This window comes from Mesorhizobium sp. KR2-14 (genome assembly GCF_040049255.1).
In the GTDB taxonomy this organism is placed as follows: domain Bacteria; phylum Pseudomonadota; class Alphaproteobacteria; order Rhizobiales; family Rhizobiaceae; genus Pseudaminobacter.
Genome location: NZ_JBDZDR010000001.1, coordinates 734,187 through 790,172, shown reverse-complemented (window position 1 = coordinate 790,172; position 55,986 = coordinate 734,187). Strand labels below are relative to the sequence as shown.

Here is a 55,986-nt window from a genome sequence, read left to right as displayed (position 1 = left end):
CGGCAGCGACTTGGCGTCGACCGCGAAGCCGTGGTTCATCGACACGATCTCGACCTTGCCGGTGGTGTGGTCCTTGACGGGGTGATTGGCGCCGTGATGGCCCTGGTGCATCTTCTCGGTCTTGCCGCCGAGCGCCAGCGCCAGCATCTGGTGGCCGAGGCAGATGCCGAAGACGGGAATGTCGGTCTTGAGCAGGTCCCGGATGGTCGGCACGGCATATTCGCCGGTCGCCGCCGGGTCGCCGGGGCCGTTGGACAGGAAGATGCCGTCCGGCCGCATGGCCAGGATATCCTCGGCGCTGGTGGTGGCCGGTACCACGGTGACCTTGGCGCCCAGCCCGGCGATGATGCGCAAAATGCTGCGCTTCACGCCATAGTCGACGGCGACCACGTGCATGGTCGGCGCGGTCTGCTCGCCATAGCCTTCGTTCCAGACCCAGGGCGTCTCGCGCCAGACCGAGGACTGGCCCGAGGTGACCTCCTTGGCGAGGTCGAGGCCGACCAGGCCGGGCCAGCCGGCGGCGCGGGCCTTGAGCTCTTCGAGATCGAACTTGCCATCGGGCGAATGCGCGATGACGGCGTTGGGCGAGCCCTTTTCGCGGATCAGCGCGGTGAGCGCGCGGGTGTCGATGCCGGAGATGGCGACGACGCCGCGCCGCTTCAGCCAATGGTCGAGATCGCTGGTGGCGCGGTAGTTGGAGGGCGAGGTGATATCGGCCTTGAAGACAGCGCCGACGGCGCCGTTGTGGGCGGCCGGGTTCAGGTCTTCGGCGTCTTCGTCATTGGTGCCGATGTTGCCGATGTGGGGGAAGGTGAAGGTGACGATCTGGCCGGCATAGGACGGATCGGTGAGGATTTCCTGGTAGCCGGTGAGGGCGGTGTTGAAGCAGACCTCGGCGACCGCGCTGCCGGTGGCGCCCAGGCCACGGCCCTCGATGACCGTCCCGTCGGCCAGAACCAGAACTGCGGTTGGCGCTTGGGTTGCCCAGGGGGCGGTGTTGGTGGCCATGTCGGCTACTCCATATCCTGTCTTCGCGGTCGGCTTGGTCAGCGGGCAGGCCGGATGCGGCTCGAGCGGCACCTTGGTGACGGCCCGGCGAGCGGGCCGAATGGCGCAGCAAAAAACACGGGGCCCCGCGCGAACCGCAAACCCCCGTGCATACCCAAAAACAAGTCCATGCAAGGCACGCACAATAGGGGAAGGTGCCCGCACGGTCAATGTTGGCGCCGGCCGCAGCCGGCAAAAATTTTGCAGCGCAATATCGCAATCAGATGGCGATCGCGGTGGGGTTTGCCTTCCATCACGGGCCGCATTAGACGGGTGCGCTTCCCGATGGAATCGGGAGCAAGCCGCCCCTTCGCCCGAAAGTAGAAAACCATTTTCCCGCCAGCGGGATCATGGTCTATTGTCGGCGCCAATCCAAGGAGTTGTCGCCATGCGCGAGATCATCGCTGAGGCACTGAAGACCGCACTGAAGGCGCAGGACAAGCGCCGCACCTCGACGCTGCGCCTGATCAACGCGGCGATCCAGGACCGCGACATTTCCAACCGCGGCGCCGGCAAGGACCCGGTCAGCGACGAGGACATCCGGCTGATCCTGGCCAAGATGGTCAAGCAGCGCGAGGAATCGGCCAAGGCCTTCGAGGAGGGCGGCCGGCCGGAACTGGCCGCGCAAGAGCGCGACGAGATCGAGATCATCCGCGAGTTCCTGCCCAAGCAGATGGACGACGAAGCGGTGACGCAGGCCGTGCGCGACGCAATCGCCGAGACCGGCGCCGAAGGCCTGCGCGACATGGGCCGCGTGATGACGGCGCTGCGCGAGAAATTTGCCGGGCAGATGGATTTCGGCAAGGCCAGCGCGCTGGTGAAGGCGTCGTTGCAGTAGGCTGCAACTGTCAGAGCGCGATGACCTTCCGTCGAGACCTCATCGCGCTCCGACTATCCGAGCCCTAAAGCCGCTTCCCGGCTTTTCGGGATCAATAATCCAGCTTCAGTTCACCGCCAGTCGCGTTCCGCGCAGCAGGCCCTGCTCCTCAAGCACCGGATAGGCCATCGAGGCCAGCAGGGAATTGATCTGCTTGAGGTCGCGGATGGTGTCGAGGTGGATCGAGCTGGTCTCGACACTGCGGGCCGAACCATCGCGCAGCCGCACGAAATGGCTCTGGCTCGTCTCCTTCTCGAAGTCGCGCAGCCGGTCCTTTTCCTCCACGAGCTGGCGAGCGGTGTGCGGATCGCGCGAGATCAGCACGTTGACGGCCAGCCGCGCATTGGCAACGACAGAAGCGTGGAAGGCGGCCAGCTCGCGCCAGCCCTCGGGCGTGAATTCAAGGGCGCGCTCAGTTTTCTTCTGCACATGCACCAGCATGTTGCGCACGATGATGTCGCCCACCTGCTCGAGCTTGACGCAGGCGCCGATGAGTTCCTGGCAGCGCAGCGCCTCGTCCTCGGTCATCTGGCGGATGGTCGCCTTGGCCAGATAGAGCTTTATGGCCGCGTGCTTGCTGTCGACGCGGTCGTCCAGCGCGGCCAGCGCGTTGATCTTGCCGGCATCAGCGTGCTCGTAGAGCTCGATGATGCGCTTGAGCATGATCTCGACGATCTCGCACACCTGCAGAACCTCGCGCGTGGCATTGGCCAACGCCTGGCTCGGCGTGTCGAGGTCGGCCTCGTCGAGCGCGCTGAATTCGACCGTGGCGAGCGGATCTTCCTGCGGGGCAGGGGTGGCCAGTGCCACGATGCGCTGCGAGGCCCGGTAGACCAAGCCGGCGAGCGGCATGCCGGCAAGCAGGATAATGCAGTTGAACAGGATGTGCGCGTTGACGATCTGGTCCGGCACGGCCGTGCCGAGGAAGCTCACTGGCGGCTTGAAGGTGAGGAACAGCGTAAGCATGACCACGGAGCCGAGCCCGCGCATGAGCAGGTTGCCCACCGGCACCACGCGCACTTCCGGAGCCGCACCCCGCGTCAGCAGCGGCGCGATGACCGAGCTGCCGAGATTGACCCCCAGCACCATCACAACGCCGAGTTCTGGCGGCAGGAGCCCGCGGCCGGACAGAGCGACGAGCAGCAGCACCGCCGCGATTGAAGAATGAAACAGCCAGGTGATGAGAGCTGCGAGCAGGAAGGCGGTGACCGGATCGCCGGAGAAATAGTCGACGATGACCGGCAGGAGCTGGCTTTCGCGCAGCGGCTCGGAAGCCTGGCCGATCATCTCCAGCGACAGGAGCAGCAGGCCGATGCCCACCAGAATGCGGCCGAACTGTCGCCATGTCCGCCGCTCGGTGGTCATGAAGATGGCCGTGCCGGCGGCAAGGCAGACCGGAACCAGCAAGGAAAGATCGAGGGAAAGGATTTTCACCACCAGCGCCGAGCCGATCTCGGCCCCGCGAACGGCAAGCTGGCCAGCCATGCCGCTGACTATGCCGGCGCCCGCAAAGGAGCCGACCAGCAGCGTGACCGCGGTGGAGCTTTGCAAAGCGACGGCAAGGCCGGCGCCGAGGATGACCGCCATCAGCGGGTTGCGCATGGTGGCGCGCAGCTTCTGGCGCAGCACGTCGCCATAGGCGCGCTCGACGCCCGTGCGCACCATGCGCGTGGCATAGAGCATCAGCGCCACCGCGCCTGCCAGATGCAGAAGAACCACCGAGCCGCTCATGACCAAAATCCTCCGCGACCACCGGCAGCTAAGGCCGACAGCAAGGGAATGCCACAGCGGTCTTCTTCGCGAATCAGGGTCATTTTGCGCCTGAGGGTAGATTAGCCGGATAATATTTTCCGTCTACCGCGCCGGCGTCCGTCAGGCCGACGCAAAGTGTCGGAAATGGAGCCTGGCCTGTGAAAAGCGGGCATTTTCTCCGCCGGGAGTCGTATCCCGCGACGGTCATGTTATAGGGGGACGACAACGAGCTATTCCATGCGCTTTTCACCCTCCTTCCTCGACGAGATACGCGACCGCGTGCCGATTTCGGCCGTGATTGGCTCGCGCGTGACGTGGGACCGGCGCAAGACCAACGCCCCGCGCGGCGATTTCTGGGCCTGCTGCCCCTTTCATGGCGAGAAATCGCCGAGCTTCCACTGCGAGGACCGCAAGGGGCGCTATCACTGCTTCGGCTGCGGCGTTTCGGGCGACCACTTCAAGTTCCTGACCGAGCTGGACGGTCTCAGCTTCCCCGAGGCGGTGGAGCGCATTGCCGACATGGCCGGCGTGCCGATGCCGGCGCGCGACGTGGTCGAGGAACGGCGCGAGCGCGAGCGCGCCTCGCTGCACGACGTCATGGAGATGGCGGCAAAGTTCTTCCAGGACCGGCTGCAATCTTCCGACGGAGCCAAGGCGCGCGCCTATCTGCGCGACCGCGGACTGACAGCGGCGACGCAGCAGAAGTTCGGCCTGGGCTATGCGCCCGACAGCCGCAACGCGCTGAAGGAATTCCTCGCTTCCAAGGGCATCGAGCGGGCGCAGATCGAAGCTTGCGGGCTGGTGGTGTCGGGGCCGGACATTCCCGTTTCCTACGACCGTTTCCGCGACCGGGTGATGTTTCCGATCGAGGATGCGCGCGGCAAGGTGATCGCATTCGGCGGGCGGGCGCTGTCGCCGGACGTTGCGGCCAAATATCTGAACTCGCCCGATACCGAGCTCTTCCACAAGGGCAACGTGCTCTACAACTTCGCCCGCGCCCGCAAGGGGATGGGCCGCGAGGGCACGGTGATCGTGGTCGAGGGCTACATGGACGTGATCGCGCTGGCGCAGGCCGGCTTCGACAACGCCGTGGCGCCGCTGGGCACCGCGCTGACGGAGAACCAGCTCGAGCTTCTGTGGCGCATGAGCGGCGAGCCGGTGCTGTGCTTCGACGGCGACCAGGCCGGTTTGCGCGCGGCATGGCGCGCCGCAGACATGGTGCTGCCGATGGTGCAGGCGGGCCATACGGCGCGCTTCGCGCTGCTGCCGGAGGGCAAGGATCCGGACGACCTGGTCAAGGCGGAGGGACCCGACGCCTTCAGGCGGCTCCTGGGCGAGGCACGGCCGCTGGCCGACATGCTGTGGATGCGCGAGACCTCCGGCGGGGTCTTCGACACGCCGGAGCGGCGCGCGGAGCTGGAGAAGACGCTGCGCGAGCTGACCAACCGCATCAAGGACGAGAGCGTGCGCTTTCACTACGCGCAGGAGATGCGCGACCGCGTGCTGAGCTTCTTCGGCGCGCAGCGTGCGGGCGGCAAGCAAAGGCAGGGCGGCGGGGGCAGGCGCTTCGGCGAGCAGCGCGGGCGGCCGGGCGCCGCGACGGGGCGGCTGGCGGTTTCGGAAAGCCTGGCGCGCTCGGCCATGGTGCGGCGGGCCAGTGGCTTGATGTCACTGCGCGAGGCCGCGCTGGTGGTGACGCTGGTCAATCATCCCATGCTGGTCGACGAGCAGTTCGAGCATGTCGAGGACTTGGACCTGTCCGACCAGGACCTGCGCCAGCTGCACAGTGCGCTTATCGACGCTGTGGCGCATGACGCCGAGACGCGCGAGGAGGTGACCGCCCATGTCGAGCGGGCCGGCCTTTCGGAGGTCTGGGAGCGTGCCACGGCGCTGGTGCGCAAGGCGCGGCTGTGGCCGGCGCTGGAGGACGCGGCGCTGGAGGACGCGCGCGACGCCTTCGCCCAGGCCCTGCACTTGCACCGCAGCGCCCGGACCCTACATAAGGAGCTTAAAGCAGCGGAGACGGCTCTGGCAACCGACCCTACCGACGAGAACTACCGTCATCTTGTCGAAATCCAGGCTCAGTTTCGCGATGTGCAGGCAACCGAAGCGCTGATTGAAGGCTTCGGCATATCTTCGGGTCGCGGCGACCGCGGCTGAAGGCGCGGAAACGGCGGTGATTCGCATTTGATTCGCCTTTTAGGGGCGAATCATGCGAACAGGCGCTTGACGTTCGTTCCGTTTGACGGAATCAGAACGATTCGAGTTGTATGAGCGGCTCGGTCCGCACCCGAATTGGCAGGATGGGAAGCTGATCTGGACGAGGCGCGCAAGCGGCCCCAGATATTAGGGTTAATCAAGAGGTAACTCGGTCGCTGCTAACGGCATGCACAGACGCAAGTCAGCGCAGGTGATTTGTTACCCGGTCCGGGAGTCTCATGGGCTCCCCACATCCGGTCGCTTGGAGAAAGCAAAAGAATGGCGATAAAGGAAAAGGAAGAGGTCGAGAACGAACGCGAAGGCGCCCCCGACGGCCCTCTGCTCGACCTTTCCGATGATGCTGTCAAGAAGATGATCAAGGCCGCGAAAAAACGCGGCTATGTGACCATGGACGAGCTGAACTCGGTGCTGCCCTCGGAGGAAGTGACCTCCGAGCAGATCGAGGACACCATGGCCATGCTTTCGGACATGGGCATCAATGTGGTCGAGGACGACGAGGCTGGCGAGGACAGCGAAGGCGCGGGCGGCGACGCCGAAGACGACGCCAACGAGCTGGCCGAACAGACCGGCACCGCGGTTGCGGCCGTCACCAAGAAAGAGCCGACCGATCGCACGGACGACCCCGTGCGCATGTATCTGCGCGAGATGGGCTCGGTGGAGCTTCTGTCGCGCGAGGGCGAAATCGCCATCGCCAAGCGCATCGAAGCCGGCCGCGAAACCATGATCGCCGGCCTGTGCGAAAGCCCGCTGACCTTCCAGGCCATCATCATCTGGCGCGACGAACTCAACGAGGCCAAGATCCTGCTGCGCGAGATCATCGATCTCGAAGCCACCTATGCCGGCCCTGAGGCCAAGCAGGCGCCCGCGCTCGACCGCGAGGAGCTGGAACGGCCGAAGACGCCCGAGGACAGCAAGCCGCGCCGCGCCTCGCGCAGTGACGACGACGACATTACCAATGTCGGCGGCGAAACGCGCCCCGAAGAGGAAGAGGAAGAGGAAGACGAGGCTAACCTGTCGCTGGCGGCCATGGAAGCGGAGCTGCGCCCGCAGGTCATGGAGACGCTGGACGTCATCGCCGACACCTACAAGAAGCTGCGCAAGCTGCAGGACCAGCAGGTGGAAAGCCGACTGGCCGACGCCGACATGCTTTCGCCCAGCCAGGACCGCCGCCTGAAGGAGCTGAAGGACCAGCTCATCAAGGCCGTGAAGTCGCTGTCGCTCAACAACGCCCGCATCGAGGCGCTGGTCGAGCAGCTGTACGACATCAACAAGCGTCTGGTGCAGAACGAAGGCAAGCTCCTGCGCCTGGCCGAAAGCTATGGCGTGCGCCGCGAAGAGTTCCTGCGGGAGTATCAGGGCTCGGAGCTCGATCCCAACTGGACGGACAAGATCTCCAAGCTTTCCACCCGCGGCTGGAAGGAGTTCAGCGCCAGGGAGAAGGATGCCATCCGCGACATCCGCTCCGAGATCCAGCATCTGGCCACCGAAACCGCCATTTCCATCATCGAGTTCCGCAAGATCGTGAACCAGGTGCAGAAGGGCGAGCGCGAGGCGGCGATTGCCAAGAAGGAAATGGTGGAGGCCAACCTGCGCCTCGTCATCTCCATCGCCAAGAAGTACACGAACCGCGGCCTGCAGTTCCTGGACCTTATCCAGGAAGGCAACATCGGCCTGATGAAGGCGGTCGACAAGTTCGAGTACCGCCGTGGCTACAAGTTCTCGACCTACGCCACCTGGTGGATCCGGCAGGCAATCACCCGCTCGATCGCCGACCAGGCCCGCACCATCCGCATCCCGGTGCACATGATCGAGACGATCAACAAGATCGTCCGCACCTCGCGCCAGATGCTGCATGAGATCGGCCGCGAGCCGACCCCGGAGGAGCTGGCCGAAAAGCTGGCCATGCCGCTGGAGAAGGTGCGCAAGGTTCTGAAGATCGCCAAGGAGCCGATCAGCCTCGAAACGCCGGTTGGCGACGAGGAGGATTCACACCTCGGCGACTTCATCGAGGACAAGATGGCGATCCTGCCGATCGATGCGGCGATCCAGGCCAACCTGCGCGAGACGACCACGCGCGTGCTGGCCTCGCTGACGCCTCGCGAGGAGCGCGTGCTGCGCATGCGCTTCGGCATCGGAATGAACACCGACCATACGCTCGAAGAGGTTGGCCAGCAGTTCTCGGTCACCCGCGAGCGTATCCGCCAGATCGAGGCCAAGGCGTTGCGCAAGCTCAAGCATCCGAGCCGCTCGCGCAAGCTGAGAAGCTTCCTCGATAGCTGAGAAACCGAAGAAAGCCCGGGCATGTCCCGGGCTTTTTTCTGTCCGGTGAAAAGGGGAGGAGCGAAGAGATGGCAATCGCCCTTCGAATGCAGTGCTTTGTCATGATCCCCGCCTTGATCGCCCTGGTCGGGTGCTATCCCAGACCCCGGGCGGTGATAGGCCTGGCCAACGCAGCAACCGACTATTGCGCCGCCATTGGCGGGCAGTCGGACACCCGGCAAGATGAGAAGGGCAGGCAGTTCGGATTTTGCCGGCTGCCGGGTGATGACCGCATCTGCGAGTTGTGGAGGCTTTTCCGCGACGGAAGATGCGTGCCGCCGCCCGGAGGAAAGGGCTGGGACCGGCCCGAATGACAGGCTCCCGGCCGACGGCATGACGGTGGCCCGGCCTGACGCGCGGGCGGGCTCAGCGTTGCGGTGCCCGCTTGCCTGGCTCCGCCATGGCTCCATATTCCCTCCCGGGTGAATGGGGGCAATGTCCCGATGCCGGCTCAGGGCCTGTCTCGCCCCACGGCACCGGAAGGGAGGTGTGCTGTGACCACTTACATCATGCTCGTGAAATGGACAGATCAGGGCATCAGGAACGTGCGCGAGTCGCCCAAGCGGCTGGATGCGGTGAAGAAGCAGCTCGAGGACATGGGCGGCAGCTTCAAGGCCTTTTACATGACCATGGGCAAATACGACATGGTGCTGATCGGTGAGGCACCGGACGATGCGGTGGCGGCGCGTTTCAGCCTGCAGATCGGCATGGCAGGCAACGTGCGCACGCAAACGCTGAAGGCCTTCCCGGAAGCCGCCTATCGAGAGATCATCACGTCTCTTGGCTAGAGCAAGTCGCGCCCGGAAGCGGTGGCCCGGCTGACGGGCAACCGTGGAGCGGCCGACATCTCCGCCTGATTGTTGCACCGCCTCGACGGGGCGGCGCGAAAGAGCTAGTTTGCGGTTGAATCGGAGGCGAGGTGGCCATGTCCTTTCTGAAGCGTCTTTTCGGCGGCGGCGGTGAAAACGCCGGTCCGGCCCAGGAAGCGGCCGTCAAGGAGATCGAGCACAACGGTTTCCGCATCCGGGCCACGCCTTTCAAGGAAGAAGGCCAGTTCCAGACCTGCGGCGTCATCTCCAAGGAGATCGGCGGCGTGGTGAAGGAGCACAGGTTCATTCGCGCCGATCGGTTCGCCTCGCTGGACGACGCGATCGATGTTTCCTTCCGCAAGGGCAAGCAGATGATCGACGAGCAGGGCGACCGGATTTTCGGCTGACACCCTGCACGCCGCTGGCTGCGGCAGGCGCCATTCGACCAGATCTGAATTGAGGCTCGATGCCGAGCCCATTCGCGGCGCACGGAATAAGGCCGGCGACCGACTGGCTGCGCCGTCTGTCGTGCGGGCGCTTCGCAACCGCAACCTGTTCAAACCCTGGGACGCGGGATTTAGAATCACGCTATGCAGCGCCGTGCATTGCAGTATTGCAATGGCGCGGCTCCGTTGCGGCACAGGCGCCGGCGGGGCGGGGACGACAAGTGCCGGAGGAAAGAATGTCGCTTGGAAACAAGGCCTCGCGTTTTCGCGGCGGGGCAAGAGGGGTAGGCTTGGTTCTGGCGCTGCTGGCGCCGGCACTTGCCGCGTGCACGACCACCGAGGAAGCCAACAAGGCGATCAAGTCGCGCTTCATCGGCCAGCCGAGCGACGTTTTCTTTTCCAGCTATGGCGCTCCAATCTCGGAATTCGACCTGAACAATGGCGGCAAGGTCTATCGCTGGCGCGGCGGCGAGACCTCGCGCACGATACCCGCGGAGTATATGACGGTCGGCAACCCCAGCGATCCGATGGCCGGCAGGACCAACACCAAGACAACTACCACCGTGTCGCAGCCCAACAGCTCGACCACGGTGACCGAAAGCCGTACCACCAGTTCCAGCGTGAGCTTCGGCGGCTTCGGTCCGCGGCAGGTGATGGTAAAGCCGGCGCGCGTTGAGCACCTGTTCTGCGAGGCGCAGATAACCGTCGACGCCAGCGGCACAATCACCAATGTCGAGGCGACGCGAGACACCGACGGCCAGGGCCTGAGCCTTTCGCGCTGCGCCGAGGTGTTCGGCGTCAAATAGCGCTGCGGCGCCTCGGCTGGGGGCGGGCGACGGGCTTCGGCCGAATAGTCGTCGCCCGTGGTCCGTGCCCGCCGGGTCGCGGCCGAGGTTTTTGCCTGCGCCGAACTTGGCGGTAATCTTGAGGTCTGGCTCCACGACACTGGTGGCTGGCGATTGCGCCCGGCGCGCGGCCGGCTTGCAAGGCAGCTTGCGGCGGGGCAAGATTGTTCAAGGCTAGACAAATTCGGAGCGCGGCAATGTCCCTCAAAGGAAAGACCATGTTCATCTCGGGCGGATCGCGCGGCATCGGCCTTGCGATCGCCCTGAGAGCCGCGCGAGACGGCGCCAATGTGACGATCGCCGCCAAGACGACCGAGCCGCACCCCAAACTGCCGGGCACAATCTACACGGCGGCCGAAGAGATCGAGAAGGCAGGCGGCAAGGCACTGTCGGTGATCTGCGACATACGCGAGGAAAGCCAGGTCGCGGAGGCGGTGGCCAGGACGGTCGAAAAGTTCGGCGGCATCGACATCTGCATCAACAATGCCAGCGCCATCCAGCTTACCGGTACGCTGGAAACGGACATGAAGCGCTTCGACCTGATGCACCAGATCAATACGCGCGGCACTTTCCTCGTTTCCAAAATGTGCATACCGCACCTGAAGTTGGCGCAAAATCCTCATATTCTGAATCTGGCGCCGCCACTCGACGTGGACGCCAAATGGTTCAAGAACCACGTGGCCTACACAATGGCCAAGTTCGGCATGTCGATGTGCACGCTGGGCATGAGCGCGGAATTCGCCAAGGCCGGCATCGCGGTCAATTCGCTGTGGCCGCTGACGGCGATCGACACGGCGGCGGTGCGCAACCTTCTGGGAGGCGAAACGGTGGCGGCCATGAGCCGCTCGCCCGAGATCGTGGCCGATGCGGCCCATGCGATCCTGACCCGGCCTTCACGCGAGACGACGGGCAACTTCTTCATCGACGAGCTGGTGCTGCGCGAGGCGGGCGTCAACGATTTTTCGAAATACTCGCCGGGCGCCAAGGGCGCGCTGGCCGGAGACTTTTTCGTGCCGGACGAGATCTTCGCGCAGACAGACACGAAGGTGGCCGGTTTCCTGTGACGCAGGCCGGTGTGGTTGCCAGCCTGATTCAGGAAAGGCGCCCATCCGCCTGATCTTGTAGGAAATTTGGTGGCGCTAGCGCCGTCATGCCAGCTACGAATAGAAAAGCCCGGCCGGGGAGGGGGCGACCGGCCGGGCTTTCGCCTGTCCCCCGGCTGGGGGACGGGGCAGGGAACTATCAGGACAGACTGCGTGGCGAATCTGTCGAGTCAATGGCAAACCGGCCTCACCTCGCGAAACCGTGATCGGGCAATGCGACGATCACGGTCGTTGCGCGGGCCGGCCTTGCCGCTACTGGTTGCTGGCAACCGGGGCCACCAGCGGCGTAATGCGGCGGATGGCGACACGGCGGTTCTGGCGTTCGGGCGACTGGGTCTTCACCTTCAGGAACTGCTCGCCATAGCCCTGGGTGGCCAGGTTTTCCGGCGGAATGCCGAACACATTGGTGAGCGCCGCGGCTACCGCTTCCGCCCGCTTGTCCGACAACGCCAGATTGGCGAGGTCGGAGCCGACGGCATCGGTATGGCCTTCGATCAGGAACGTCTCGGCGGGATTCCTGTCGAGGATGCGTTCCATGGCGTTGGCCACGCCTTCAAGACGGGTGATCTCGCTTTCGGCGATCGTCGCCGAACCGAAATCGAAGGTGACCGTGTCGAGGTCGATGCGCCGCGTCTTGTCGCGGATGCGGGCCGAACGCTTGACCTCGTCGACGGAATAGAGCCGCTCCACACGCTCCACCGGCGGCTGCTCGAGGAAGCGATAGTACATGTCCGGATCGCGAACGCGGTCCGAGGTCAGGATGTAGTCGTCCACGGGGATTTCCAGCCGCAGCGGCGGAAGATCGCGGCCCGGATCACGCCAGTCGCGCACGCGGTCATAGTCGTCCTCGTCAACATAGGAGAGCACATATTCGCGCCCGTCGGGTGTAATGCGCGAGCGGCGGACGACGTCGCCATAGGCGTTGCGGATGGTCACCACCCGCGTGCCGTCGCGCCGTTCGATCGTCTCGCGGGTGCGGCCGCGCGGCAGATCCTCATAGTAGACGTCGCGGGCATTGTGCCGCATGCGCGGGCGCTCGCTGCTCTGGACCATGACCTGGTTGTCGAGCTGGATGATCAGTCGGTCGCCGAATTCCTTGAGGATCTCGGTGCCCTCCGGCCGCTCGCGGCGCTTCAGGTCCACCGGTCTTTCCTTCACGCGCTTGCCCTGCTCGGCGGTCACCGGCTCGACCTTTTCCGGCTGCACCTCCTGCTGGGCTGACTTGTCGTCCACGGGCGGCGGACCGGCTTCGGCGGGCTGCGGACGACGGTTGCCGCCCTCCCGCTGACCGCGCCTGCCCTGCTCCTTTGCACCCTGTTCCTGGCCTTCGGCGGGAGCGACCTTCTGACTGTCCGGTGCCGGGGCGACCTTCTGGCTGTCGGCTGCAGGCGCCTGGCCTGCCCCGGTGGCCTCCGTCGGAGCCGGCTGTGCCTCGCCGGGAACCGGCGCGGGAGCCTGCGTGGCCGGTTCAGCCGGAGCGGGCTGGACCTGGCCTTCGGATTCCGCCGGCTTCTCGGTCGGAACCGGCGTTACCGCCTCGCCCGGAGCGGCGGGCTGCTCGGCGGCAGGCGCCTGCTGGTTGCCCTTCTTGCGCGGCTTGTCCGGCGTGGCTTCAGCGGGCTTTTCCGAAGGCGTTACCGCTTCGCCCGGAGTGGCGGGCTGTTCGGAAGCGGCAGGAGCCTCCTTGCGGTTTTTCTTGCGCGGCTGCGCCGGCTCTTCGGCCGGGGCGGGGGCGAGTTCCGGCGCGGCAGCCGGCTGCTCGGCGGCAGGGGCCTCCTTGCGGTTCTTCTTGCGCGGCTTCACCGGCTCTTCGGCCGGGGCGGGCGCGAGTTCCTGCTGGGGCGGCTGCTCGGCTACAGGGGCCTCCTTGCGGTTCTTCTTGCGCGGCTGCGCCGGCTCCTCGGCCGGTGCGGGCGCGAGTTCCTGCTGGGCCGGCTGCTCGGCGGCTGGCGCCTCCTTGCGGTTCTTCTTGCGCGGCTGCGCCGGCTCCTCGGCCGGGGCGGGCGCGAGTTCCTGCTGGGCCGGCTGCTCGGCGACAGGGGCCTCCTTGCGGTTCTTCTTGCGCGGCTGCGTCGGCTCCTCGGCCGGGGCGGGCGCGAGCTCCTGCTGGGCCGGCTGCTCGGCGGCAGGGGCCTCCTTGCGGTTCTTCTTGCGCGGCTGTTCGTCAGGTGCGGCTTCTGCCGGCTGTCCTTCGGGGGCCCGCTCTTCCTGCGCCTTGCGGTGCTTCTTCTTCGGCAGCAACTCTTCGGAGGGCGTGAGCTCGTCTTCGGCCTGGGCGATGACGATCGGCGCGCTCTTGTTCATGCCGGCCGAGAGAAGGGGAGATTCGCCGCTGCCGCCATTGGGCAGTGGCGGCGCGGCCATCAGCGGCGCGGATGCCATCAGCAGGCCGAGGGCGGTTCCCACCAAGATCCTTGGTTGGCGTTTCATATACGAATTCTCCTGTTATGCATAAGGTCCCGTCCGAGCGGAACATAAGACACGCAAATTTGTTCCCGAAAGGCCGCAAACGAGGCATCAGTTGGGCGATTGACGGGCGAAGAGGCTTGTGGAGCCTGCTCGCCGGCTTGACCTTGCCGCGCGAGCGGGCCACATGCAGCCGATGAATGAGCCTTTCTGGAAGACCACCGAACTCGAGGCAATGACGCCGGCCCAATGGGAGTCGCTGTGCGACGGCTGCGGCAAGTGCTGCCTGTCGAAACTGGAGGACGAGGACACCGGCGACATCTACTGGACGAGCGTCGCCTGCCGCCTGTTCGACGCGGAAACTTGTCGCTGCGCCGACTATGAGCACCGCCTGTCGCGCGTTTCCGATTGCGTCGGCCTCACCCCTCAGAACGTGCGCACCATACCCTGGCTGCCCAATACCTGCGCCTACCGGCTGGTGGCCGAGGGGCGCGATCTTTACTGGTGGCACCCGCTGGTTTCCGGCAGCGCCGAAACCGTGCACGAGGCCGGCATTTCGGTGCGCGGCCGGGTCAGCGCGCTGGAAAGCGACCTTGCCGAGCCGGAGGATTTCTTTGCCCATATGCTGGCCGAGGAGCCCTGACAAGCCGGCGGCGCGGCTGTTCGTACACGCATTGTTGCGATGGTATTTCAATAATTTACCCGCATGAACCGAAGATGAATATGCGGTTCGACAAAGGTTCAGCCACCACGGCGCATTGTTGCCACATCGCTTCGGCAGGACCGCCGAACGGTTCAGCCACCGAGGAGAAGACAACAATGCACAAGCTGTTCAAGACCGCCGCACTTTCCACTTTCATCGGCCTCAGCGGCCTGGCTGCGCTGCCGGCAGGCGCGCAGGCCGATGGCCTTTACCTGAATTTCGGCGGCGGCGAGGTCGGCGGCGGTTTCTACGTCCGTGACTCCGGACCACGTTGGTATCCTGACGAGCGGCAGGAGCGCTGGGACCGGCGCGACCGCTGGGAGCGCCGCTGCACGCCCGACCGCGCCCTCGACAAGGCCGAGCGCATGGGCATGCACCGCGCCCGCGTCGTCGACATGAGCCGCCATTCGATCACCGTCGCTGGCCGCGAGTGGGGCGACCGCATGATCGTCACCTTCGGCCGCGAGCCGTTCTGCCCGATCCTGCGCTGATCCGGTCCTGCCCTGAAAAGACTTACGGCTGGACCTGAAGTAAAAGCCCCGGAGGAACGATCCTCCGGGGCTTTTCTTTTCGGGTGCGATGGAGGCGAGGGCAGGGCCTGCCGGCCCCTTCCGCTACTTGATCTCGAAGGTTACGTTGACCTGCACGTTGTAGGTGTTTTCGCCGGCCTGGAGCGGCACGGCGCCGGAAGCGTCCAGCGCCATGGTCTTGGCCATCGGCATCGGCCGCGGCGGATAGGTCTGGTCGGAGATTTCGATCACCCGGCCAAGCTGCACGCCGGCGGCCTCGCTCAGCACCTTGGCCTTATCCACCGCATCCTTGACCGCGAGCTTGCGCGCCTCGGTCAGCGCGGCGGAAGGGTCGTTGTTGGTGAAGACGATGCCGCCGCCCTGGTTGACGCCCAGCGACACGGATTTGTCGAGGATGTCGCCGGCCTTGGAAAGGTCGCGCACCCGCACGGAAAGCGTGTTGGTGACCTGGTAGGCGACCAGCTCGGCCTCCTGCCCGCCGTCCGGCTTGTTGGTGTAGTGGTAGCGGGGGACGATCTGGATGCCGGAGGTCTGCAGGTCGCGCTCTTCGATCCCGGCGGCCTTCATCGCCGAAATCACCGCCGCCATGGCGTCGTTATTGGCGTCCAGCGCCTCGCGCGCGGTCTTGGCCTCGCGCATGACGCTGAGCGAGAGCAGGGCAAGATCCGGCGCGACCGCCTTTTCGCCTTCGCCCGTCACCACGATGCGGGAGGGCGCTTGCGTCTGCGCCGATGCGGATGCCGCCGGCAGGGCGATCGCCGCGGCCAGCGCCAGGGGCAGATGAAACTTCGTCATGCAAATCTCCAATATCGTGTCCCTTCGGGGGCCCGACTATGTTGCGATTATGGACCGATTGCGGCAAGTGGAAACTGTTTTCGGTTAAAGCCTTGTGCGCGCCGAAAAAAGAAACTATCCAGCCACTGGGTGGGGCCTGTAGCTCAATGGTTAGAGCCGGCGGCTCATAACCGCTTGGTTGGGGGTTCGAGTCCCTCCGGGCCCACCATCGATTTTTTTGACCGTTCAAGTTTCCTAGCAAAAATCAATGGCTTAGCTTTTCAAAATGGCCCGCAAAGCCATTTTACGGTGTCCAAAAACCTAAAATACCGTCACTCTTTGACCCTCGGATACCGTCAGGCCCATTTGATGCAAGTAATCCCGAGTCCGGTCGCACTTCGCTAAATCGAAAATTTACGTTAATTATTAAATACCTAGATGAATACAGCAAGCGCTTGATTCGAGGCGTTTCAGCTGAGCGGTGAAATCATCATGGTTGCGGGTTCGAGTCCTGAACACGAAATCACGCGCAATCACATGCGAAATACAAAATATGCTTCAGTAAACGGAGTGTTGAACAAGTAAACGCATCGATTCATGGCTATTTTAACTTAGCGCCATTTTGATTGACCCGAGAATAATGCTAGTTTCAGAGCCCACACGGCTGCTCGGTGACTGCCTTGAGCGTATGAAGGAGATTCCAGATGGGAGCGTCGATTTGGCACTGACAGACCCGCCGTATGGGACGTGGGAGCACTTGCTTAGGATCGCGATTGGGGCATGATCGTAGAGAGTTGGCCGTGGAAGCAGCAGCTATTGAAGGACGCTGATCTGATTGACAGGTGGGCGTCCAAGGCTTCCACACGCCGCTCGTTCCATCTTGAGAAGAAGGTATTCCTCTCAGCCTATGCGATGCGGAAGCTGTTCGACGCTGAGAAGCTAACTTCACAACTCGCCGACCTAAACGTCAAAGCCGAACGCTTTAGCCTCTTGCCGTCGAAGCAACCCGATTGGTGGACACGCTTCAACTTCTTTGAATATTTCGATCTCAACGCGCCTGAGAAATGCACCGTGGGCGTGAGGCAGCTACTCAACCTCTTCATCCATAGCAAAGTGTTTGCTGAAGCCGTCTGCAGCGAGTTGGACCTTCGGGTCGCAGCGTTTTTCGTGAACTCCGACCTCACTAAGGACACCCTCTGGCAAATACCAGTTTCAGAGTTCACGCGCCTGATGCGAATTGTCGGAAACGACGATTTCCCAACCTTCAAACTGATCATTCACCCGACGACCCGCGAACACCGGTCGTGGCGTGGTGAGGGTGACCCGCCGCCGCACATAACGGCCCGTCTTGAACGCTTTCTGAAGGAGGATAAGACCTAAGAAAGTGGCGGGATTTGTGACGGTATCGGAGAACGATTGAAATTGCTTATTTCTTTTAACGGCTAGGGCCCACCATCGCTTTTGTTGGCACTGCCGCCGCTCGTTAACGTCTTCCAGTTGGTTTACGCCCCAAGATTCTGCCGAGCGCGAGGCAGCTCGAGGTTTAGCATTTTGCGGCCCGTTTCCGCGACGAAGTTGATCAGATCGGAGATCGGTGCCCGCGGCAGGACGGTTTTTGAAGCCGTCCTCATGCTCTTTCCGAGGACGATCCGGGCAGATCTGGTTGAGGCGATTGCGTACTGCAGTACTGGGCATTCTGATCCGATGGGGTCGTTTTCATGATCCTGGCTTTCACGAAGACGTCGTAACGAGTGCTCTTTCCCAAGATCTGATGGGACGGTTTGGGTAGCCCTGGCATCGGCTCCGCGCGCAGGGGCCACTTGAGCACCACTCGGTTGCGCGCGGTCTCCAGGGCGACCTGCATCAGTTGTGCGGCGTCGGGATCGGTGCCGACGATTTCGCGGATCAGCCGCATCTCCTTCTTGACCAGGGCCGTGTTGCCACGTGGAGGGTGCATCGGATCGACCAATACCACCTGCGGGTTCAGTTGCGGCAGCAGGGCGCATGAGTCGCCATGTATCAGCGTCATGCGCGCAACCGTTTCGGCATACCGCCCCCCTTGCGCTCGGGCGCGATCGAGCCCCTCGGCAAGGAGGTCATGCATCGTCCTGGAGCGCTCGATGAGGGTGACGCGCGCACCAAGCGACGCCAGGAAAAACGCGTCACGGCCGAGGCCGGCAGTAGCGTCCACGATTTCCGGCACAACGCCGCGCGAAAACCCGGCGGCTTTCGCCAAAGCCTGCCCACGCCCCTCGCTAGAGCGAAAACGGTGACCGGTCGCGCCGCCGACGAAGTCGACGATCAGGGATGTTGTGTCGAGGTTTTGCGCCATCGTCGCTCTCAGAACGGCACGGGGGCGGTGAAGGTGACGTCCGAGCCACGGGGATGACGAAAGCTCAGTTCTTCGGCGTGGAGCAGCAGCCGGTCTGCGGCCGCCAGAGCCGCGCCGTCGGCATAGAACTCGTCGCCCAGGATCACGTGACCCAACGCCTTCATGTGCACGCGCAACTGGTGTGTGCGTCCGGTCAACGGGAAAAGGCGCAGTCGCGTGGTGTTCTCACCGTATCCGAGAACGCGCCAGCGCGTCTGCGCGGGCTTGCCGTGCTGATGGTCGACGCGATGCCGGGGTTTGTTGTCCGGATCGATGGCCAAGGGCAGGTCGACCAATCCTTCCTCATCCTGGACCCGCCCCCAGACCTCGGCCACATAGGATTTCTCGGTGGTGCGCGCCTCGAACTGCGCCGCGACCGCGGCATGCGCCTTGCGGTTGAGCGACATCAGCACCAGGCCGGACGTGTCCTTGTCCAGTCGGTGAATGATCAGGGCTTTCGGAAATTGTTCCTGAACGCGCGTTGCCAGGCTGTCCGCGAGGGCGGGGTGGCGTCCGGGCACGGAAAGAAGACCGCTCGGCTTATCGAGCACGAGAAGGTCTGCGTCGCGATGGAGGATCGAGAAATAGGGTTCCCGCGGCGGGTTATAGACGGGAAAGGCATCTGATAACGAGTCCATGGCGTCCGATATACCATGGAATTGCGCCCTGCGGAGAACAACATGGCCGGCCGGCTTTCGGTATTTGCGCTGGTGAGAGAAGCCCGGCGGCGTCGACGGGCGCGCCCGCCCCGGACCAAGGGTTTTTCAGGTGCCGCGCCGGCCGGCGGGAAGCCTGCCGGCGCGTCGAGGGTCACTTGCCTTAGCGCAGGCCTTCAGCGGCATAGGCCGCGATGTCGGCATGGGTGGCGAACCAGACGTCGTCATGGCCGCGGATGTGCCGGATCAACTCCTCCAGGATGGAGATGCGCGAGCGGTAGCCGATGACATGCGGGTGCATGGTCAAAAGGAACAGGCCGCCTTCCTCATAAGCGCGGTCGAACTCGCGGCGGAAGATGTCCAGCACTGCCGTCGGCGGCGTGTAGGGCCGGTGAGCGGTGAAGCGGTTCATGTTGAAATAGACCGCGTCGTCGCGAATCCACTCCACCGGGAGCTCGACGATACCGGTCGGCTCGCCTTCCTCGACGATCTCGTAAGGATCGTCATCGGCCATCAGCGAGGAATCGTAGAGCAGGCCCAGTTCGCGCTGGATCTTGAGCGTGACGCTCGAAAAATCCCAGGACGGCGTGCGCATGCCGACGGGGCGAACGCCGGTGATCTTCTCCAGCGTGTCGGCGGCGCGGAAGTGCAGGTCGCGCTCGTTTTCCGGCGGCACCTTGGTGTTGAGCTCGTGGATCCAGCCGTGCAGGCCGATCTCGTGGCCCTCGGCGACCACCCGCCGCTGCTCGTCGGGATAGAGCAGGCCGACCACGGCCGGCACGAAGAAGGTCGCCTTGATGTCGTTGTCGGAAAGCGTCTTGAGGATGCGCGGGATGCCGACGCGGTTGCCATACTGGCCCTGCGACATGCGGCCGATGGATTCGCCGCCGTCGCGCAGCTCGTTGCTCTCATGGTCGCTGTCGAAGGACAGCGCCACGGCGCAGCGTGCGCCGTTCTTCCAGGCCTTCGGCTTCAGCGAGCGGCCCGCGCGGATCTTCTCCACCTTGCCGCGCCAAACCGACTCGTCCCACTGCCAGGGTTCCATCATTCACCTCGTATTTTGATGGTTCAAACTGCTGCCGCGGTCGCCTGCGCCGCTTGCGGCAGCACCGGCACCGCCGCGAGCAGCCTCCGCGTATAGTCGTCCTGCGGGTTCTCGTAGATCTCGGCGGTCTGGCCGGCTTCCACGATGCGGCCGCGATACATGATCGCCACTCGGTCGCACAGGTGCCGAACGACCGAGAGATCGTGCGAGATGAAGATCAGCGTCAGCTCCAGTTCCTTGCGCAGGCGGATGAGCAGATTGATGATCTGCGCCTGGATGGAAACGTCGAGCGAGGCCACCGGCTCATCGCAGACCACCACGTCCGGCTGCATGGCGAGCGCACGGGCGATTGCCACGCGCTGGCGCTGGCCGCCGGAGAACTGGTGCGGATAGCGGCCGGCGAAGGCCGGGTCGAGCCCGACCGCCGCGAGCCACTGGCGGACATATTCGCCGGCCTGCGCCCGCGTGATAAGCCCATGCGCCAGCGGCCCCTCGGAGATGCTGTCGCCGACGCGCATGCGCGGGTCAAGCGAGGCGAACGGGTCCTGGAAGATGGTCTGGACGCGCGTGGTCACTTTCGTCGGGTTGCGGCCACTGGAGATGACCGGGTTGCCTTCGAGCCTGACGAAGCCGGTGGTGGGCGCGTAGATGCCCGCTGCGATGCGGCCGAGCGTCGACTTGCCGCTGCCCGATTCGCCGACGAGGCCCAGAGCGTCGCCGCGCGCCAGCGTCAGGCTGATATTGTCCACCGCCTGCACGAAGGGAACGGGCGAGGCGAGGCCCGCCTTCTCGGCGAGGGCATGCAGCAGGCCGGTGTCCCTGCGGAACTTCTTGCTGACGCCCTCGATGACGAAATACGGCACGCCGTCCTTCGGCATCCGTTTCTGGCCGGAGGCCTCGCGGCGCGGCGGCGGTGCCGGATCGGCCTCGCCGTCGCCGCTGTTGCGGGCCAGCATGGCGCCGGGTTCGGCGCGCGAGGGCAGGGCGTCGAGCAGCCCGCGCGTATAGGGATGCTGCGGGTTGAGCAGCACGTCATTGGTGGCGCCTGCCTCGACGATGCGCCCGGTCTTCATCACGGCGACCTGGTCGGCGATGGAGGCGACAGTGGCGAGGTCGTGGCTGATCCAGATAAGCGCGGTCCCGGTCTCCTTCACCAGCTCCTTCATCTCGGCCAGGATCTCGGCCTGGATCGAGACGTCGAGCGCCGTCGTCGGCTCGTCGGCGATGATGAGCTTGGGCTTGTGCAGAAGCGCAATTGCGATCGCCACGCGCTGGCGCATGCCGCCGGAGAACTGGTGCGGGTAGAAGTCGACCTTGAGCTCGGGGTCGGGGATGCGCACCTGCTTCAGCGCCGCGATCGCGCGCTTGCGCGCCTCGGCGGTGGAGATTTTGCCATGCGCTTCCAGGGCGAGTCGGATCTGCGTGAAAATGCTGAGCACCGGGTTCAGCGTCATCATCGGATCCTGGAAGACCATGGAGATGACCTTGCCGCGGATGGCGCGCAGCTCGTTGGGCGCGAGGCCGACGAGCTCGCGCCCCTCGAGCTTGATCGATGAGCCGCCTTCGATGCGGCCCGGCTGATCGATCAGGCCGATGATCGAGAAGCCGGTGATGCTCTTGCCCGAGCCGGATTCGCCGACGAGGCCGAGGACTTCACCGGCGGCCAGCGAGAACGACACGCCATCCACCGCCTTCATCACGCCCTTGGCGGTGTGGAAATGGGTCTTGAGGTCGGTGACCTGCAGGAGCGGCGCCGTCATTTCTGCAGCCTCGGGTTGAGCTGGTCGCGGATCTGGTCGCCGACGAGGTTCAGCGACACGATGAACAGGATGAGCGCGATGCCGGGGTAGATCGAGATCCAGTAGCGGCCAGACAGCAGATACTGGAAGCCGTTGGCGATCAGCATGCCGAGCGACGGCTCCGTCGGCGGCAGGCCGACGCCGAGGAAGGAGAGGGTGGCTTCGAGCGAAATAGCGCTGGCGACCTGCACCGTGGCCACCACGATCAGCGGCGGCAGGGCGTTGGGCAGGATGTGGCGCAGCACCACCCGCCGTGCCTTCAGCGGCACGGAGAGAGCAGCCTCGACATAGTCCTTCTGCCGTTCGGCCGACGCCGCGCCATGCGCTGTGCGCGCGAAATAGGCGTATTGGGCGAAGATCAGCGCCAGGATGAGCTGGTACTGGCCCTGGCCGAGAATGGCCGCGATCACGAAGGCCAGCAGGATCGCCGGGAAGGAAAGCTGCAGGTCGACGATGCGCATCAGCAGGCTTTCGGTGCGGCCGCCGATATAGGCGGCGCTGGTGCCGACCAGAGCGCCGACCGTGAAGGCAATGGCACCCGAGATCACGCCGACCTTCAGCGAGATGCGCAGGCCGTAGAGGATCGCCGACAGCAGGTCGCGGCCTTGCGCATCTGTGCCGAGCAGGTGGACGTAGCCGCCGGTGCCGACATAGCCGGGCGCCCGGCGCGCATCGCGCAGCACCAGATGGGCGAGGTCATACGGGTCCTGCGGTGCGACAAGCGGAGCCGCCAGCGCCAGCACCGCGATCAGCAGGGTCACGATGCCGGCGGCGAGAGCGACGCGGTTGCGGGAGAATTCCGTGAGGAAATTGCGCAGCGGGGTAGAGGCGTTCGTCATGCCCGTCCCTTTCTCAGACGCGGATCGAGCAGCACGTAGACAAGGTCCACCGACAGGTTGATGACAATGAACAGCAGCGCGACCAGCATCAGGTAGGCCACCATGACCGGGCGGTCGAGCGAGGTGATACTGTCGATGATCAGCTTGCCGAGGCCGGGCCAGGAGAAGATCGTTTCCGTCACCACGGCGAAGGCCAGCGTGGAGCCGAACTCCAGGCCGAAGACCGTGACCAGCGGGATGGAGATCAGCTTCATGACATGGCGCAGCAGGATCGTGCGCTCGCTGATGCCGGCGGCCCGGGCAAATTTCACCGTGTCGCTCAGCATGACCTCGCGCGTGCCGGCGCGGGCCAGGCGGATCATCATCGAAAGCTTGAACAGCGCCAGGTTGATGCCGGGCAGCAGCATGTGCTTGAAGCCGTCGGCGGTGAGGAAGCTCCATTCGACGCCGAAGAGCGAGACGGTCGCGCCGCGCCCGCCGGCCGGCATGCAGCCGCACTGCACGGCAAAGACCATGATGAGCATCAGGCCGAACCAGAAGGTCGGCACCGAGAAGCCGAGGATCGAGGCGCCCATGATGATGCGCGAGGCGAGGCTCTGCGGTCGGTAGCCGGCATAGACGCCAAGCGGAATGCCGACAGCCGAAGCGAGGATGACCGCAAACACCGTCAGTTCGAGCGTGGCTGGCAGGCGCGACAGGATCAGCGAGCCGACCGGCATGCCGTAGACGAAGGAGGTGCCGAAGTCGCCGTGGATGAGCCGGTTGGCGAACTCGAAATATTGCTGCCAAAGCGGCAGGTCGAGGCCGTAGCGGGCGATCACCTGTGCACGGATTTCCTGCGTGGCGTCTGGCGAGATCAGGACGTCGATCGGGTTGCCGACTGCGTAGACCCCGCAGAACACCAGAATGGACATCGCGACGACCACGAGTCCTGCCTGGAAGATGCGTTGAAAGACGAAAGAAAACATCGCTCCCCTGTCGCGTCCGTTGCGGACGTCATCTTGCCCTAGTTGGTTCGGCTCAATTCCAGTCGGCTTCCAGGAGTGCGCGGGTCTCTGCCACCGCAACGTCCCAGATGGCCAGCATGTCAGCGTCGGGGCGCTCGAACAGGCCGTGATAGTTGCCTTCGCCCAGCATCTCGCGCTTCGTCGCGGCATCGACGCGCGCAAGCCGGGCGAAGTCGATGCGCGGCTTGGGCTCGATCGGCTGCACGACCTCGGCCAGCCGCGTCCACGGGAAGTTTTCCATCCAGGAGGCATGCGAGGCCGCCGGGTCGGTGTCCATCACCTTTTTCCAGGTCAGGGGTGCGCGCCACCAGTCATGCATCTTGACGCGGGCGTCGGGATGATCGTTCAGCCATTCGGAGATCACCGCGCCTGCGGGCGTGTTGCCGCCGTGGCCGTTGACCACGAGAATGCGGCGAAAGCCCGAGCGGTACATGCTGTTCAGCAAGTCTTCGATCACGCCGACATATGTCGAAAGCTTCAGCGTCATGGTGCCCGGATAGGCGGAGAAGGACGCGGCAAGCCCGTAGGGCATGACCGGGAAGACGGGAACGCCGAGCGGCTCGGCCGCATCGATTGCGACCTTCTGTGCCAGGATCATGTCGGTGCAGAGGCTTAAGTATGCGTGCTGCTCGACGCTGCCGATGGGCAGGATGCAGCGGTCGTCGCTGGCGACGCGCTCTTCCACCTGCATCCAGTTCATCTCGGCTATGTCCATCGTGTTCTCACTTTCAGGATATGCGAAATCGGCTCGACACGAGCGTTGACGCAGAGGCGAAAGCGCCGTCAGCGCCGCGTCGCATTAGTTCAAGATTGTTCTAGTAGGAACTAAAAAAAGAAATTGACAGCGGATTTTCGCTAAGTCAAGTTCCATCCGGAACAAATGGCGAGTGGGGAGAAGAGGCCATGGCGTCGCGCGACTCCGGGTTGACGACGACCCTTGATGATCTGCTCATGGAGGCGGGAAGGCGGGATGCGCCCGACGGTGCCGTCGACGAGCTCATCGCCGTCAAGCTGTGGCAGAATCCCTGCTGGTTCTCGTTTCGGATCAATTTCCTGGCGCTGCAGTTCAACGTGCCGATCTACCGCTGGATCGAGGTGGAATTCGGTCTGCAGCGGGTTGAATTCGTGGTGCTCTACTCGCTCAGCCTCAAGAACGGCGTGACGGCGAGCGCAATCTGCAACTCTTCAGGCTTTCCAAGGAACACGATCAGCCGCGCGATCCAGAAGCTGATCGACAAGAAGATCGTCCGCCGCGAGGTGGATCCAAACGATCTCCGAAGCTTCGTCCTGCATCTGACGGATGAAGGAAGACGTATCGTCGACGAGGCCATGCAGCCCATGCGGGAACGGGAGCAGCTGATGCTGAAGGGGCTCAGCCCCGCCGAGCAGCTGATGCTTTCGGAACTGCTGGCCAAGGTCGTCGCCGATTCGAGGAAGTGGCCAGAGACCTGGCCGTCCAACAAGAAATCCAGCCAAGAAACCGACACTCCAGAGGAGATGGAAGAAGTATGAACATCTTGCGCGCAACCACCGGGCTCGCACTCGCCCTGGGCCTCTATGCCAGCGTTTCGTCGGCCGCGCTTGCCGCCGACCTGACGATCGGCGTGCGCTCGGGTCCGTCCTCGATCGATCCCGACTTCACCGCCACCGGCACGCAGGCCGAGGCGATGAAGCACATCTATGACACGCTGATCAGATCCGGCGACAACCTGCAGCTCGAGCCGGGCCTGGCCGAGAGCTGGCAGGCGCTGGACGACACCACGTGGGAATTCAAGCTGCGCCAGGGCGTGAAGTTCCACGACGGGTCGGACTTCACCGCCGAGGACGTCAAGTTCTCCATCGAGCGCATCCCGCATGTCACCGGCCCGAACCCGACGACGGTCTATGTGCGCCGCGTGCAGGGTATCGAGATCGTCGATCCCTACACCATCCGCATCAAGACCGACGGCCCGGCGCCGACGCTGCCGAACGACTTCATCCGCCTGTTCGTCGTCTCGCATGTCGCGGCCAAGGACTATTCCGACACGCCGGAAAACGCCACCGAGGGCTTCAACTCCGGCAAGGCGGCAATCGGCACCGGCCCCTACAAGTTCGTTTCCTGGACGCCGAAGGAAGAGCTGGTTCTCGAGCGCTTCGACGATTACTGGGGCGGCAAGGAGCCGTGGGAGAAGGTGATCCGCAAGGAGATCCCGAACGACGCCGCGCGCGTTGCCCAGCTCAAGGCCGGCCAGGTTGACGTCGCCGCCCGCATCCCGGCTTCGGACATTCCGACGCTGGAGCAGGATTCCTCGATCAGCATCACCAAGATCGACAGCGTCTACTCCTTCCTTCTCTATTTCGACTTCCGCGAGCAGACGCCGCAGGTGACTGCCAAGGACGGTTCGGCGCTGCCGAAGAACCCGTTCCTCGACCCGCGCGTGCGTGAAGCCTTCGATCTGGCCATCGACCGTGACACCATCACCGAGATCGCCATGGAAGGCATGGGTAAGGCCCAATCGCAGATCGTGACGCCGAATATCTTCGGCTACAATCCGGACATCCAGGTCACGCAGCCCGACATCGAGAAGGCCAAGCAGCTGATGGCCGACGCCGGCTATCCGGACGGCTTCAAGGTGGTGTTCAACTTCACCAACGACCGCCTGCCGAGCGACAAGGAAGTGGGCACCACCATCGCCCAGATGCTGGCGTCGATCGGGGTGACCGTCGAAGCCAATGCGCAGCCCGGCGCGGTCTACTTCCCGGCCAATACGCGCGGCGACTACAGCTTCGGCATGTCCGGCTGGGGCACGCTGACCGGCGAGGCCAACTACACGCTTGGCGCGCTTGCGCACACCAACGATCCGGCCACCAAGCTCGGTGCCTTCAATGTCCACTTCTATTCCAACCCGGAAATGGACAAGCTGATCGAAGCCGCGGCTGCGGAGATGGACACCGCCAAGCGCGAGAAGCTGTTGCAGGATGCCAACGCCCTTGTCGCCAAGGAGCGTCCGCTGCTGCCGGTCGCCTCGACGGTTTCGGCCTGGGGCCTGAAGAAGGGCCTGACGATCATCCCGCGTTCCGACGAGGACACGCTGGCGATGAACATCCGTCCGGCGAACTGATATAAGGCAAACGAAGAAAGCGGCCGCCCCCAGGGCGGCCGCAACATTTGAGGAATTGGAAATGGGACCTGTTGCACTGGCGATCCATGGCGGCTGCGGCGTCATGGCCAAGCTCGATCTTAGCGAAGAGGAATGGGCGGCCGCACGCGTCGACCTCCGCCGCTCGCTTGAAGCGGGGTGGGCTATCCTGTCCGCCGGTGGGCGCGCGCTCGATGCGGTCGAGGCCGCAGTCGTGGTGATGGAGGATTCGCCGCATTTCAACGCCGGCCATGGTGCAGCGCTCAACGCGGCCGGCTATCATGAGCTCGATGCCTCGATCATGGATGGAGCAACGCAGACCGGCGGCGCCGTGGCGGGCTCCCGCCACATCCGCAACCCGGTGAAGGCTGCGCGGCTGGTGATGGAACGCGGCGAGGCGGTGCTTCTGGCAGGCCACGCCGCCGACGACTACGCCACGGCAGGCGGGCTGGAAGTGGTGCCGAACAGCTACTTCACCACCGAGCGCCGGGTAAAGGCGCTTGCCGCCATGAAGGAGCATGAAAGGCAGGGCACCGCAGCCAAGGCGAGCGAGTCCGAGAAGCACGGCACGGTGGGCGCGGTGGCGCTCGACGCGGCCGGGCATCTTGCGGCGGCAACCTCGACGGGCGGCTACAACAACAAGCCCGAGGGCCGCGTCGGCGACTCCCCGATCATCGGCGCTGGGACCTATGCCCGCGACGGCGTTTGCGCCGTGTCGGGCACCGGCAAGGGCGAGTTCTTCATCCTGCACGCGGTCGGCCATGAGGTCGCCTCGCGCGTTGCCTATCTCGGCGAAAGCCTGGAGCAGGCAGCCTCGAAGATCATCATCGACGAGTTCCAGCCGCGCAGCATCGGCGCCGGTCTGGTGGCCGTCGACGCCAAGGGCAATATCGCCGCGCCCTACAACACCGACGGCATGTTCCGGGGCTGGGTCACGCCCGAAGGCAAGTTCTTCGTGGGCACCCACGATCAGGTCTTCGCCCTTTAAGCAGTTCGCCGGCCGGCCTCGGGCTTCTCTGCCTGCTGGCCGGCTAGGCGACGCCAACGTCTGTCCCGCTCTGGACAGACTTCCAGCGCGTTGTTGTGCGGCCCGCACCATTAGGCGCTGGAAAATGGGGCAGGGCAGTCGCAACCCATTGCCTCAGAACCTCGTCCACCAATCGGTCAATTCTTTTGCGCCGATTCAGCACGCATCTGTGCCCGTCCCTGACGATGCGCATCCATGGCCCATGCGACGTTCAACTGAGTGCTGCATTCGCTCACGCGAGGGGCGAAGCGAGCCCAAGCATCTCTAGCGTCACCGCCGAAAAAGGGTGAGCACTTCCGTTCCGTAGATGATACTTAGCAACTTGACGAAGTTTTCGCTTGCGCCGCCGGCAAATCGGACGATAGTTAGCATCATGGCTAAGCATGATCCCGATCTCTCCCTGCTTTTCCACGCTCTGGCCGACCCGACCCGTCGGTCGATCCTTACTCGACTCGCTGAAGGGCCCGCGCGGGTGACCGATTTGGCTGGTCCAACGGGGCTGCGTCTGCCCACGGTGATGCGGCACCTTTCGGTGCTGGAGGAGGCAGGGTTGATCGCCACGTCCAAGGACGGGCGGATACGCACCTGCGCCATCGTTCCCGAGGCGCTGGATCCGGTGCGGACATGGCTCGATGAACAACGCGCCATCTGGGAGGCTCGGCTCGACCGGTTGGACGCATTTGTGATGAACGTGATGGAGGAACGCGCGAAATGACATCGAACCCGAATACGAGCAGCACGACCCGTGCGCAGCCTGACGACAGGAAGGGCAGCTTCGCGACGCTGACCTTCGAAAGGGACCTGGCCGCGCCGTCGTCGGTGCTGTGGCAGGCCTGGACGGCGCCGGCCGCGCGGGCGGTCTGGGCGGCGCCCACGCCCTCGGTCACCGTGGAGTTTTTGGAGGCCGACACCAGGGTGGGTGGACGCGAGGTCTCACTCTGCAAGGTCAAAGGCCAGCCGGACATCCGCTGTGAATGTGGCTGGCTTGAATTGCTGCCGGCGGTGCGCAGCGTGAACTACGAGGTGATCTCGTCCAGGGGCGCGACGCAATCGGCAGCGCTGGTGACGGCTGATTTCTCAGGCACGGACGAGCACAGCCGGCTGGTCGTGACGGTGCAGCTTTCCTCGCTGGCCGAGGACATGGAGGCCGGCTACCGACAGGGCTTCGACGCGGGACTGGACAATCTCGCCGAAGTTGCAGAGCGGACCATGGTGCTGCAGCGGGTGATTCAGGCGCCGCGTTCCATCGTGTGGGGCGCGTGGATGAACCCCGAGACGCTGCCGCGATGGTGGGGGCCGGACGGGTTTTCCTGCCGCACGAAGAGGATCGACCTGCGCAGGGGAGGCGAATGGGTATTCGACATGATCGCACCTGACGGCACGGTCTTCCCGAACCACCACCTCTATGTCGAGGTCCGGCCCGAGGAGAGGCTCGGCTATACGCTGCTATGGGGCGAGAACGGCCCGAAACATGCCGACGCCTGGGCCTCGTTCGAGGATCAGGACGGGGCGACGAAGGTTACGCTGGGCATGGTACTCAGCACGGCTGCCGAGTTTCAGGAGGCGAAGGGCTTCGGTGCCGTGGAACTGGGTCTGCAAACCCTGGGCAAACTGGAACGCTTCATCACATCCCGCTGAATGCCGCGACTTCCCGTCGGCTCGAATTAGGGCTCGTGGACCGACCTTAGCCGCACGCGGGCCGTGGCCTGTAAAAGACGTCCCGCCGGTCAGCGGGACGCCTTCGATCAGTCGAGGGCAGGTGCTCGACGATCTCCGGACTGCCAACACCTTGCTCCGATTACAGCTGAAGGCAGCAAGGACGCGTAGTGTGTCAGGAAGCCATCTGCAGGGCTTCGATGCCATGGCGCTGCATGGCCGCGCCGATGCGGGCGAAATCCGGCGCGGTCTGGGGCTCGGCCGTTCCGATTTCCCGAAAAAAGGCGGTCATCGATGGTTCGATAAGCACCAGCATGCGCGCAGGCTTGCCACTCTCGTTCATGTAGTTGTGCGGCGCGTGTCTGTCGATGCGCACCGAGGTTCCGGCTCCAGCCGAGACCGTCGTCGGCGGCTTGCCGGCAGCGAAGTGCCGGATGGTGACCTCGCCAGCGATCACATAGAAAAGTTCAGGCGAGGCGTGGCTGTGCGGAGGTGTGCCGGAACCTGGTGGAACCTCCACCTCGAGAAGTTCAAGGTTGGATCCCGCAAGACCGCCCAGAAAGCGGATGCGGTCGGCGACGACCCAGCGGGTCTCGCCTTGCTGCATGGTGGTGACGCTTATGCTCATCGCCATTCTCCTTGGCTGTCGATGTTACGTCCGCGTCAATGAGCCCGAGCCGACCGCGGACAGGATCGTATCGAGCGCCCAAGAGGCTGCCTCTCCGGCTTGAGCGCCGGTGAGACCGCCATAATCCTTCAGGACCTCCCAGGCGGAGGCCGAATAGAGCAGGTGCGCCAGCGCCTCGACCCTCCGGGCCTCAGCGGGCGATAGTTCGGAAAGAACGGGAGCGAGCGCGCCAGCAAAGCGTAGGCGGCGGCTGGCGACCATGCCGGCGCGCATGTCGCGCCCTGTGCGCGAATGCAATGAGGCGCGGATGGCCGCCTCATGCGCATCGAAACGCGGAAAGGCTTCCTGGGGTCCCTTGACGATGTCCCGGACATCTTCCGGTGAGATGGAGGCGCCCATCAGTTCATTCAGCCAAGGCCAGAAGGCGGTCAGGAGGTCATCCTTGGTGGGGAAGTGACGGAACACCGTGCGCCGCTGCACGCCGGCTTCGGTTGCGATAGCCTCCATGCTGATCTCGTCCGGCATGCACGAAGCGCTCATCAGCCGGTAGAGGGCGTTCAGGATCGCTTCTCGCGTCTCTCTGGCTTTCCCTTCCCGGAGCGGGCTGTTGTAGCTGCGTGTGTCCGACATCCATGATCCTTCCACTAATCATGGCACTGTATGTGTCACGAAATTCAAGCGGTGTCAATTCATGTCACCAATGGTGTCATAAAATGGTGGCCGGTTCGTGGCAGCGTCCTCAAGGCGGACAACGCCACGGGCGACTTCACGAAGGTGGTTCAACGTGTGCTGGGCGCAACCAGAGCCGTTGCAAATGGCGCATCGATGCAGACTTCGAATTTTAATTTCGCGCATTCTCCTGTAAACTGCAGGCAAGAGGACGAGCCATGGTTTCAAGGCGCATCTTTCTCCAAGGCCTGACAGGTGTCGCTGCCGCACTTGCGACGGGCGTTTTCTCCAAGAGTCCTGTGGCCGCGCAACCGGCCAGTCCCGTCGTTACGATCGACAGTGTCGAGACGCCGATCGCGCCTGCCAAACAGGCGCTTCGGCATATTCGTCTCTCGGGCCCTCAACTCGAACGTTACAAGACGATGAGAAGCTTGTTCGGCTCCCCGTCCGGGTTGCGCATAGTGGCGAACATCGATCATGCCACGCAAGTTCTGCTTGAGGCGGCGCTGAACGAGGCAGGCAGGGCGGTAGTGGATCCTGTCCGCCATGGGGCGTCCTACAGCGTCGTTGTGAAGGCCGCATAGCCGCACAGGAGTGCGAAATGACACTTGGCAAGCAACTCGGGGTTTCGATCGCCGCTTTGGTCATGCTCAATCTGTCCGGCCTTGCTGCCATCGCCCAGGATGGGAACGCTGAGCGATTGGACGATCGCCGTATGTTCAAGTCCGGTCAGGAAGCCTTCGAAAAAGTATGCGCGCGCTGCCATACCGGTCGACCGGACGCTGTGGGGCCCGAATTCTTCAGCAAGGGGTATGACGCCGACACCATAAAATACTTCGTTCGCAACGGTTTCGCGGGGATGCCCGCCTTCACTGAATCCATGATCGACAATGCCACGCTCGACGAGCTGGCAGCCTATGTCGCCGCCCAGGCAAAAGGAACGCCCCAATGAGCACAGAGCGCGAAGTGCCGGTCGTGCCGCAAGGCGTGAGCAAGGATGACTTCCTGGCGGCGATCACGAAATTCGAGCAGATCGTCGGGCAGAACAACGTGCTGACGGAGGAAGATCGCCTCACCCCTTACTACAAGACCATGATGCCCGTGGAAGACGCTGAATATGCGGCGTCTGCGGTTCTTCAGCCCACCACCACCGAGCAGGTCCAGGCCATCGTCAAGGTCTGCGACGAACATGGCATTCCGGTCTGGCCGACTTCGACGGGGCGCAATTTCGGCTACGGCACCTACGGCACGGGAAACGCAAAAGGCCACCGTCACCAGGTTGTGATCGACTTCCGTCACATGAACAAGATCCTTGAGGTCGATGCCGAGCTCGGCACGGCACTCCTCGAACCGGGGGTGACGTATCAGCAGCTGGTCGACTATCTCGAGGAGAAGAACATACCTCTGTGGGTCTCGTGCCCGGCACCTTCGGCAATCGCCTCGCCCGTCGGCAACACCTTGGAGCGCGGGGTAGGCTACACCCCCTACGGCGAACATTTCATGATGCAATGCGGGATGGAAGTCGTTCTCGCCAACGGCGAAGTCCTGCGCACCGCCATGGGCGGCGTCGAGGGCACGCATGCCTGGCAGGTGTTCAAATGGGGCTTCGGACCTTATCTCGACGGCATCTTCACCCAGTCCAATTTCGGCATCGTCACCAAGCTCGGTCTCTGGCTCATGCCGAAGCCGCCGGTCTACAAGCCGTTCTGCATCCAGTTTCCCGACGATGACGACATCGCCACGATCGTGGACATGATGCGTCCGCTGCGCATTTCCGGAACGATCCCGAACGCAGTGGTGTTCGCATACGTCCTCTACGAGGCTTCCGCTGTCTTTCCGCGGTCCAAATATTACGAGGGCACAGGCGCCATGCCGAAGGACGCCATCGAAAAGATGAAAAAGGAAGAAGGCTTCGGCGCCTGGAACATCTATGCGGCGCTTTACGGCACCAAGGAACAGGTCGACGTGAACTGGCAGATCGTGCTCGATGCCGTGAACGCGCACGGCAAAGGCAAGATCATCACCGAGGCAGAGGCGGCAGGCACCGAACCCTTCGACTACCGTGCGGCCCTGATGCGCGGTGGCATGAACCTGCAAGAGTTCGGTCTATACCGCTGGCGTGGGGGCGGCGGCTCGATGTGGTTCGCTCCCGTGACCGTCGCCAAAGGCTCCGAAACCTTGGCCCAGACCAAGCTGGCCACGGAAATCCTGAACAAATGGGGCTTCGATTATTGCGGCGAATACATCGTCGGCATGCGCGACATGCACCACATCATCGACCTGCTTTTCGACAAGACTGACGAGGAAGACACCAAGAACGCACATGCCTGCATGGCTGAACTCATCGAGGAGTTCCGCAAGCGCGGCTACGCCGTGTACCGGACCAACAACGAGTTCATGGATCAGGTTGCAGATTGTTACGGTCCGGTTCAACGCCAGGTCAACCAGACACTCAAACGCGCCCTCGATCCGAAAGGCATCATCGCGCCCGGCAAATCGGGCATCGTCGCCTGAAGCCTTTTGGGGTTGCGTTGGTCACGTTCCGGCGCGACATGCCGCCAGCTTGTCACCGCGTGTGACACGGCGGGATGCGCCAGAGGTACGGTCGTGTCAGTTCCTCGCCCGGGGCGATCCGTTGAAACAGATCAATGGGGCAAACATTTCGAAATGGTGGTGGCCTCGAAGCTCCCATCAATGCCGAAGGTCTCGGCCACTACGCAAAGGGAACGATACATGTTGGAACTTCAACAGATTATTGGTGGCGAGTTCGTGCCGGCCAGGTCCGGCAGGACCTATGAGCGCTTCGATCCGTACACGGGCAAGGTCGCGAGCCGTGCGCCTGCGTCCGGGCTGGACGATGTGAAGGCCGCCGTGGCTGCAGCGGCGGAAGCTTTTCCGGAGTGGTCCAGGACTGGCCCCGGAGAACGCCGCAGGTTGCTGATGACGGCCGCCGACGTCCTTTCGTCAAAAGCCGATGAGGCTGCCCGTATCATGGTTGAAGAGACGGGGGGCACTGCCTCCTGGGCTGGCTTCAACACAATGCTTGCGGCGGACATCCTGCGCGAAGCTGCCAGCATGACGACCCAGGTCCAGGGTGAAATCATTCCGTCGGACAAGCCCGGCATCTTGTCGATGGCGGTGCGGCAGGCGGCGGGGGTCTGCCTTGGCATTGCTCCCTGGAACGCCCCTATCATCCTGGGCACTCGCGCCATCGCGATGGCGCTTGCTTGCGGCAACACCGTAATCCTGAAAGCGTCGGAAGCCTGCCCCGGGCTGCATCTTCTCATTGGTCGGTCGCTGGTTGAAGCCGGTCTTCCGGACGGGGTGGTGAACGTCATCACCAACGCACCGGAGGACGCCGCCGAGGTCGTGGAAGCCTTGATAGCAGCGCCCGAGGTGCGACGGGTGAACTTCACGGGCTCGACCAGGATCGGCCGCATCATTGGCGAGCTATGCGGCCGGCACCTCAAGCCGGCCCTGCTCGAGCTCGGTGGCAAGGCGCCGATGATCGTGCTCGACGATGCCGACATCGATGCTGCGGTCAATGGAGCGATCTTTGGAGCGTTTGCGAATGCGGGCCAGATCTGCATGTCGACCGAACGGATCATAGTAGACGAGAAGATCGCCGACGAGTTCGTGAAAAAGCTGGCAGCGAGGGCCAGCGAGCTACCGGCCGGAGATCCGCGGGGTCATGTTGTTCTCGGATCGCTCATCACGCCCCAGGCGGCTGCGAAAATGGAAGAGCTGATCGCCGATGGGGTAGGGAAGGGTGCCAGGCTGGTGGCTGGCGGAACGCGCACCGGGTCGGTTGTCGAGGCGACGCTGCTCGACTACGTGAAGCCGGGAATGCGCAGCTTCGAAGAAGAATCCTTCGGGCCGGTGAAGCCGATCATTCGTGTGAAGGACGAGGCCGAGGCCATACGGATCGCCAATGAAACGGAATACGGGCTGTCGTCTTCCGTCTACAGCCGTGATGTTCGGCGAGCCATGGCAGTTGCCGCGCAGATCCAGTCGGGGATTTGCCACATCAACGGCCCCACGGTGCATGACGAGGCGCAGATGCCGTTCGGCGGTGTCAAGAATTCCGGATATGGTCGTTTCGGCGGGAAAGCCGCGATTGACGAATTCACCGATCTTCGCTGGATCACGGTGGAAGACCCGCATCAGCCTTACCCGTTCTGAGAAAGCTCGGGAAATTTGCACAGCGGGATAAGTGGAATTTTCTGCCTGTGCCGGAAACAGGAGAGACGATGACGACCGCGGTGGAACCACAGCCCGGCGTTCGAAATGGCGCCTGCCGCCGTCAGCAGTTTGACGTCCGCCAACCTGCTTGGCTCCATGAAGCGGCTGGTTTGATCGGCGCCAATTATGGTAAAGTACCGATCTGCTTCCTCTGCTCGCGCTGTCGAAAATCGTGGCCGCACGCGGCCATGGGCCATTTCGGATCTGGTAGCGATCTGGCCATCAACCGGCGGTGAATGGGCCGGCAAGTCAGGCGGCGAATTTTTGGAGTGTTGGTCCGCAGTAGGAAGGGCGCTCCCGAATGGGTTGGTTGCAGCCCCCCAAAAATGCTCTGCGCCGTGCCTGCCGCGGTGGGCTGCCGTGTCTGCTCAGCACTGGGCTTGCCTCCTGTTCCGGCGGCGTTTTGGACCCGCTCGGCCCCGTCGGCGCGGATAACGCCACGATCCTCATCAATGCCACGGTCGTCATGCTGGCCATCGTCGTTCCGACGATATTTTTGGCCTTCTGGACAGCCTGGCAGTACCGGGCGTCGAAACCGCGCGGGGAATACCTCCCATACTGGTCCTATTCGGGGCGGATCGAAGCAGTCGTCTGGTCGATCCCGACCCTGACCATCATGTTTCTCGGCGGCCTGATCTGGATCGGCACCTACAAGGTCGACCCGTTCCGGCCCTTGCCTTCCAAAGTCTCGCCGCTGGAGGTGCAGGTCGTATCGCTCGACTGGAAATGGCTTTTCATCTACCCCCAGCAGGGGGTCGCATCCGTCAACCAGCTGGTGATTCCGGCGGCAACTCCGGTCCATTTCTCGATCACCTCGGCGAGCGTCTTCAACGCCTTCTTCGTGCCCCAGCTGGGCTCGATGATCTACGCCATGCCAGGCATGGTCTCGCAGTTGCACCTGCAGGCCGACGACCCCGGGCAGCTCTGGGGCATCTCCGCTCAGTTTTCCGGCGACGGCTTCACCGACATGCAGTTCGAGGTGAAGAGCGTGCCTGGCACGGACTTCGGGGCTTGGGTGGGCAGCGTCCGGGGCGCCGGCCCCGTCCTCGACCGCGCGGCCTATGCCGAACTCCTGCAGCAGACCCAACGCGTGCCCCCTTCGACCTACGGCGGGATCGATCCCCAGCTGTTCCATGCCGTGGCCACCCAGGAAATAGCGCCAGGCCCGGGACCGCAGCCCGAAGCCCCGACGCACGCAGGGCGTGAAATATCGACTGGCGGAAAGGACTGACCATGTTCGGCAAGCTCGACCTTTCAGCGATCCCCTTTTCCGAACCGATCCCGCTGATCACCTCCGTGGTCGTCATTCTCATCGCCTTCGGCGTTCTGGTCCTGATCACGGTGAAGGGCTGGTGGCCCTATCTCTGGCACGAGTGGATCACCAGCGTCGACCACAAACGCATCGGCGTCATGTACTGCCTGCTGGGGGTCGTGATGCTGATCCGGGGGTTTGCCGACGCCATCATGATGCGCACCCAACAGGCGGTTGCCATCAATGCGCCCGGCTATCTGCCGCCGGAGCACTACGACCAGATATTCACGGCCCATGGCACGATCATGATCTTGTTCGGGGCGATGCCGCTGGTGCTGGGCTTCATGAACTTCCTGGTCCCGCTGCAACTTGGCGTGCGCGACGTGGCGTTCCCGACCTTCAATTCGGTCGGCTTCTGGCTGACCGCAAGCGGCGCCCTGCTCGTCAATGTGTCCTTGTTCATCGGCGAGTTCGCCCGCACCGGCTGGCTGCCTTACCCGCCGCTCAGCGAGACGACTTACACGCCGGGCGTCGGCGTCGACTATTACCTGTGGGCCGTACAGATTTCCGGGGTCGGCACCCTCATTACGGGGATCAACATCGTCACCACGGTGCTGAAGATGCGCTGTCCCGGCATGAGCTATCTGCGCATGCCGGTGTTCTGCTGGACCGCTCTGGCCTCATGCCTGCTGATCGTCGCCACTTTTCCGATCCTGACCGCCACCCTCGCGATGCTGACGCTGGATCGCTATCTCGGCTGGCACTACTTCACGAACACCGCCGGCGGAAACCCGATGATGTTCGTCAATCTGGTCTGGGCCTGGGGGCATCCGGAGGTCTACATCCTGGTCCTTCCGGCCTTCGGCATCTTCTCCGAGGTCTTCTCGACCTTCTCAGGCAAGCCGCTGTTCGGCTACCGGTCCATGGTCGCCGCCACCCTGTTCATCTGCATCGTTTCCATGATGGTGTGGCTGCACCACTTCTTCACCATGGGCGCGGGACCGGCGGTCAACACCTTCTTCGGCATCTCGTCGAGCATCATCGCGGTCGGGACCGGGGTGAAGATCTACAACTGGATCTTTACCATGTATGGCGGCCGCGTGCGCTTCGAGGTTCCCATGCTGTGGTCCATGGGCTTCATCTTCACCTTCATCATCGGCGGCCTGACCGGCGTGCTGCTCGCCATACCGCCGGCGGACTTCGTGACCCACAACTCGATGTTCCTGGTGGCGCATTTCCATAATGTCATCATCGGCGGGGTGGTGTTCGGAATCTTTGCGGGCCTCGAGTTCTGGTTTCCCAAGGCCTTCGGATTCCGGCTGCATGAAGGCTGGGGCAAGGCTGCCTTCTGGTTCGCCTTTATCGGCTTCTGGGTCACGTTCACGCCGCTCTATGTTCTAGGGCTGCTCGGCATGACACGGCGCCTGCAGCACATCAACATCGAGGCGTGGCGGCCCTGGTTGTACGTGTCGGTGATCGGCGTCGGAATACTCGTTCTGGGGGTGATCGCGCAGGCCCTGCAGCTGGTGGTCAGCATCCGCGACCGCGAGAAGCTTCGCGATGTGACGGGCGATCCCTGGGATGGCCGCTCCCTCGAATGGGCCACGCCTTCGCCCCCGCCCTTCTTCAACTTCGCCGTCATGCCGGACGTCGAAGGAGAAGAGGCCTATTGGGGCATCAAGCTGCGCGCGGTGGAGTCCCAGCAGCTGTCCCCCGAGCCGAAGTACGAGCCTATCCACATGCCGGTGAACAGCCCGGTTGGCTTCTATACGGCGTTTTTCACCTCGGTCTTCGGCTTTGCGATGGTCTGGTACATCTGGTGGCTCGCGATTGTCGCGCTGGTGGCGGCATTCGCGGGCTTCGTCATTTTCGCCTGGCGGGACGTCCAGGAATTCGAGGTGCCGGCCGAGCAGGTGGCCAGCGTGGACCGGAACCGCCGTGCGGCCCGCGCAGCCTTGCTCGAGAGACTCGGCAGGCATGAGGTCCTGACATGACGTATACCGGGCTGCCCGCCAGCATAGAGACTATCCGACGCGTCCGTGAAGACCCTCACCGGCTGGGGCACCGCGCCCACGGAATGGCGGAACCAATCGTGGGCGCCGGCCATGGCGAAACGGGCCCCGCCCGCAAGCGCATCATCGTCGGCTATGGTTTCTGGATCTACCTGCTCAGCGACGTCGTCTTGTTCTCCTGCTTCTTTGCGGCCTTCGCCGTGCAGCGGGGAGCGACGGCCGGCGGCCCGACGATTTCCGAAATCGTCGACCTCAACCGAGTGGCGCTGGAGACGGCGGCACTGCTCCTGTCCAGCTACACCTGCATGCTCTCCTACGCGGCAATGAACGCGCGGAGCCGCACGTGGACGCAGATTTTCCTGCTCATCACCGGTCTCCTTGGGCTGGCGTTCGTCCTTCTCGAGTTGCAGGAGTTCATTGAACTGGACATGCAAGGGATAACGCCCCAGCGCAGCGGAATGCTCACGTCCTTCTTTGGGCTGGTGGGTCTGCACGGCTTGCATGTCACCGCCGGCGGGCTGTGGCTCGCCACCATGCTGGCACAGGTGCAAGTCAAGGGCTTTCGGCCAGAGATCGTACACCGGCTGATCTGCTTCAACCTGTTCTGGCATGCCCTCGACATCGTCTGGATCGGCATCTTCACCGTCGTCTATCTGATCGGGAGCATCGCATGAGCCATTTTGAATCCGATCCTCATCTCTACACGGGTGTCCTGGACGATCGGGAAGATCACGCCCCTGGCGATGCACCGGAGGAGAGCGCCGGTCACTGGGTGCGAAACGCAAACATAGGCCTCGGGTTCTCCATCGTGCTCACGGTCGCGTCTTTCCTTCTGGTGGATTCAAGCATCATCTATGCGCCGGCCATTCCGGTCGCGCTGGTCGTGCTCGCTATCGCCCAGATGGGCGTGCACCTCGTGTTCTTCCTTCACGTCACGACAGGCCCGGACAACACGAACAACGTATTGGCCCTCGCTTTCGGCGCCCTGGTTGTCTTCCTGATCGTCATCGGATCGGTCTGGATCATGGGTCACCTCAGCTACAATATGATGCCAATGGAGCAGCTGATGGAGATGCAGAGATAGGGGCCTGAGAAGCAAGCGGGCCGAAGGAGCGCCTGGGAATGGAAGCCGGGAAGATTTTTCTTTCTTCTTTGGCGTGATCCACGAGGGGCGCTGCGGAGCGCGTTCGACGGTCAGCGGACGCCGAGCGCCGCCAGGCGCGATCCTGGGGCGGACCGACGCCATCATTTCCGGTTGAAGTTCATCGGCACGCTGAAGTTGAGGCGGGGCGCGGTGACGCCCTTGGGAAAGGGCGGGAACGGGGCAGCTCTTTCCACGATCTGCAGCGCCGCCTTGTCGAGGATCGGCGATCCGGAGCTGCGGGCAATTTTGCGGCTCGTCAGCTTTCCGGAGGGGGCAATGCTGAAATTGACCACCACCGACCCGGAGGGCGCACCGGTGGGAAAGTACCTGCGCGCAAGAAGGCGTGATGCAACGCCCGCCATGTAGCTGGCCTGGGCGCGTGCATCGGCCTTGCCGCCAGCGGGGAGGGCAGGTCGGCTGTTCCGGCGTTGCGCGGTGGTCGCCTTCTCCCTTTCGTTGGCGCGGCCGCGGGTCTTCTCTTCAGGCGGAGGCGCGGTTTTCTTGCGCGGCGTCTCGGGCCGTGCGGCTTCAGACTTCGTTGTAACCTCGGGAGGAGCAGGGGAACGAGGTGCCTCCAGGGGCGTGGCGCTTTCCGATACCAATGGCGGCTCGGGCGTGGCCGCGGGGGCCTCCGAAAGGTTGCGGCTGGCCGACAATTGCTCCGACGGAGGGATGGAGTGAACCGTCTTCGTTGGTCCGCTGTCGGAAGTGGCCGGCGGGGCCTTGCTCTCGACCACCTGGTCTTGCGAACCGGGCGCCGCTTGCGGAACTGTTTCAGAACTCGCGGCCGGAACCTCACTTTGCTCTCGGCTGGGCGGGATCTCTGGGGGCGCTGCCTGCTGGCTTTCGATGGGCTCGTCCACGAGCGGGACCGTCGTCACCTCGATCTGAAAGTCGGATCGGGATTCGGCGGGCGGACCCGAAGCGCTGAAGATCCATGCCGCAACCGCGCCATGCGCCAAAAGGGAGAGGGAGATGGCAACCAGGCGTGCCGCTTGCCAGGGCCCGGAGCCAGGACGCCGTGTCACGGCGAGGCCGCAGCCTTTGCCGGTGCCTGCGCAAGCAGGGAAAAGCGCCTGTAACCGGCTGCGTTCACGCGGCCCAGCATCTCCATCACCGTGCCGTAGTCCGTGCCCTTGTCGGCGCGGATATACACCACGGCATCGCCTTCGGCGGCGCGCAGGGCGTCAAGTCGGGCAGCGAGATCCCCCGGCGGGATCTTTTCATTGCGGAGATAGACACTGCCATCCGGCGCTACGGTGACGATGACCGGCTTCTTCACCTGTCCGATCTTCTCGGCGCTGGTGCGCGGAAGATCGACGCGCACGCCCGTCATCATCAGCGGTGCGGCAACCATGAAGATGATGAGCAGAACCAGCGTCACGTCGACCAGCGGTGTGACGTTGATCTCGGCCGAGGGGCGATAGACGAGACCGTCGCGGCCACCGAACGCTTGCCGACGCGACATGGCCATCAGTCGATCTCCGCAAAGCTCTTTGCGCCCTCGCGCGCAAGGGCCCTGGCGATGGGAGGAATTGCGGCACCGCCACTCTGGGCGGCGCGGCCCAGCACCGCCGATATCTGATTGAAAGCGATGACGGCGGGTATCGCCACGGCCAGCCCGGCGGCGGTTGCAAACAGCGCTTCCGCAATGCCGGGCGCGACGACTTCGAGGCTGGTGTCTTGCGATTGCGCGATCGACGCAAAGCTGGTCATGATGCCCCAGACAGTTCCGAAAAGGCCGATGAAGGGTGCGGCGGAGCTGATCGTCGCCAGGAACGGCAGGCCACCCTCGAGTCGCCGCAACTCGATGAGCATTGCTGCGCGCATGGTTTCCTCGATCCGCGAACGCGCTTCGTAGGGCGGTGCGGGACCCGCGGCGAGATCGGCTTGTTCGCTCCGGGCGGCGGACATCACCGCCCCCGCGACGCCCGGAAGCTGCCCGGCGCCACGCCCGCCATGCGCGGCAAGCTGCTCCAATGCGCTGATCTGGCGCCGCAGGCTGGTGAGCCTGATGAGCTTTTCGATGATGATCGCCCAGCAGGCGACGGAACAGAGAGCCAGGCCGAGGACGATGGCTTGAACCACCGGGTCTGCGTGGCGGACGAGATCGATGACCGAAAGGCTGGATTCCATGCCAATCAACTCCGCAATCTCTGGAAGGTTTCCGACCCCCGGTCGCCGATGGCGTTGCTATTTGGACAGTGTGGCAGGCCCGCGCGATGACACCGCGATCCTGTCCAGACAGTCGGAGATGTCCTGCTCGCCGGATCTGCACTCCAGCACGTCGTTGACGAACATGCTTCCGATCTGGCTGCACGGCGTAGCCTCCAAGTCGAAGGTCTTGACGTCCTTCTTGGTCGCTGGAAGTGGCCCAAGGTCGATGGCAATGCGCCGGTCGATCACACCGTCGGGACGAAACAGGACGAGGTCGATCTTCAGCACCGTGTAGGCGGAATCGGTGGCATTATCGACCACGACATAGGCGCGGCAGCCCCTGCCGACGGGTTCGAGCTTGTTCAGTTCGACCGAAATCTTCTTGGGTGCGGAAGGCGCGGCAGCCTTGGATATTGCTGGTCCGAGCACAGCCGCGAGCGCCACGGCAAAGATACCGGACAGGCAATGACTTCCAACCATTGCTTTCCCCTTGCCTGAAATGATCTCAAGAAAAGCAGACCTCTCAAAAAGGCGCACTCATCGTGCTTGAGTTAATCTGTTCAAGAAACCCGTTTCGGCAAGGGTCAGAAGGTGACCTTCAATCCTGCATAGACGGCAAAGGGCTTGCCCGGCGTCACCGTGTCGGTGTTGCTGCCCCCGATCAGGCTGCCGAGGGAAGTCGTGTTGTCGAAATAGGTGCCGTTCAAATAATACCGGGTGTTGAGGAGGTTCTCGATCTGCGCATGGAACTGCATGTTCTTGGTGATCTGGTAGGTAGTGTTCAGGTTGACGGTCGCATAGCCGGGCAGCCTGGGGTTCACGTTTGACTCGTCGCCGCCAAAGAACTGGCTGCCGACGGCGATCACATTGCCGCCGACCGTCCATTTGTCGTTGACCTTGTAGTCGAGCCCGAGCTTGAAGTGGTGAGCAGGGATGCGGGAGATGTGGTCGCTCGGCACCACATGGATCGGCTCGTCGCCAGCCGGATCGCCGGAAGGCGCGTTGAGCGTCACGGGGGATTGGTAGGTCGCGTCGACAAAGGCGTAGCTCGCATAGACCGACCAATCGCCATTCTTGTAATCCGCCGCCGCCTCCAGACCCTGTCGACGTGTCTTCCCGACATTTGCGAAATAGCCGAAGGTGAGGCCGATGGGGGCCACGACGTGCAGGATGTCGTTCGAGTTCTCGGTCCGGTAGAGCCCCAGGCGCCAGCCGAGCGTGTCCTTGCCGGAGAGCGTCGTCCTGCCGCGCAGCCCCATCTCGACCGTGCGGGACACGACCTGATCGAGATCCGGGTCCGACACCAGGAAAGTGTCGACGACGCAGGGCAGGTTGGGGTCGGAGCAGCCCAGTTCGAGCGGTGTCGGCGCACGGTTCGATTCCGAATAGCTGGCATAGGCCAGCATCTGGGGTGTGATCTTGTAGGTCCCACCGATCACCGGATTGAAGCGGGCATATTGGTGATCGCCGCTGAGCGAACTGGGACCGCCTTCGAGCAGGTCCTTCAGATCGATATTGGCGAAATTGAAACGGCCGCCAAGCGTCAGCGAGAGCTTTGTCGTCACGTCGAGCGTGTCGAGCGCGTAGATGCCGAGATAGGTGTTGGTGGTGTGCAGTTCGACTGGCCCGATCGACCCTTCCGGGCTGCTCGTAAAGCCGAGAAACTGACCGTTTCCGGTGACAACGAACGTGTCGGGATCGACCGTGCCGAGTTCTGCGCTGGCGTCAAAGTTCGTCCCGGCCATGTCGAGCGAAGCGCCGATTACGAAGGTATTGTTCATGCCATTGAGCTTGGCGGTATCGGCCAACTGGACTGTGCCGCCCCAGCCATTGGTCCGCGTGTTGTTGCGATCGATCTCGCCGATGACATCCGTCGGCAAGAAAAGGTTCGGCAACTGTTCGCCGTTCAGTCCGTTTGCGGGCGTCTCGCCGTCGCCGAAGCAGAGCAGGTCTTCGTTCGGGGGATCGCAGACCTGTACTTCCGTGTCGTTCCCGTCCACATGGCGGTCTGTCAGGTGCCGGAAGTAGAGCGTGCCGGAGAGCGTCCGCGTGTCGGTCAGCCTGGTGTTTCCCTGCAGGCTGATCATCCCCATCAGCAGGTCGTCGGTCTGGGGATTGGTGTAGACGGCGCTGTAGTCCTGGTCGAGCAGCACAACCGGTGTCGTGGCCGGCGCATTGAAGAAGTTGTGCGCCGCCGTGACGTTGAGGTGGATTTCGCTTTTGTCGTCCTTGTAGCCGACGTCGCCGTAGAGGCGACGGATGGTTGACGACGAGCGCTCGCGAAAGCCTCTTTCGTAGGCGCCGTCGAGGGCGAGATAGGTGGCGAAATTGCCGTCCTGCTTGCCCCATTGGAAGGAATCCTGAACCCGCCCGAACGACCCGACCACGAAGTCGTTTTCGACGCCTTGGAAGTTGAAGCCGTTCTTCATCTGCACGGTGACGGCGCCGCCGAGCGCATTCAGGCCGAAGATCGGGTTGGCGGTGACGATATCCATCGTATGGACGGCGTCGGGCGGAATGAAGTCCCAATGGACATTGTCGCCGAACGCCTCGTTGATGCGCACGCCGTTCTGGTAGACGGCAAGGCCGACGGGAGTTCCCGTCAGCGGCGTTGCGATGAAGCCGCGGAATTGCAGGTCCGGTTCGAATGAGTTGCCGCTTTCGCTAGTGCTCGAAACGCTCGGTACGTTGACCAGCATGGTGCTGACCACGCTGGGTGAGCTTTGCTTTTCGAACTCCTTGGCGTCGATCTTGTTGACCGCTGCCGGGACGTCGGCAGACAGAACCTCCGTACCCGTCACCGGCGTCGTCGGCACGGTCTCGGCCGCCACGGGAAGCGGCGCAGGGGCCGGCGCTGGAGGTGGCGCTGGCGGACGGGCCTGGGGAACTGGCTTCTTCGCCGTGGAGGCTGCGGGCTTCTCGGGGCTGATCTCGATCGGTGGCAGTTTGAGCGTCTGCCCGGCCTGCTGGGCAAGTGAGGGTGAGCTGACGATGACACATTGTGCGCCAACGATGAAGAATAGTCGCTGCAGTGAAGTTCCCATGCCCCCTCACGCACCCGCAACAACTGAGCTTCGACGCTCAATGATCAACGCTACTTCTTCGAATTGCGGGCCTCAAGCCTGAATCCGCAGGCGATGGGAGGAGCTATACTAGAACGCAATCCGCGCTTGCCGGCTATGTCTGGCCAACATGCGATAGCACGTTGAGTATTTTTCCCGTCGGGTCGTAGATGAAAAAGCGCCTTACGCCCCATGGCTCGTCGGTCAAATCGTGGACGAACTCGCATCCCATTTCTCTTGCTCGACGATGCACCTCGTCCACATCGTCGACCTCAATCGACAGGTCGGGAACAGGAGCGCCGGAGCCGCCTTCGCTGAGGATGCTGATCTGGGTGAGGGCATTCTCGCGGGAGGTCAGCGTGACGATCCATCCCAGATCCATTATCGTCTCGAGCCCGAAGAGATCGGAGTAGAATTTCCGAACCTCCGGGACTGCGTTTGCGGCAATGTTCGCGACGATGCGGTGTACTGCCATTTTGTCCCCCTCTGAAAGGCTGCCGGTTTCGGGCAACCCGTGTGAGTTCCGCTGGCTAGTTTGCACCAAACTCCTGTGTCTTCATAGGATCCGCTCGCTGCCCCCGGCAGGTAGCCGAGGGCTCGCTCCCTCCTGCCGCGCCGGTGGAACGCCGAGGAGGAGCACTGCTTGAACTTCAGGAGGGCGTGAGGGACGAGGCCGAACGAACTGGCTTCAGCGCTCAAGGGCTTGGCGATCCTGGCGAGCGGGTGCTGCGCCGGCCGATTTGTCTTCTTCCGTCAGGCGACGGCGCTGCCGCTCGGTCCTGATCCGCTTGGGGGGCGGGCTATCCGAGCGCCGGCCGCCGGGCGCGAAGCCTTCCCGGTGCAGGCGGATCGTCAACTCGAGGATGTCTTCCTCGCTTCTGCCGCCGAGGGTGTAGAGCGACAAAACCCTCGCCGCCACTTCGTTGCGATCGGCGGGATCATCTATGTGCAGCGCCTCGGCTGCTCGCCGGATCAGCTTGTCGAGCAAGTCCAATTCTTCGGGGGCAAGATTTCCGCGTTGATGGGGATTGGTCGAGAGATAGGTACGCATACCATCTCCTTTCTAGGCTTCAGCCTGGGGGGCTCTCTGATAGGCGCGGCTTTCCTGATGTGGCCCGTCTTCAGAGGATTGCGTGCCTTAATGCCAAGGCGTTGCACTTCCACCCCGCAACGGGGCAGACGCCACAACGGACGCGTTCAAACGCGGGCTGCACGATGATTCGGATATTGCGGGGGAGGAGGATCTATGTTGGGCGGGCCATACGCTTTCTCCAATTGGGGCGAAAGCGCGATGATCTCTTCCAATCGCCGGCGCCCTAGAAATTGGCCGGAGACCCGATCATAGTACGCTCATTCCGCCGCTTGGCAAGACAAGCGCTGTTCGGTTGCCAATACGCAAGATAGTTGCGCGCAAAAGAGCCCGCCGCCTCGGGTGAGACGACGGATGAGTGACGAGTTCATTCAGAAGAAGAACGTTTTTTTATACGACGAAGATTTGCCGAAATTGACAGTGGACCAGTTCATACTGGTCGCATTGTCTGGGTCGGCCTTGCCTCGGCGTGCAGAAATTCAGGCGAGAAGTGGCCGCACCAGTCATCGGCGGCGACCACTGGCCAGAGTCCATGACCTAGCGGATCAGGCTGGGACACGGGTGGGTTGAAGCGGCAAAGACCGCGATCGTTATTGGCCACTGCCTCGTTCAATTTGTGATCGTCATAGAAGCGGCAGCTTGCACAGCAGGTTGAGTCGTTGGGCATCTTTGCCTCCATCTAAGGGATTCCGCTCGCGGCATCAGTCCTTGCAATTCGGCAAGGCTGTTCGGGTTCCATTCCCTGAAACGAGCCGTGGGCAATTATGATCCAATCTGCATGGAGCAAAAGTGTTCGTCACGTCGGGGCGGCAGCGGTTATCGCAGCGGCGAACGCCCGGCGACGTCTATTTCCCTTTGCAGGGAACGCACTAACTAGCTGCCATTGCCGGAACAACCGGCCATCCGGCTCGAACAAGCGGCGCCCCCGATCAGTGCGGGTGCATGAAGCAGTGAGCGGCCGAAGGGAGCTCGAACAAGCAAAGCAATCGCGCATTTCGATGGAATGCCCAGGAGAGGGAGCATGCCTGCCAACTCAAATTGGTGATCTCAATCGAAGGAGCGTGCGATGTCCAGCAAGCAGGAAGAAGGCCGTCGAAGCGAGGCAACCGACGCTGTCGTCAACAGGCGCAGCGTCTTGCTCGGCGGCACGGCGCTTGCAGCCGCGTCAGCAATCGGAACCGGCAGTTCAGTCCGGATTGCCCAGGCGCAGGAAGAAGCCCCGGACACTTCAGCCAACAGGCCGCCCAACATCATCTGCATCATGGGGGACGATATCGGCTGGTTCAATGTGGGCGCCTATCACCGCGGCATCATGGCCGGCAGGACGCCGAACCTCGACAGGCTGGCCAGCGAAGGCATGCTGTTCACCGACTACTATGCCGAAGCAAGCTGCACCGCCGGTCGCGCCAACTTCATAACCGGGGAATTGCCGATCCGCACCGGCCTCACCACCGTCGGCCAGGCAGGCTCAAAGCTCGGCATACCGGCGCAGGCTCCGACCATCGCCACGGCGCTCAAGTCGATGGGCTACAACACCGGCCAGTTCGGCAAGAACCATCTGGGCGATCTCAACGAATTCCTGCCGACCGTCCACGGCTTCGACGAATTCTTCGGCTATCTCTATCACCTCGACGCCATGGAAGATCCGGCGCACCCGAACTACCCGCCGGAACTCCGCGACACGGTCGGGCCTCGCAACATGATCCACTCCTGGGCGACCGCCACCGACGACACGACGGTGCAGCCGCGCTGGGGAAAGATCGGTAAGCAACGCATCGAGGACGCCGGGCCGCTCTATCCAAAACGGATGGAAACGGTGGACGACGAGATCCTGAAGTTCACTCTCGCCTTCATCGATCAGGCGAAACAGCAGAACAGGCCGTTCTTCGTCTGGCTGAACCCGACGCGCATGCACGTGGTGACCCACCTTTCCGAAAAATACGAGAAGATGCGCAAGCCCGAAAACGGCTGGAGCGAGGAGGAGGCGGGCATGGCACAGCTCGACGATGTCGTCGGCTCGGTCATGCAGAAGCTGAAGGACGACGGCCTGGACGACAACACCATCGTCGTCTTCACGACCGACAACGGGGCCGAGAATTTCACCTGGCCAGACGGCGGACAGACGCCGTTTGCCGGCGGCAAGGGAACGGGACTGGAAGGCGGCTTCCGGGTGCCCTGCATCATCCGCTGGCCCGGTCATGTGCCGGCAGGCAAGATCGAGAACAGCATCATCTCGGGCCTCGACTGGTTCCCGACCTTCGTCGCGGCCGCCGGCAATCCGAATATCGCGGAAGAGCTGAAGGCCGGCAAGCAGCTGGGCGAGACCAACTACAAGGTTCATCTCGACGGCTATAACCAGATGGATCTGATAACCGGGAAAGGTCCGTCGGCTCGCCACGAGATCTTCTATTTCACCGAGAGCACGCTGGCCGCGGTACGGATCGACGATTTCAAGTATCGTTTCACCGACCAGCCGACCGGGTGGCTGGGCGGTACCGTCAAGCTTGATTGGCCAATGTTGACCAACCTCCGTCTTGACCCCTTCGAGCGCACCGGCATGCCGAGCGGCGATAGGGGCTCATTGGCCTTCTACAACTACTTCGTCTACCAGTTCTGGCGCTTCCAGTTCGCCCAGCAGCAGGTCGCGAGGCTTGCGCAGACGGCACTCGAATTTCCTCCCATGCAGAGGGGGGCGAGCTTCAATCTGGAGAGCGTCAAGGCGCAGATCGAGAAGGCAATGAAGTCGCAAGCGGGCAATTGACGCCCGCTAGGCCGGCGGGCTCCTGCAAGCCGCCGGCCCGAGGCGCCCGCGCGATTGAAATTGGGGTCCATGGTGAGGTGGCGATGGACAAAAGCACAAAGCTGAACAACCCCGGTGCCGCTGCCGGCCAGGCACCTTTTCCCGACATGGTCTGGGTGCCCGGCGGCGAGTTCCTGATGGGCTCGGATCGACACTATCCAGAGGAGGCTCCGGCCCATCGGGTCTGTGTGGACAGTTTCTGGATGGACATGTTCACCGTCACCAATCGGCAGTTCTCGCGCTTCGTGGAGGAGACCGGCTACGTCACGCTGGCCGAAAGGCCGGCCAATCCGGACGACTATCCCGGCGCGCTCCCGGGAATGCTCGCGCCGTCGTCGACCATATTCGTAAGGCCATCGGCCCCGGTCGACATGCACAACCACTACAACTGGTGGGTCTATGTGAAGGGGGCGAACTGGCGCCACCCGCGAGGCCCCGCCAGCTCGATCAGGAAGCTGATGGACCATCCCGTCGTGCATGTCGCATGGGAAGACGTCGAGGCCTACGCAAAATGGATCGGCAAGGAGCTGCCCACCGAGGCCGAGTGGGAGTTTGCGGCCCGAGGCGGCCTGGAGGGCGCCGAATTCGTCTGGGGCGACGAGCTTGCGCCCGGCGGCAAGCATATGGCCAACACCTGGCAGGGCGAGTTTCCCTACCGCAACACGCTGGAAGACGGCTTCGAATACACGGCCCCGGTCGGCTCGTTTCCCCCCAACGGCTATGGCCTCTACGATATGGCAGGCAATGTCTGGCAATGGACGGCCGATTGGTATCAGGAGCACGGCCGGGCGGACAGCCCCTGCTGCACGGCTGTGAACCCGCGCAGCGCCAGCAGGGAGGCGAGTGTCGACCCGCGACAGCCCGGCACGCGGATACCGCGGAAGGTGACCAAGGGAGGCTCTCATCTCTGCGCGCCGAACTATTGCCGTCGCTATCGGCCGGCGGCCCGCATGGCTCAGCCGATCGATACATCCATTTCGCATCTGGGCTTCAGATGCATCGCAAGAGGAGCGCAGGGGTAAGCGATGGTGTCGATGCTCCGATGGGAACTGTCTGACCGCCGGTCGATGGAACCATCGGGAGAGTTTCTGATTTGATTGGCCATTCCGGCTGCATGACTGGACTGTAGACCACAGACTGCCTCGAGAGCCCACACAACGGATCGAACTTGAAGGGCAGGGGGCGATATATTAACGGGACGCGGAATTCCGTGGCGGCGGACCTGCGCTCATGGAGGAATCTATGGGTACCATTGGCCGTCTCTTGCACAACGTAAGCCAGAAGGCTGCGTCTGTTTCCATACTGGTCTGGGGCCTGGCTTGCGCGGCATCGACCCCGGCGATTGCGCAGGAAGCGCCCAATGTTCCAGGCGCCCCCAATGCAACGTCGACGATCGACGGCCGCTACCTGCCGCCGCCGCCGCAACCCTTCCAGGGCGAGATAAACCTCAACGCGGCCCAATCGAAGCCGGCCTGGCCGCCGCGCGTGGTGCCGCCGAAGGGTGCTCCCAACGTCCTGCTCATCATGACCGATGACGTCGGCTTCGGCGCGCCGTCCACCTTCGGCGGAGTTATCCCGACGCCCACCCTGGACCGCATCGCCGCCAATGGCCTGCGCTACACCAACTTCCATTCGACGGCGTTGTGCTCGCCGACCCGGGCGGCGCTGATCACCGGCCGCAACCACCATTCGGCCGGGTTTGGGGTGGTCTCCGAGCAATCGACGGGCTTTCCCGGCTATAACAGCATCATCCCGAAGGACAGCGCCACCATAGGGCGTATCCTGCTCGAAAACGGCTATCGGACGTCCTGGTTTGGCAAGAACCACAATACGCCGACCTACCAGGCAAGCCAGGCGGGCCCCTTCGACCAGTGGCCTACCGGAATGGGGTTCGAGTATTTCTATGGTTTTGTCGGCGGCGACACCAGCCAGTGGCAACCCAACCTCTTCCGCAACACCACGGCCATATACCCCTATGTGGGCAACCCAAGCTGGAACCTGGAGACAGCGATGGCGGATGACGCCATCCACTGGCTCAATCAGCTGAACAGCATCGATCCATCGATGCCGTTCTTCCTCTACTACGTGCCGGGCGCCACCCACGCCCCGCATCATGCGACGCCGGAATGGATCAAGAAGATCAGCGGCATGCACCTGTTCGACAAGGGCTGGAACGCCCTGCGCGAGCAGATATTCGAGAACCAGAAGAGGCTCGGCGTGATCCCTGCCGATGCGCAACTCACGCCCTGGCCCGACAAGCTGCTGAGGCAATGGGATACGCTGAACCCGGACGAGAAGAAGCTGTTCATCCGTCAGGCGGACGTCTATGGCGCCTATCTCGCATACGCCGACAATGAGATCGGCCGCGTCGTCCAGGCGGTAGAGGATCTCGGCAAGCTCGACAACACGCTGATCATCTACATCAGCGGCGACAATGGTGCTTCCGCGGAAGGCTCGCCCAACGGCACCCCAAGCGAGATCATGCAGTTCAACGGCGTGGAACTGCCTGTCGCCGAGCAGATGAAATGGTATGACGCCTGGGGCAGCGACAAGACCTACAACCACATGGCAGTGGGCTGGGCCTGGGCCTTCGGTACGCCGTACAAATGGACCAAGCAGATCCCGTCCTTCTTCGGCGGCACGCGCCAGGGCATGGCTATATCCTGGCCCGGACACATCACCGACAAGGGCGGCGTCCGCAATCAGTTCCACCATGTTATCGACATCGTGCCGACACTGCTGGAAGCCACCGGCATCCCTGCACCCTCAATGGTCGACGGCATCGCCCAGAAGCCGATCGAAGGGGTCAGCATGATGTACACCTTCGACAAGGCCAATGCCGGCGCACCGACAGCACACAAGACGCAGTATTTCGAGATGTTCGGCGTGCAGGGGCTGTACAATGACGGCTGGATGCTGAGCGCCGTTCCCATTCGTCCGCCCTGGGATCTTCTGGGCAAGGCCATCCTGGACCCGGCAAGCGCCTTCAAGTTCGAGCTTTACGATACGAGCAAGGACTGGACGCAGAACAACGACGTTGCGGCGGACCATCCAGACAAGATGCGCGAGATGACCGACCTGATGTTCGGCCAGTTCGCCAAGTACCAGGTGCTGCCGCTCGACGCGTCCGTGGCGACGCGCGTCGTCTCCCCGCGGCCGAATCTCGCGGCAGGGCGGAAGGTCTTCACCTATTCGGGCGAGGGCGTGACCGGTATCCCGGACAATGCCGCCCCCGGCCTGCTCAACACCTCCTATACGATCAAGGCCGAAATCGACGTGCCGCAATCGAGCGCCGAAGGCGTGATCGTCACCGAAGGCGGGCGGTTCGGCGGCTACGGGTTATACCTGCTCAAGGGCAAGCCGATGTTCACCTGGAACCTTCTCGACCTCAAACGCATGCACTGGGAGGGCCCCGAGGCGCTGGCGCCCGGCAAGCACACCATCGAGTTCGATTTCAAATATGACGGGCTCGGCTTTGCCACCCTGGCCTTCAACAATCTGAGCGGCATCGGGCGCGGCGGCACCGGTGTGCTGAAGATCGACGGCCGCGAGGTTTCATCGCAGATGATGGAACGCACCATCCCGCTGATACTGCCGATCGATGAGACGTTCGATATCGGTTCCGATACCGGCACCCCGGTGGACGACCAGAACTATCAGGTCCCATTCCCGTTCACCGGCAAGATCGACAAGCTGACGATCACCCTCGAGCCCCCGCATCTTACGCCGGAGGACGAGAAGCGGCTGTCGGATGCATACCGCGCCGGACAGGACGCGAAGTGACGGTTCCGGATTTTGGACGCGAGGGCCGCGACCGGGTTCGAGCCGGCTAGCGGTTGGTCGTCCGACGCGGTTGTGCTGTCCGGCGGAGCAAGAAGCTGCCCCGCCGGAACTCACATGAGCCGTTCCCGCCTCGCCGTCGCGGTGACCCGAAATTCGGTGATGCTTTCTGTCGGATAATCAATGCCGTTATTTGTGCATGCCAAATAACATGGTAGAAGAAGCACTCTGCGGGAGCAGAGGAATTTTGAATTGTCTCATTTGATCGCACGGTAGACGCGAACGTCTATTGCGCCGAACTCCTGGCCCCGAACGAGGACCGACATGAAAGCGATTGGCCTTGCATGCCTGACTTCGCTGACGATCTTCACCTCTCCTGTCACGGCGGCCGATCTCGAAACGGCGCCGCCGCCCCCGGTCCCTTCGGAATGGCGCTACCAGCTGACGCTTTATGGCTGGGCAGCTGGCGTCACCGGTGATGTCGGGGTTCTCGGCCTGCCGCCAACCCACATCAACGTGACGCCCCTGGACGCCCTCAGGCATCTCGACGGAGCCCTCATGGGCTCGTTTGGCGCAAGGAAGGATGATTGGCTGCTGCTTGCCGATCTGATGTGGGTGAAGCTTTCGGAGGACAAGTCGACCCCCGACGGCGGCTCGATCGATCTGGATCTAAGACAGCTTACGGCTTCGGCCCTGCTTGGCTACCAGCTGCCTGTCGGCGTGCCCAACATGGATCTCAGCGCAACTGTCGGCGCGCGTTACCAGCGTCTGACGATGAACATTGATCTCCAGCGCCCCGGCGGACTGCCCCAGCTCAGCGGCGAGGACGTGAAGCAGTGGGTCGATCCGACCGTAGGCCTTGCCATGCATTACGACATCAATGATCGCTGGTTCATCAACGCGCTCGGCGATGTCGGCGGCTTCGGTGCCGGTTCGAAGATAACGGCGCAGGGCTTCGCGACCGTGGGCTATAATTGGTCTGAGACGATATCGACCGCCCTGGGCTACCGAGCCATCTACACCGACTACAGAAAAGGCGGCTTTGTCTTCGACGTGACCCAGCACGGCCTCTTCGCAAGCCTCGGCATTCACTTTTGACGGAGTGCGGGTCCGCTTTGGCTCCAGACTAATCGCTTGGGACGGCCGCGGTGACCGTCCCAAGCGCCTCGTTTGCGGCCAGCCGGAAACGCCTTTGACGACGGGTGTTTCTGTGGCGCCAACCTAGCTAAGAACTTGCCTATTCGGCCGCGCCCGGCCGTGCGGGGAACTCGCCTCTGGTCTTTGCGCTCGGCTCCATGAAGCCCATGACAGTGCCACTGAGCGTGCTGCCGGTCATGAGCACGGTGGCCCCGAGAACGAGGAGGCCCGTGAGGGTGAGCACGTAGGGGGTTGTTCCGGTCACCGCAAGAATGCCGAGGACGATCGCGGCAAGACCTGAAAGGCACTGCAGAACCCCAGAACCCGCCGCCATTTCACCGGCCACGAACTCGGCCGCCGACATTTCCCGGGCAGCCCCGCTTCGATACCGGGCCTGCTTTGCTCGATAAAGATGCCAGACCGAATTGCTGCTCAGCAGCAGCGCACCTCCGAACGCGATGACCGCCGCAGCCGTGAGAGTGGCCGAAGAGATGCCGATAAGCGCAAGCACACCAAGCACGATGCCAGCTGCTCCCACCAGGAACAGCGCCGAAATGCCGCCGCCTCCCGTCAGTTCCTCGGTCGCGCCGCCGGCGCCAGCCGGTCCAAGCAGCTTGGTGTATTCCGTCAGCATGGTGCCGCCCTGTATTAGCAGGGCCACGCCGAAGACGATCGTGGCAACGGCGGCCAGCATGGGCTGGCCCAAACCGGACAAGGCGACTATGGCCAGGACGATGGTCGCTACGCCGCCAATGGCATCGACCAGTCCGCCATATGTTGCAGCTTCCTGGAAGGTGCTTTCAGAACTTGAGACAATTGACATGGGAACCTCCATTCTTCGAGGTGCGCCCGATGTCGTTCGGTCGTGAAGTCTGGTCTACCCTCGACACCCCTCCGGGTAGCCGAGTTCTCGCGGCCGCATCTTGCCTTGTCGTGCGCGCCTTGGTCCTTCCGGTGTAACGCGCTGGCCACCCACCGGTTGCAAGCAAATCGTCTTCTCTCCGAGGTGGCGGGCTCTTTTTGCGTCTCATCTGCCCCTTGCGCGGCCTCAGAACTTGATCGTGGTCCGCAGGCCGATCACGGTTGCGTTGGGTATGCGAGAGGAAGGATTCGCAGGATCGGGAGCTCCACCGCCGGGCCGGACAATGTACTGGAAGTCCGGCTGGAGCGACCACCAGGGGCTGATCTGCGCTATGTAGCTGACCTCCACCGCCAGTTCGCCGGAGCGGATCGGGCCCGCCCCGAGCGTTGCGACCTTCTCACGGTCGAGCGCAATCGCGTCGTTGCTGATCCTGGAATAGGCGAGGCCGACCGTCAGACTGTCCTTGGGACGCGACTCGAACGGTGCCTTGATCCCGATGCCGCCATCGACATACCAGGAAACCAGGTTGCGGTCGGCAGGGACGACCTCGCCTCGCAGGAAGGCGCTGATGTCGCGCGAGCCGACGCTCCACAGCGGCTGGTCGGCAACCGCATAGATCCCCCAGTTGCCGCGATGCATGAGCGGAGAGACGCCCGGTAAGGCAAGCGAAATCTCATCGCCGGCGCGATCGGTTCCAAACCGTTGGTCGGCGAAATCTCCGGTATGGTACCAACCGCCCAGCTTGTAGATCGCGGCTTGGCCTGCATCGTGACCCGTTTTTTCGGCAGTGTAGCGCGCCTCCGCAAAGATCAAGGCCCCGCCGCTGAAACTGAATGTCAGGCCATAGCGATCGCAGGCCTGCGGATTGGTCGTGCAATGCGAGCCAGCCGGATTGCCGCTGAAGATCGCGGTGAGGAACGACCAGGGCTTGTCCTGCCCCAGCAGCAGTCGTGCGCCGGGCGTCGCAAGGGGGTAGGCGGGCCCTCCGCTCGGCAGATCCGCCATGTTGAGAGCCGGCCAGCCGAAGGTGCTGTTGATCAATCCTGCGGCAGTCGGAGCTATGATGAATTCGCTGTCGGCCGCCAGCTGGCCAATGCGGAAGGAAGCCGATTTTTCGAAATCCCGCTCGATCCATGCGGTAAAGAGACGAGTGGTCGGCAGCGCATCGATGCTGCTGGGGTCGGCCAGGCTCTCGACATTGCTCTCAACATTGCGGTTATCCACATCGTGTATCTGGAAGATTGTGGCCTGGGCCTTCATCCCCTTCCAGCCGAGAAGCCGCTCAAGGTCGAGATCCGTAGTGACGTTCAGTTGCCCCTCGTAGGTGGAGCCGCGTCTCACTCCTCCCGAGATGACGTTCATGATCTCGCCGATATAGTTGATCGTGAACTCGATGCCCTTGTCCTTCAGGGCCTTCCGGTGTCCGCCCCAATCGCCGGTTAACGTGCCCCATTCCCAGATGCTCTGAGGCGAGCTGCTGTCGGCGGCATCGGCATGTGCCGGCAGGGGCCGGAACGCCGCGAGCGCCAAGCTGCTTATGAGCAGCGCCCCGCCAAGCAGGCGCTTCAGTAGGGGGAGTAATGCAGGCTTAAATCGCATCAGCGTCCGCTCCATTCAGTACCTCAGCTTTTGCGCCAGAGGCAGGTTACGTTTCGGAAGATGCACCGCCGCAGGCCCGGATTTGCAGGCGATGAGATGGCCCGGCGATACCTCCTATTCTGAAACGGAGCCTGAAAGGACCCCGGCAGGCGTCGGCACTTCGCATGGGGCGCCGATGGGATTTTCGGGGCCGGGGCCGAAG

At 63.2% G+C, this 55,986-nt stretch carries 52 protein-coding genes, 1 tRNA gene and 1 pseudogene (2 of these 54 running past the window's edge); 30 read left to right on the top strand and 24 right to left on the bottom strand.

From position 1 onward, the window contains the following. Positions 1 to 1,008, bottom strand: partial view of a glutamine-hydrolyzing carbamoyl-phosphate synthase small subunit gene (gene carA / locus ABLE86_RS03675; RefSeq protein WP_348777543.1) — the 5' portion only. It extends 195 nt beyond the left edge of the window; only the first 1,008 of its 1,203 coding nucleotides appear in the window; it begins with the start codon at positions 1,006 to 1,008; its stop codon lies off the left edge, out of view. Positions 1,009 to 1,435: 427 nt separating this feature from the next. Between carA and ABLE86_RS03670 the strand changes: the two genes are divergently transcribed. Continuing rightward, a complete protein-coding gene (locus ABLE86_RS03670; RefSeq protein ID WP_348777542.1) occupies positions 1,436 to 1,885 on the top strand; it encodes a GatB/YqeY domain-containing protein in 450 nt (149 codons plus the stop codon). Positions 1,886 to 1,990: 105 nt separating this feature from the next. On the opposite strand, the gene ABLE86_RS03665 is transcribed toward ABLE86_RS03670, so the two are convergent. After that, on the bottom strand, positions 1,991 to 3,655 hold the full coding sequence (locus tag ABLE86_RS03665) for a Na/Pi cotransporter family protein (RefSeq protein WP_348777541.1): 1,665 nt from the start codon (positions 3,653 to 3,655) through the stop codon (positions 1,991 to 1,993). Positions 3,656 to 3,913: 258 nt separating this feature from the next. Here ABLE86_RS03665 and dnaG point away from each other — a divergent pair, with 258 nt between their 5' ends. The 7 genes from dnaG (at position 3,914) to ABLE86_RS03630 (ending at position 11,379) form a co-directional block, all read left to right on the top strand. Beyond that, positions 3,914 to 5,836 carry a DNA primase gene (gene dnaG, locus ABLE86_RS03660; RefSeq protein ID WP_348777540.1) on the top strand — a complete coding sequence of 641 codons (1,923 nt, stop codon included), beginning with the start codon at positions 3,914 to 3,916 and terminating at the stop codon, positions 5,834 to 5,836. 318 nt (positions 5,837 to 6,154) lie between these two features. Continuing rightward, on the top strand, positions 6,155 to 8,176 hold the full coding sequence (rpoD, locus tag ABLE86_RS03655) for an RNA polymerase sigma factor RpoD (protein ID WP_348777539.1): 2,022 nt from the start codon (positions 6,155 to 6,157) through the stop codon (positions 8,174 to 8,176). A 68-nt stretch (positions 8,177 to 8,244) separates the two neighbouring features. Then, positions 8,245 to 8,529 carry a DUF333 domain-containing protein gene (locus ABLE86_RS03650; protein ID WP_348777538.1) on the top strand — a complete coding sequence of 95 codons (285 nt, stop codon included), beginning with the start codon at positions 8,245 to 8,247 and terminating at the stop codon, positions 8,527 to 8,529. Between the two features lie 180 nt (positions 8,530 to 8,709). Next, entirely contained in the window at positions 8,710 to 9,003 is a 294-nt protein-coding gene (locus tag ABLE86_RS03645; RefSeq protein WP_348777537.1) for a GYD domain-containing protein, read from the top strand. Between the two features lie 137 nt (positions 9,004 to 9,140). Continuing rightward, entirely contained in the window at positions 9,141 to 9,431 is a 291-nt protein-coding gene (locus ABLE86_RS03640; RefSeq protein WP_348777536.1) for an HlyU family transcriptional regulator, read from the top strand. Between the two features lie 275 nt (positions 9,432 to 9,706). Then, positions 9,707 to 10,276 (top strand): hypothetical protein, encoded by a 570-nt coding sequence (locus ABLE86_RS03635; RefSeq protein ID WP_348777535.1) that lies wholly within the window; start codon positions 9,707 to 9,709, stop codon positions 10,274 to 10,276. A 236-nt stretch (positions 10,277 to 10,512) separates the two neighbouring features. Further along, positions 10,513 to 11,379, top strand: coding sequence for an NAD(P)-dependent oxidoreductase (locus tag ABLE86_RS03630; protein ID WP_348777534.1), 867 nt, complete (start codon positions 10,513 to 10,515; stop codon positions 11,377 to 11,379). Positions 11,380 to 11,670: 291 nt separating this feature from the next. Here the strand turns inward: ABLE86_RS03630 and ABLE86_RS03625 are convergent, their stop codons facing one another. Then, positions 11,671 to 13,848: an OmpA family protein gene (locus ABLE86_RS03625; RefSeq protein WP_348777533.1), complete on the bottom strand. Its 2,178-nt coding sequence runs from the start codon at positions 13,846 to 13,848 to the stop codon at positions 11,671 to 11,673. 172 nt (positions 13,849 to 14,020) lie between these two features. Here ABLE86_RS03625 and ABLE86_RS03620 point away from each other — a divergent pair, with 172 nt between their 5' ends. Both ABLE86_RS03620 and ABLE86_RS03615 read left to right on the top strand, forming a co-directional pair. Continuing rightward, the gene (locus ABLE86_RS03620; RefSeq protein WP_348777741.1) at positions 14,021 to 14,467 is read left to right on the top strand and encodes a YcgN family cysteine cluster protein; all 447 of its coding nucleotides are present in this window, start codon (positions 14,021 to 14,023) and stop codon (positions 14,465 to 14,467) included. A gap of 176 nt (positions 14,468 to 14,643) precedes the next feature. After that, positions 14,644 to 15,018: a hypothetical protein gene (locus tag ABLE86_RS03615; RefSeq protein WP_348777532.1), complete on the top strand. Its 375-nt coding sequence runs from the start codon at positions 14,644 to 14,646 to the stop codon at positions 15,016 to 15,018. 123 nt (positions 15,019 to 15,141) lie between these two features. On the opposite strand, the gene ABLE86_RS03610 is transcribed toward ABLE86_RS03615, so the two are convergent. Then, a complete protein-coding gene (locus ABLE86_RS03610) occupies positions 15,142 to 15,852 on the bottom strand; it encodes an SIMPL domain-containing protein (protein WP_348777531.1) in 711 nt (236 codons plus the stop codon). A 132-nt stretch (positions 15,853 to 15,984) separates the two neighbouring features. On the opposite strand from ABLE86_RS03610, the gene ABLE86_RS03605 reads away from it, so the two are divergent. Both ABLE86_RS03605 and ABLE86_RS03600 read left to right on the top strand, forming a co-directional pair. Next, positions 15,985 to 16,060 (top strand) — tRNA-Ile (locus tag ABLE86_RS03605). 551 nt (positions 16,061 to 16,611) lie between these two features. Continuing rightward, on the top strand, positions 16,612 to 17,211 hold the full coding sequence (locus ABLE86_RS03600) for a hypothetical protein (protein WP_348777530.1): 600 nt from the start codon (positions 16,612 to 16,614) through the stop codon (positions 17,209 to 17,211). A gap of 340 nt (positions 17,212 to 17,551) precedes the next feature. On the opposite strand, the pseudogene ABLE86_RS03595 reads toward ABLE86_RS03600, so the two are convergent. From ABLE86_RS03595 to ABLE86_RS03565, 7 genes and pseudogenes are all read right to left on the bottom strand, one after another. Beyond that, positions 17,552 to 18,163: pseudogene (locus tag ABLE86_RS03595) on the bottom strand (class I SAM-dependent methyltransferase); the annotation flags it as partial. 8 nt (positions 18,164 to 18,171) lie between these two features. Then, positions 18,172 to 18,840 carry a pseudouridine synthase gene (locus tag ABLE86_RS03590; RefSeq protein WP_348777529.1) on the bottom strand — a complete coding sequence of 223 codons (669 nt, stop codon included), beginning with the start codon at positions 18,838 to 18,840 and terminating at the stop codon, positions 18,172 to 18,174. A 181-nt stretch (positions 18,841 to 19,021) separates the two neighbouring features. Then, complete coding sequence (locus tag ABLE86_RS03585; protein ID WP_348777528.1) at positions 19,022 to 19,906, bottom strand: polysaccharide deacetylase; 885 nt, start codon at positions 19,904 to 19,906, stop codon at positions 19,022 to 19,024. Positions 19,907 to 19,926: 20 nt separating this feature from the next. Then, positions 19,927 to 21,663 carry an ABC transporter ATP-binding protein gene (locus ABLE86_RS03580; protein ID WP_348777527.1) on the bottom strand — a complete coding sequence of 579 codons (1,737 nt, stop codon included), beginning with the start codon at positions 21,661 to 21,663 and terminating at the stop codon, positions 19,927 to 19,929. Beyond that, entirely contained in the window at positions 21,660 to 22,541 is an 882-nt protein-coding gene (locus ABLE86_RS03575) for an ABC transporter permease (protein WP_348777526.1), read from the bottom strand. The genes ABLE86_RS03580 and ABLE86_RS03575 overlap by 4 nt, the downstream gene beginning before the upstream one ends. Beyond that, positions 22,538 to 23,509: an ABC transporter permease gene (locus ABLE86_RS03570; RefSeq protein WP_348777525.1), complete on the bottom strand. Its 972-nt coding sequence runs from the start codon at positions 23,507 to 23,509 to the stop codon at positions 22,538 to 22,540. The genes ABLE86_RS03575 and ABLE86_RS03570 overlap by 4 nt, the downstream gene beginning before the upstream one ends. Positions 23,510 to 23,561: 52 nt before the next feature. Beyond that, a complete protein-coding gene (locus ABLE86_RS03565) occupies positions 23,562 to 24,263 on the bottom strand; it encodes a creatininase family protein (RefSeq protein ID WP_348777524.1) in 702 nt (233 codons plus the stop codon). Between the two features lie 188 nt (positions 24,264 to 24,451). On the opposite strand from ABLE86_RS03565, the gene ABLE86_RS03560 reads away from it, so the two are divergent. From ABLE86_RS03560 to ABLE86_RS03540, 5 genes are all read left to right on the top strand, one after another. Beyond that, on the top strand, positions 24,452 to 25,060 hold the full coding sequence (locus ABLE86_RS03560; protein WP_348777523.1) for a MarR family transcriptional regulator: 609 nt from the start codon (positions 24,452 to 24,454) through the stop codon (positions 25,058 to 25,060). Next, complete coding sequence (locus ABLE86_RS03555) at positions 25,057 to 26,649, top strand: ABC transporter substrate-binding protein (protein ID WP_348777522.1); 1,593 nt, start codon at positions 25,057 to 25,059, stop codon at positions 26,647 to 26,649. Before ABLE86_RS03560 ends, ABLE86_RS03555 begins: the two co-directional genes overlap by 4 nt. 61 nt (positions 26,650 to 26,710) lie before the next feature. Continuing rightward, positions 26,711 to 27,655, top strand: coding sequence for an isoaspartyl peptidase/L-asparaginase (locus ABLE86_RS03550; protein ID WP_348777521.1), 945 nt, complete (start codon positions 26,711 to 26,713; stop codon positions 27,653 to 27,655). A gap of 412 nt (positions 27,656 to 28,067) precedes the next feature. Then, positions 28,068 to 28,409, top strand: a complete 342-nt coding sequence (locus ABLE86_RS03545) for a metalloregulator ArsR/SmtB family transcription factor (RefSeq protein WP_348777520.1) — start codon at positions 28,068 to 28,070, stop codon at positions 28,407 to 28,409. Continuing rightward, positions 28,406 to 29,332, top strand: a complete 927-nt coding sequence (locus ABLE86_RS03540; RefSeq protein WP_348777519.1) for an SRPBCC family protein — start codon at positions 28,406 to 28,408, stop codon at positions 29,330 to 29,332. The genes ABLE86_RS03545 and ABLE86_RS03540 overlap by 4 nt, the downstream gene beginning before the upstream one ends. Before the next feature lie 193 nt (positions 29,333 to 29,525). On the opposite strand, the gene ABLE86_RS03535 is transcribed toward ABLE86_RS03540, so the two are convergent. Both ABLE86_RS03535 and ABLE86_RS03530 read right to left on the bottom strand, forming a co-directional pair. After that, the gene (locus ABLE86_RS03535) at positions 29,526 to 29,978 is read right to left on the bottom strand and encodes a cupin domain-containing protein (protein ID WP_348777518.1); all 453 of its coding nucleotides are present in this window, start codon (positions 29,976 to 29,978) and stop codon (positions 29,526 to 29,528) included. A 24-nt stretch (positions 29,979 to 30,002) separates the two neighbouring features. Further along, complete coding sequence (locus ABLE86_RS03530; protein WP_348777517.1) at positions 30,003 to 30,608, bottom strand: TetR family transcriptional regulator; 606 nt, start codon at positions 30,606 to 30,608, stop codon at positions 30,003 to 30,005. Between the two features lie 257 nt (positions 30,609 to 30,865). Between ABLE86_RS03530 and ABLE86_RS03525 the strand changes: the two genes are divergently transcribed. From ABLE86_RS03525 to cyoD, 9 genes are all read left to right on the top strand, one after another. Beyond that, the gene (locus ABLE86_RS03525; protein WP_348777516.1) at positions 30,866 to 31,231 is read left to right on the top strand and encodes a twin-arginine translocation signal domain-containing protein; all 366 of its coding nucleotides are present in this window, start codon (positions 30,866 to 30,868) and stop codon (positions 31,229 to 31,231) included. Between the two features lie 17 nt (positions 31,232 to 31,248). Further along, positions 31,249 to 31,599, top strand: a complete 351-nt coding sequence (locus ABLE86_RS03520) for a cytochrome c (protein ID WP_348777515.1) — start codon at positions 31,249 to 31,251, stop codon at positions 31,597 to 31,599. After that, on the top strand, positions 31,596 to 33,161 hold the full coding sequence (locus ABLE86_RS03515) for an FAD-binding oxidoreductase (RefSeq protein ID WP_348777514.1): 1,566 nt from the start codon (positions 31,596 to 31,598) through the stop codon (positions 33,159 to 33,161). The genes ABLE86_RS03520 and ABLE86_RS03515 overlap by 4 nt, the downstream gene beginning before the upstream one ends. 219 nt (positions 33,162 to 33,380) lie before the next feature. Beyond that, on the top strand, positions 33,381 to 34,829 hold the full coding sequence (locus ABLE86_RS03510) for an aldehyde dehydrogenase (protein WP_348777740.1): 1,449 nt from the start codon (positions 33,381 to 33,383) through the stop codon (positions 34,827 to 34,829). Positions 34,830 to 34,897: 68 nt separating this feature from the next. After that, the gene (locus tag ABLE86_RS03505; protein ID WP_348777513.1) at positions 34,898 to 35,125 is read left to right on the top strand and encodes a hypothetical protein; all 228 of its coding nucleotides are present in this window, start codon (positions 34,898 to 34,900) and stop codon (positions 35,123 to 35,125) included. A 65-nt stretch (positions 35,126 to 35,190) separates the two neighbouring features. Beyond that, a complete protein-coding gene (cyoA, locus tag ABLE86_RS03500; protein ID WP_348777512.1) occupies positions 35,191 to 36,120 on the top strand; it encodes a ubiquinol oxidase subunit II in 930 nt (309 codons plus the stop codon). Between the two features lie 2 nt (positions 36,121 to 36,122). Next, the gene (locus tag ABLE86_RS03495) at positions 36,123 to 38,135 is read left to right on the top strand and encodes a cbb3-type cytochrome c oxidase subunit I (protein WP_348777511.1); all 2,013 of its coding nucleotides are present in this window, start codon (positions 36,123 to 36,125) and stop codon (positions 38,133 to 38,135) included. An 83-nt stretch (positions 38,136 to 38,218) separates the two neighbouring features. Further along, positions 38,219 to 38,827, top strand: coding sequence for a cytochrome c oxidase subunit 3 (locus ABLE86_RS03490; protein WP_348777510.1), 609 nt, complete (start codon positions 38,219 to 38,221; stop codon positions 38,825 to 38,827). Then, positions 38,824 to 39,237 (top strand): cytochrome o ubiquinol oxidase subunit IV, encoded by a 414-nt coding sequence (gene cyoD / locus ABLE86_RS03485; protein WP_348777509.1) that lies wholly within the window; start codon positions 38,824 to 38,826, stop codon positions 39,235 to 39,237. The genes ABLE86_RS03490 and cyoD overlap by 4 nt, the downstream gene beginning before the upstream one ends. Before the next feature lie 161 nt (positions 39,238 to 39,398). Here the strand turns inward: cyoD and ABLE86_RS03480 are convergent, their stop codons facing one another. The 8 genes from ABLE86_RS03480 to ABLE86_RS03445 all read right to left on the bottom strand — a co-directional run bounded on the left by ABLE86_RS03480 (position 39,399) and on the right by ABLE86_RS03445 (position 46,273). After that, a complete protein-coding gene (locus ABLE86_RS03480; protein ID WP_348777508.1) occupies positions 39,399 to 40,034 on the bottom strand; it encodes a TonB family protein in 636 nt (211 codons plus the stop codon). 287 nt (positions 40,035 to 40,321) lie between these two features. Beyond that, positions 40,322 to 40,771, bottom strand: coding sequence for a biopolymer transporter ExbD (locus tag ABLE86_RS03475; RefSeq protein ID WP_348777507.1), 450 nt, complete (start codon positions 40,769 to 40,771; stop codon positions 40,322 to 40,324). Next, positions 40,771 to 41,433, bottom strand: coding sequence for a MotA/TolQ/ExbB proton channel family protein (locus tag ABLE86_RS03470; protein WP_348777506.1), 663 nt, complete (start codon positions 41,431 to 41,433; stop codon positions 40,771 to 40,773). Before ABLE86_RS03470 ends, ABLE86_RS03475 begins: the two co-directional genes overlap by 1 nt. 57 nt (positions 41,434 to 41,490) lie before the next feature. Beyond that, positions 41,491 to 41,934, bottom strand: a complete 444-nt coding sequence (locus ABLE86_RS03465; protein WP_348777505.1) for a hypothetical protein — start codon at positions 41,932 to 41,934, stop codon at positions 41,491 to 41,493. A gap of 104 nt (positions 41,935 to 42,038) precedes the next feature. After that, the gene (locus tag ABLE86_RS03460) at positions 42,039 to 44,498 is read right to left on the bottom strand and encodes a TonB-dependent receptor (protein WP_348777504.1); all 2,460 of its coding nucleotides are present in this window, start codon (positions 44,496 to 44,498) and stop codon (positions 42,039 to 42,041) included. A gap of 133 nt (positions 44,499 to 44,631) precedes the next feature. Then, positions 44,632 to 44,991, bottom strand: a complete 360-nt coding sequence (locus ABLE86_RS03455; RefSeq protein ID WP_348777503.1) for a VOC family protein — start codon at positions 44,989 to 44,991, stop codon at positions 44,632 to 44,634. Between the two features lie 213 nt (positions 44,992 to 45,204). Continuing rightward, positions 45,205 to 45,567: a hypothetical protein gene (locus ABLE86_RS03450; protein WP_348777502.1), complete on the bottom strand. Its 363-nt coding sequence runs from the start codon at positions 45,565 to 45,567 to the stop codon at positions 45,205 to 45,207. A 469-nt stretch (positions 45,568 to 46,036) separates the two neighbouring features. Next, complete coding sequence (locus tag ABLE86_RS03445) at positions 46,037 to 46,273, bottom strand: hypothetical protein (protein ID WP_348777739.1); 237 nt, start codon at positions 46,271 to 46,273, stop codon at positions 46,037 to 46,039. 399 nt (positions 46,274 to 46,672) lie between these two features. Here ABLE86_RS03445 and ABLE86_RS03440 point away from each other — a divergent pair, with 399 nt between their 5' ends. From ABLE86_RS03440 to ABLE86_RS03425, 4 genes are all read left to right on the top strand, one after another. After that, positions 46,673 to 48,367 carry an arylsulfatase gene (locus ABLE86_RS03440; protein WP_348777501.1) on the top strand — a complete coding sequence of 565 codons (1,695 nt, stop codon included), beginning with the start codon at positions 46,673 to 46,675 and terminating at the stop codon, positions 48,365 to 48,367. 83 nt (positions 48,368 to 48,450) lie between these two features. Continuing rightward, positions 48,451 to 49,428, top strand: coding sequence for a formylglycine-generating enzyme family protein (locus tag ABLE86_RS03435; protein ID WP_348777500.1), 978 nt, complete (start codon positions 48,451 to 48,453; stop codon positions 49,426 to 49,428). A 220-nt stretch (positions 49,429 to 49,648) separates the two neighbouring features. Beyond that, positions 49,649 to 52,189 carry an arylsulfatase gene (locus tag ABLE86_RS03430; RefSeq protein ID WP_348777499.1) on the top strand — a complete coding sequence of 847 codons (2,541 nt, stop codon included), beginning with the start codon at positions 49,649 to 49,651 and terminating at the stop codon, positions 52,187 to 52,189. Between the two features lie 321 nt (positions 52,190 to 52,510). Beyond that, on the top strand, positions 52,511 to 53,284 hold the full coding sequence (locus ABLE86_RS03425) for a hypothetical protein (protein WP_348777498.1): 774 nt from the start codon (positions 52,511 to 52,513) through the stop codon (positions 53,282 to 53,284). A 139-nt stretch (positions 53,285 to 53,423) separates the two neighbouring features. Here the strand turns inward: ABLE86_RS03425 and ABLE86_RS03420 are convergent, their stop codons facing one another. The 3 genes from ABLE86_RS03420 to ABLE86_RS03410 form a co-directional block, all read right to left on the bottom strand. Continuing rightward, positions 53,424 to 54,146 carry a hypothetical protein gene (locus tag ABLE86_RS03420; RefSeq protein ID WP_348777497.1) on the bottom strand — a complete coding sequence of 241 codons (723 nt, stop codon included), beginning with the start codon at positions 54,144 to 54,146 and terminating at the stop codon, positions 53,424 to 53,426. Positions 54,147 to 54,371: 225 nt separating this feature from the next. Beyond that, positions 54,372 to 55,799, bottom strand: a complete 1,428-nt coding sequence (locus tag ABLE86_RS03415) for a carbohydrate porin (protein ID WP_348777496.1) — start codon at positions 55,797 to 55,799, stop codon at positions 54,372 to 54,374. A 99-nt stretch (positions 55,800 to 55,898) separates the two neighbouring features. After that, a protein-coding gene (locus ABLE86_RS03410; RefSeq protein WP_348777495.1) for a hypothetical protein crosses the window boundary here: on the bottom strand, positions 55,899 to 55,986 show its end. The gene runs 548 nt beyond the window's last position; only the last 88 of its 636 coding nucleotides appear in the window; its start codon lies off the right edge, out of view; the stop codon is at positions 55,899 to 55,901.

Coding starts and splice junctions, on each gene's coding strand:
- ABLE86_RS03435 (WP_348777500.1), top strand. CDS start 48,451: ATGGACAAAAGCACAAAGCTGAACAACCCCGGTGCCGCTGCCGGCCAG.
- ABLE86_RS03560 (WP_348777523.1), top strand. CDS start 24,452: ATGGCGTCGCGCGACTCCGGGTTGACGACGACCCTTGATGATCTGCTC.
- ABLE86_RS03635 (WP_348777535.1), top strand. CDS start 9,707: ATGTCGCTTGGAAACAAGGCCTCGCGTTTTCGCGGCGGGGCAAGAGGG.
- ABLE86_RS03630 (WP_348777534.1), top strand. CDS start 10,513: ATGTCCCTCAAAGGAAAGACCATGTTCATCTCGGGCGGATCGCGCGGC.
- ABLE86_RS03440 (WP_348777501.1), top strand. CDS start 46,673: ATGTCCAGCAAGCAGGAAGAAGGCCGTCGAAGCGAGGCAACCGACGCT.
- ABLE86_RS03585 (WP_348777528.1), bottom strand. CDS start 19,906: ATGATGGAACCCTGGCAGTGGGACGAGTCGGTTTGGCGCGGCAAGGTG.
- ABLE86_RS03425 (WP_348777498.1), top strand. CDS start 52,511: ATGAAAGCGATTGGCCTTGCATGCCTGACTTCGCTGACGATCTTCACC.
- ABLE86_RS03580 (WP_348777527.1), bottom strand. CDS start 21,663: ATGACGGCGCCGCTCCTGCAGGTCACCGACCTCAAGACCCATTTCCAC.
- cyoA (WP_348777512.1), top strand. CDS start 35,191: ATGGGTTGGTTGCAGCCCCCCAAAAATGCTCTGCGCCGTGCCTGCCGC.
- ABLE86_RS03505 (WP_348777513.1), top strand. CDS start 34,898: ATGACGACCGCGGTGGAACCACAGCCCGGCGTTCGAAATGGCGCCTGC.
- ABLE86_RS03470 (WP_348777506.1), bottom strand. CDS start 41,433: ATGGAATCCAGCCTTTCGGTCATCGATCTCGTCCGCCACGCAGACCCG.
- ABLE86_RS03525 (WP_348777516.1), top strand. CDS start 30,866: ATGGTTTCAAGGCGCATCTTTCTCCAAGGCCTGACAGGTGTCGCTGCC.
- ABLE86_RS03495 (WP_348777511.1), top strand. CDS start 36,123: ATGTTCGGCAAGCTCGACCTTTCAGCGATCCCCTTTTCCGAACCGATC.
- ABLE86_RS03650 (WP_348777538.1), top strand. CDS start 8,245: ATGGCAATCGCCCTTCGAATGCAGTGCTTTGTCATGATCCCCGCCTTG.
- ABLE86_RS03545 (WP_348777520.1), top strand. CDS start 28,068: ATGGCTAAGCATGATCCCGATCTCTCCCTGCTTTTCCACGCTCTGGCC.
- ABLE86_RS03455 (WP_348777503.1), bottom strand. CDS start 44,991: ATGGCAGTACACCGCATCGTCGCGAACATTGCCGCAAACGCAGTCCCG.
- ABLE86_RS03510 (WP_348777740.1), top strand. CDS start 33,381: ATGTTGGAACTTCAACAGATTATTGGTGGCGAGTTCGTGCCGGCCAGG.
- ABLE86_RS03450 (WP_348777502.1), bottom strand. CDS start 45,567: ATGCGTACCTATCTCTCGACCAATCCCCATCAACGCGGAAATCTTGCC.
- ABLE86_RS03475 (WP_348777507.1), bottom strand. CDS start 40,771: ATGGCCATGTCGCGTCGGCAAGCGTTCGGTGGCCGCGACGGTCTCGTC.
- ABLE86_RS03615 (WP_348777532.1), top strand. CDS start 14,644: ATGCACAAGCTGTTCAAGACCGCCGCACTTTCCACTTTCATCGGCCTC.
- ABLE86_RS03420 (WP_348777497.1), bottom strand. CDS start 54,146: ATGTCAATTGTCTCAAGTTCTGAAAGCACCTTCCAGGAAGCTGCAACA.
- ABLE86_RS03550 (WP_348777521.1), top strand. CDS start 26,711: ATGGGACCTGTTGCACTGGCGATCCATGGCGGCTGCGGCGTCATGGCC.
- ABLE86_RS03565 (WP_348777524.1), bottom strand. CDS start 24,263: ATGGACATAGCCGAGATGAACTGGATGCAGGTGGAAGAGCGCGTCGCC.
- ABLE86_RS03625 (WP_348777533.1), bottom strand. CDS start 13,848: ATGAAACGCCAACCAAGGATCTTGGTGGGAACCGCCCTCGGCCTGCTG.
- ABLE86_RS03620 (WP_348777741.1), top strand. CDS start 14,021: ATGAATGAGCCTTTCTGGAAGACCACCGAACTCGAGGCAATGACGCCG.
- ABLE86_RS03535 (WP_348777518.1), bottom strand. CDS start 29,978: ATGAGCATAAGCGTCACCACCATGCAGCAAGGCGAGACCCGCTGGGTC.
- dnaG (WP_348777540.1), top strand. CDS start 3,914: ATGCGCTTTTCACCCTCCTTCCTCGACGAGATACGCGACCGCGTGCCG.
- cyoD (WP_348777509.1), top strand. CDS start 38,824: ATGAGCCATTTTGAATCCGATCCTCATCTCTACACGGGTGTCCTGGAC.
- ABLE86_RS03540 (WP_348777519.1), top strand. CDS start 28,406: ATGACATCGAACCCGAATACGAGCAGCACGACCCGTGCGCAGCCTGAC.
- ABLE86_RS03515 (WP_348777514.1), top strand. CDS start 31,596: ATGAGCACAGAGCGCGAAGTGCCGGTCGTGCCGCAAGGCGTGAGCAAG.
- ABLE86_RS03460 (WP_348777504.1), bottom strand. CDS start 44,498: ATGGGAACTTCACTGCAGCGACTATTCTTCATCGTTGGCGCACAATGT.
- rpoD (WP_348777539.1), top strand. CDS start 6,155: ATGGCGATAAAGGAAAAGGAAGAGGTCGAGAACGAACGCGAAGGCGCC.
- ABLE86_RS03490 (WP_348777510.1), top strand. CDS start 38,219: ATGGCGGAACCAATCGTGGGCGCCGGCCATGGCGAAACGGGCCCCGCC.
- ABLE86_RS03590 (WP_348777529.1), bottom strand. CDS start 18,840: ATGGACTCGTTATCAGATGCCTTTCCCGTCTATAACCCGCCGCGGGAA.
- ABLE86_RS03670 (WP_348777542.1), top strand. CDS start 1,436: ATGCGCGAGATCATCGCTGAGGCACTGAAGACCGCACTGAAGGCGCAG.
- ABLE86_RS03570 (WP_348777525.1), bottom strand. CDS start 23,509: ATGTTTTCTTTCGTCTTTCAACGCATCTTCCAGGCAGGACTCGTGGTC.
- ABLE86_RS03465 (WP_348777505.1), bottom strand. CDS start 41,934: ATGGTTGGAAGTCATTGCCTGTCCGGTATCTTTGCCGTGGCGCTCGCG.
- ABLE86_RS03445 (WP_348777739.1), bottom strand. CDS start 46,273: ATGCCCAACGACTCAACCTGCTGTGCAAGCTGCCGCTTCTATGACGAT.
- ABLE86_RS03415 (WP_348777496.1), bottom strand. CDS start 55,799: ATGGAGCGGACGCTGATGCGATTTAAGCCTGCATTACTCCCCCTACTG.
- ABLE86_RS03600 (WP_348777530.1), top strand. CDS start 16,612: ATGATCGTAGAGAGTTGGCCGTGGAAGCAGCAGCTATTGAAGGACGCT.
- ABLE86_RS03610 (WP_348777531.1), bottom strand. CDS start 15,852: ATGACGAAGTTTCATCTGCCCCTGGCGCTGGCCGCGGCGATCGCCCTG.
- ABLE86_RS03530 (WP_348777517.1), bottom strand. CDS start 30,608: ATGTCGGACACACGCAGCTACAACAGCCCGCTCCGGGAAGGGAAAGCC.
- ABLE86_RS03555 (WP_348777522.1), top strand. CDS start 25,057: ATGAACATCTTGCGCGCAACCACCGGGCTCGCACTCGCCCTGGGCCTC.
- ABLE86_RS03430 (WP_348777499.1), top strand. CDS start 49,649: ATGGGTACCATTGGCCGTCTCTTGCACAACGTAAGCCAGAAGGCTGCG.
- ABLE86_RS03665 (WP_348777541.1), bottom strand. CDS start 3,655: ATGAGCGGCTCGGTGGTTCTTCTGCATCTGGCAGGCGCGGTGGCGCTG.
- ABLE86_RS03520 (WP_348777515.1), top strand. CDS start 31,249: ATGACACTTGGCAAGCAACTCGGGGTTTCGATCGCCGCTTTGGTCATG.
- ABLE86_RS03575 (WP_348777526.1), bottom strand. CDS start 22,541: ATGACGAACGCCTCTACCCCGCTGCGCAATTTCCTCACGGAATTCTCC.
- ABLE86_RS03640 (WP_348777536.1), top strand. CDS start 9,141: ATGTCCTTTCTGAAGCGTCTTTTCGGCGGCGGCGGTGAAAACGCCGGT.